Below are 57,671 nucleotides of genomic sequence, written 5' to 3'. Positions count from 1 at the left end.
ATTTTTGAAGGAATAGCAGGACCTAAAATGCAAGCGCAGGGCTGTAAAACACTTTACGACATGGATGAGCTTTCGGTTATGGGGCTTGTTGAGGTGCTAGGGCGTTTACCACGTTTGCTTAAAATACGTAAGCAACTCGTGCAGCATTTTGTAGATAACCCACCTGATGTATTTATAGGTATTGATGCACCGGATTTTAACTTACGTGTAGAAAAGCCACTTAAAGATGCGGGTATTAAAACCGTACAGTATGTAAGTCCGTCTGTTTGGGCGTGGCGCGAAAAGCGCATTCATACAATAAGTGCAGCCACTAACTTAGTGTTAGCATTATTACCATTTGAAAAAGAGTTCTACGATAAGCACCAAGTGCCATGTACATTTGTGGGGCATACCTTGGCTGACGACATAGCACTTGAGCACGACGATACTAAAGCACGAGAAGAACTCGGCTTAAGCCTTGATGACAAAGTACTGGCGCTGCTACCTGGTAGTCGAGGCTCTGAAGTTGGTTTGCTAAGCGAGACTTACATTAAAACAGCCGCGCAGTTGCAAGCTAAAAACCCCAATCTTAAAATTGTGGTGCCGTTGGTTAACGAAAAACGCAAAGCGCAGTTTAGTGATATATTAAACGCTACCGCACCAATCCTTAATGTTAACCTGCTTGATGGGCAATCAAAATTAGCGATGCAAGCTGCTGATGCTATTTTATTAGCCTCGGGCACAGCAACACTTGAAGGTATGCTTTATAAAAAACCAATGGTTGTGGGCTATAAAATAAAGCCTTTGAGCTATTGGATTTTTAAAACGTTATTTACGTTTAATATTAAGTACTTTTCGCTGCCTAATTTATTAGCCGACGAAGAGCTAGTGCCTGAGTTTTTACAAACCGAGTGTAATGTGACTAACTTAACAAACGCACTTACCCCTATGCTCAACACAGATAACAAAGAGCTAAAAGCACGCTTTTTAGCTATTCACGAAAAAATCAGATTAAATGCCAGTGAACAAGCAGCCAATGCTGTGGCGGAGTTAATAAATGCAGATTGATAGACCCAATGTATCCTTAATTGCTGGTGTAGATGAAGTAGGGCGCGGCCCACTTGTTGGTGATGTAGTCACTGCCGCCGTTATTTTAGATCCCACTAAACCAATTGCAGGCTTAGCAGATTCTAAAAAGTTAACGGATAAAAAACGCCAAGCACTTGCAGTTGAAATAAAAGAAAAAGCATTGTGCTACGCGTATGGACGCTGCAGTCCAACAGAAATTGACGAGTTAAATATTCTACACGCAACGATGCTTGCCATGAGTCGCGCAGTGGAGGCATTAAGCACACAACCTGAATTTGTATTTATAGATGGTAATCGATTGCCAAAACTCACTATGCCAGCACAAGCTGTTGTTAAAGGTGATAGCTTAGTGGCCGAAATTTCAGCGGCGTCTATTTTAGCTAAAGTAGCACGCGATGACGAAATGCTTGAACTTGATAAACGCCACCCAGAATATGGTTTTGCAGGGCACAAAGGGTATCCCACTAAAGCGCACTTTGCAGCACTTGAACAATACGGTGCAATTGACGAGCATCGTAAAAGCTTTAAACCTGTGCAGCGGGTTTTGGCGCAAGTCAATGGTGAGGGCTAAGCATGGCTGCTCCTGATTTTGTTCATTTAAGAGTTCATTCAGACTTTTCGATGGTTGATGGCCTTGCTAAAACAAAGCCAATAGTCGCAAAAGCGCAAGAGCTGCAAATGCCAGCCATTGCAATTACTGATCAAATGAACTTTTGTGGTTTAGTGCGTTTTTATGGCGCCACGCATAATGCGGGTATTAAACCTATAGTGGGTGCTGACTTTTGGGTTCGTAGCCCAGAGTTTCCTGATGAGCCAAGCCGCTTAACTATATTAGCCAAAGACAACGACGGCTATAAAAATATTACCTTGCTGATATCTAAAGCTTATCAGCGTGGGCATGTATTTCATCGCCCTGTGATTGACCGCGAGTGGTTAGTTGAGCTAAAAGCAGGCTTAATTATTCTCTCAGGCGCTAAAGACGGTGACTTAGGTAAAGCATTATTAAAAAATAATCCGACTGTAATTGAATCGGTTGTTAGTTTTTATAAGCAGCATTTTAGCGATAACTACTACCTAGAGCTTGTTCGCACCAATCGACCGCTTGAAGAAGATTACTTGCACATGGCGGTAGAGCTTGCTGCTAAAGAGCAACTACCGGTTGTAGCCACCAACGAAGTGGTGTTTTTAAAGCCAGAAAACTTTGAAGCGCACGAAATTCGTGTTGCTATTTTTGACGGTTACACGCTCGATGATAAGCGCCGCCCTAAACGGTTCTCTGAAGAGCAATATCTAAAAACAGCAGAGCAAATGGCTGAGTTGTTTAGCGATATTCCAGAGGCACTACAAAATACCGTAGAAATTGCTAAGCGCTGTAATGTAACTGTGCAATTAGGTACTTACTTTTTACCTGATTACCCAACCGGCTCGCTTAAAATTGAAGACTTTTTAGTTAAAGTGTCACAAGACGGCCTTGAAGAACGACTACAGTTTTTATTCCCAGACGAAGAAGATAGAAAAGTAAAACGTGTTGAATACGATGAGCGTCTTGCAATTGAGCTTGGTGTAATCAACCAAATGGGATTCCCTGGTTACTTCTTAATCGTAATGGAGTTTATTCAGTGGAGTAAAGATAATAATATTCCAGTTGGACCTGGTCGTGGTTCAGGTGCGGGTTCGTTAGTTGCGTACGCGCTTAAAATTACCGACCTTGATCCACTTGAGTTTGACTTACTCTTTGAGCGATTCTTGAACCCTGAACGTGTATCAATGCCCGATTTCGACGTCGATTTTTGTATGGATAGACGAGACGAAGTAATTGATCACGTGTCGGCTTTGTATGGTCGGGATGCGGTTTCGCAAATTATTACCTTTGGGACCATGGCTGCAAAGGCGGTAATACGTGATGTAGGGCGAGTGCTTGGCCATCCTTACGGGTTTGTTGATCGAATTTCAAAATTGATTCCGGGTGACCCCGGTATGACACTTGCCAAAGCGTTTGATGTAGAACCGCGCTTGCAAGAAGCCTACGATGGCGACAATGAGGTAAAAGACTTAATCGACATGTGTCGCATCCTTGAAGGGTGTACACGTAACGCCGGTAAACATGCGGGTGGCGTAGTAATATCGCCAACCACTATTACCGACTTCGCTGCGCTTTATTGCGACGACGAAGGTAAGTTTCCAGTAACACAGTTTGATAAAAACGATGTAGAAACAGCCGGCCTAGTTAAGTTCGATTTCTTGGGTTTACGTACACTGACTATATTGCAGTGGGCGGTCGATATGACCAATGTGCGCATGAAGCGCCAAGGTAAAGACCCCGTTGATATAAACACCATTCCACTGGATGATAAAAAAAGTATTGAGTTGCTACTTAGAGCCGAAACGACCGCTGTATTCCAGCTAGAGTCGCGTGGTATGAAAGACTTAGTACGCCGCCTTAAGCCCGACTGCTTTGAAGATATGATTGCACTTGTGGCTTTGTTCCGACCAGGTCCACTGCAATCAGGCATGGTAGATAACTTTATCGACCGAAAACTGGGCCGCGAAGAAATCTCATACCCAGATGCGCAGTATCAGCACGAAAGCTTAAAACCAATACTTGATCCAACGTACGGCATTATTTTGTATCAAGAACAAGTAATGCAAATTGCGCAAGTACTGGCAGGTTACACGCTAGGTGGCGCCGACATGCTGCGTCGTGCAATGGGTAAGAAAAAACCCGAAGAAATGGCAAAGCAGCGTTCAACATTTGAAGATGGCGCAAGAAATAACGGCATTGACGGCGAGCTTGCGATAAAAATCTTCGACTTGGTAGAAAAGTTCGCAGGTTACGGTTTTAACAAATCTCACTCAGCAGCTTACGCACTCGTATCGTATCAAACATTGTGGATGAAAACGCATCATCCTGCAGAGTTTATGGCTGCGGTAATGTCGGCCGATATGGATAACACCGACAAAATAGTTATTTTGGTGGATGAATGTGAAAACATGAAGCTCACCTTATTACCACCAGACGTAAATGCAGGTGAGTTTAAGTTTACAGTAAACCTTGAAGGTGAAATTGTTTACGGCATTGGCGCGATAAAAGGCGTGGGTGAAGCACCGGTTGATGCAATCCTAGAAGCGCGTGCAAAAGGCGGCCCATTTAAAGATTTATTTGATTTTTGTGCCCGTGTTGATTTAAAACGCTTAAATAAACGTGTTACCGAAAAATTAATTTACGCGGGTGCTTTGGATCAATTAGGACCAGAGAAAACCCAATCTGGGCGTGCTACATTACTAGCCAGTTTAAAAGATGCTATGCGTGCGGCCGATCAACACAACAAAGCTGAGCAATTAGGACAAAGTGACTTATTTGGTTTATTAGCCACTGAGCCTGATGAAGTTGAACAAGCTTTTATTAAAGCCACAGGGCTTACTGATAACGAGTGGTTAGATGGCGAAAAAGAGACGCTAGGCCTTTATTTAACTGGGCATCCAATAAATCAGTACCGCCGTGAGCTTAGGCATTACACTAGCGGAAAAATAGTTGATTTACAGCCAACTAATCGTGATGTGTTTGCAACGGCCGCTGGTTTGGTGATTGCTTCTAGAGTATTAATTAATAAAAAAGGAAATCGTTGGGCCTTAGTAACTTTAGATGACAAGAGTGCACGGATTGATGTACGCTTGTATTCAGACGAGTTTGAAAAGTACCAAGATATGCTCCAAGTTAACAATATCTTGGTAATATCTGGACAGGTCAGCTTTGATAACTTCTCCGGTGGTATTACAATGACCGCCAGAGAAATAAACACCATTGCTCAAGCGCGTGAAAAGCGTATTAAAGCGATTAAAATGACGCTGAACATGGTGCAAATCGAGGCAGGTTTCTTCGATAAATTACAAAAAGTACTCGAACCCTATAAAATGGGAACGTGTCCGATCAAGGTTTATTACCAACGTCCAGATGCGTTGGCGCAATTAACTCTTGGGATCGAATGGTGTGTTACGCCAAGTGACGACTTAATCCATAAGTTATCACTAATGGCTGCGCAAGATGTAGAACTAGAATTTAACTAATTAGGTAGTTTAGAGCATGAGCCTCAATTATCTTGATTTTGAGCTTCCAATTGCAGAATTAGAAGCAAAAATTGAAGAATTACAAAGTATCAGCCGCGCTGGCGAATTAGACCTTGAGTTAGAAGAGGAAGTCAGCAAATTAAAAGAAAAAAGTGCCAAACAAAAACAGGAGATTTTTTCTAATTTAGGCGCTTGGCAAGTATCACAGTTAGCACGTCATCCGTTGCGTCCTTACACTCGAGATTATATCGAGCGCATTTTCACGGAATTTGACGAGTTTGCTGGCGATCGTACTTTTGCTAACGATCCAGCTATTTTAGGTGGCATTGCGCGTTTAGATGGCGAACCGGTAATGGTTATTGGCCAACAAAAAGGTCGTGATACTGCTGAAAAAATTAAACGCAACTTTGGTATGCCAAAGCCAGAAGGTTACCGTAAAGCATTACGCTTAATGGAAATGGCTGAGCGTTTTAAAATGCCAATCATGACCTTTATTGACACACCAGGTGCATACCCAGGTGTTGGCGCTGAAGAACGTGGTCAATCTGAAGCAATCGCACGTAACTTAAAAGTAATGGCGTCACTTAAAGTGCCGACAATATGTACAGTTATTGGTGAAGGCGGTTCAGGTGGTGCATTAGCGATTGGTGTTGGCGACAGAGTTAACATGTTGCAGTACAGCACTTATTCTGTAATTTCGCCTGAAGGTTGTGCGTCTATTCTTTGGAAAAGCGCTGACAAAGCACCGCTTGCAGCAGAAGCAATGGGTGTAACTGCAGAGCGCGTTAAAGAGCTAGACTTAATCAACAACTTAGTTGATGAGCCACTAGGTGGTGCACATCGTAATTACGATGCTATGGCACGTAACTTAAAAGTACGCCTTAAGCGTGACCTAGCAGACTTACAAGCGCTTACGCTTGAAGAAATGCTTGATCAACGTTACAAACGTTTAATGTCGTTTGGTTATTGCTAAACACATTAATTGTTAAAAAAAGCCGCTTATGCGGCTTTTTTGCTTTAAAATGTTCAGAGTTTTTATATAAAAGTGCGGCCATATGCATACAACAGCAATTTATCAGCAATTAAAAAAATCACTAAATAGCTATATTGAGCAAGGTAACACTGTTTTTACTGTGGCGCTTTCTGGTGGTGTTGATTCTGTGGTGTTGCTGCATTTAATGAGTGCTTTAAGAGCCGATAACCCTGCAATTGATGTATCGGCTATTTATGTTCACCATGGCTTGAGCCAGTATGCCGATGACTGGCAACGCTTTTGCAAAAATGTATGTATTGAGCTTGATGTGCCTTTTAAAGTCGCAAAAGTTGTAATTGAGCAGCAGTCGCGTACGAGCCTTGAAGCCCAAGCTCGCGATGCACGTTACAAAGCACTTGATGAGCTAAGCCCACAAGGCAGCATTGTTTTATTGGGCCAACATTTAAACGACCAAGTAGAAACGTTTTTACTGCGCTTAAAGCGTGGCTCGGGTTTAAAAGGGCTTGGCGCCATGCACCAAGTGCGTTTGCTGCAAAGTGGCCGTGTATGTTTTAGGCCATTGTTAAACGTAAAGCGAAGCGATATAGAAGCGTTTGCGGCGCGCTTTAATATTAACCACATAACTGATGACTCAAATACAGATGAAAGTTTTGACCGTAACTTTTTACGCTCAAAAATAGTACCTGTGTTAGCCGAGCGTTTTACTGGGTTTGAACAATGTACAGCACGAAGTATTGAGCTACTACAACAACAGCAAACATTACTTGATGAATACACTCAGCTTGATTTAAATAAGTGTATTAACGAGCACCAAGCACTGTGCATTAGCCAAATAAGCGAATACAGCTCAGCGCGTATTGCAAATATAGTGCGTGCGTGGCTTACATTATTTACACAAGTCATGCCATCGCAAAAGCAGCTTGAGCAAATTATTAATCAAGCAATGTGCGCAAAAAACGACGCACAAATGCGTATTGATTTGCTCGATGGGCAAATACGTCGTCATCAAGGTTATTTGTATTTTGTAACACCAAATGAAGTATTAACAGATAGTGAGCTGAATCATTCACAGCTAAAACTTGCAGACGGGCGCTTATTAATTAAAAGCATTGGTTTTGGAGTAAGACCTCCACACTCAAATGAGCAAGTAATAGTGCGCTTTAATTGCAATAGCGCACGTATTAAACCACTTAAAAAGCCTGGTAGTAATACAGTTAAGCATTGGTTTAAAGATGCAAAAATAGCGCCGTGGCTACGCGCCAGTGTGCCACTTATTTTTTATAATGATGAATTAGTTCAAGTGGTTGGTTGTTTTATAAGCGCTAAGCATGTTGATGAAAATGGTATTTTTTGGGAGTGTAAATAAATGAGTAAACAGCCGCATGTTGGCTTATCGTTAGTAACAAAAGCGCCAATGGGTATGCTAATAACAGCGCTTATTGCTGTTATCGCTAATGTTTTACTTGAGTTAAATATAGTTACGTTAGGTTATGCAGTCGCTGGTGGGATTGCATCTGCAGTACTTTTATTAGCTTATTGGTTAGGTAAAGGTGGATTGTTTTTTATTTTAGGCGTGAGCCTGCCACTGCTTTTAGTATTATTTACACCGCTTGCTACTATTACCGCATTACTTAATTTAATTAGCGGGTTCTTTTTTGGTTTTTGTGCTGCGTTGTTTATTTATAAATTGGTAAGTGCAAAGCCTAGCGGGGGAAGCTAGGCTTTTTTATTTAATGCAGTTAAGTAAAGGCTAATATGCTTTTGCGCAGTTTCTACCTGATGCCTTTGCTTTGTATAAACCTTTATCGGCTCGAGCAAATATCTCAGTTTCGCAATCTTGGCTGTTAGCTAAAGTAAAACCAATACTGGTTGTTACTTTATACTTAGACATTAATGGCGATTTTCTTACTAAGCACATTATACGCTCAGCAATCACTTTATTAGTTGTAAACTCAGGGTCTTCAATAAGTAAAGCAAACTCATCACCACCAAATCTAAATACCGAATCAGTGCCGCGTATACTGCTACACAGTACTTTTGAAAATTCTTTAAGTGTATCGTCACCAATTTTATGGCCGAAGTTGTCGTTAACTTGTTTAAAGTTATCTAAATCAAGCAACATTAAACTAAATGGGCGTTGATAACGGCGACAGTTTTCAAGCTTTTGAAGTAAAAAGTCATTAAATTGACTACGATTATTTAAACCGGTTAACGCATCCTTTGTGGCAAGCTTTAGTACGCGACTATACATCATCGCATTACGAAGTGGATAAACCAGCGCAGTATGTAATGTATGTAATTTTTTCTCAATTGCGTGACCAAGTGGGAATTTACTAAAATAAATTAGCTGCCCTAAGTGGTCTTTATTAATGGCTAAATCAAAAATATAGGGTGTACTATTTGTATCACTTTGTGATGTTTGAGCAGTACCTAAAGTTGATTGAAACTGCAATCCAGAAAAATTGAGCAATTGTTTTGCAAATTTAGCGTAAATAGCCAGAACATCCTCGATCACTAAGCTTGTTTGTAGCTCTGCGACGAGTTCATGCGTTTCAGTTATTTCATTTGTAGGTGATTGTTCAGCCGAAAACGGCAAAAAATCACCGCGACCAGACACACGCTGCGTCAAAATATGGACGTTTTCCATTAAATTCTCCCCCGAGGGTGTTACTTTGCAATAACTAAGCTATTTTTGTGCCATATTTTAAAATTGCATGAAAAACATATGGTTGTTATATTTACTTACAAGCTACTAGTTTAATTTAAACGCGAGGCTGCATTTGCAAAGTATTAATGCTCAAATTTTTGGCTTATTAGTCGCGGCAGTTCTTTTTGTGTGGTTTTTTAAGCGCATTGGCTTGCCGCCTATTTTAGCGTACCTAGCAACGGGGGTTTTAGCCGGTAGTCATGGTATTGGCTGGCTTGCACAATCTCACGAAATAGAGTTTGTAGCTGAATTGGGTATTGTGTTTTTGTTATTTAGTTTAGGGCTAGAATTTTCTATTTCTCGACTAATGGCAATGCGAAACCTAGTATTTGGTTTGGGCTCATTACAAGTAGGTATAACCAGTTTACTCTTCATTATTATTCTATATTGCTTAAACTTTTCATTACTCACCAGTTTTACCATCGGCACAATTATGGCGCTTTCTTCAACCGCTGTAGTAGTTAAGCTATTAAAAGAAACTGGTGAGCTTAATCAGCGCCGTGGGCAATTAGCCGTTGGTGTTCTACTTTTTCAAGATATTGCTGTTGTTCCTCTATTAATAATACTTCCTTTATTTGCATCAAGTGACTCTCAAAGTATTGGCTGGGCTTTAGCGTTTGCCCTAAGTAAAGGCGCATTTGTATGTGTGCTTCTTTGGGCAATTGGTAAATGGGTATTGCCCATTGTGTTTAAAGAAATAGCGCAAGTACGAACCGATGAGTTATTTGTACTTACCACCATATTAGTCGCGTTGTTTGCAGGTTTTTTAACGTATATGTTTGGCTTGTCTATGGCGCTAGGTGCTTTTTTAGCCGGAATGATGTTAGGTGAGAGCCATTACAGGCATCAGTTAGAGGCCGATATACGCCCATTTCGCGATATTTTAATGGGGCTATTTTTTGTTACTGTGGGTATGCAGCTAGATATTTTATTTGTACTGGGGCATATCGTAATAATTATTGGTGCCTTGCTGGGTTTACTGGTATTAAAAATTGCAGTGGTAGCCTTTATCGCGCGGCTAATGCATGAGCGAAACCAAGATTCACTCGCCTGTGGCATTATGCTGTGGCAAATGGGGGAGTTTGGCTTTGTACTTATTGCACTTGCTGGCCAGCATCAATTATTAAACTCAGAGCAAGCTTCATTTTTAATTGCCCTTGGTGTGCTTTCAATGGCATTTACCCCATTTTTGATTGATAAAACGCCATTTATTTTAAAGCGTTTAGGCATACTCGATCGGCCAAGTTTGGCGCTCGAGAGTGAGCCACAAAGTAGTACGCTTTATAGCGACCATGTTGTTATTTGTGGTTTTTCACGAGTAGGGCAAACTATAGCGCGTTTTTTAAAGCCCGAAGCAATTGACTATGTTGCGATTGAAAGTAACCCAATTTTAGTACAAGAAGGCAAAGCGGCGGGTGAGCCTGTCATATTTGGCTATGTTAAACAAAAAGATATTTTAAAGTGCGCAGGAGTAGAGCGAGCTCGCTTGGTTATTATTACTTTTACAGAGTTTGATCATGCACAAGTTGTTATTGATGCCATAAAGCAAATAGCACCCAATGTTAAAATACTCATTCGTACCCGTGACGATAGCCAGCTAGATTATTTAAAAGAGCTAGGTGTAACCGAAGTAGTACCTGAGTCGTTAGAGGCAAGCTTAATGCTCGTGTCGCATGTGTTGTCTATGTCGGGCGTACCGATGACGCGTATTGTGCGAAGAGTAAGTAAAGAGCGTCGTAATCGTTATCCGTTAATGCAAAGCTTTTATGCAGGCTATTTTAAAGATAACGAAGATACATCAAGTGACCGGTTAGAGTACTTACATGTGGTTGCTCTGCCTGATAAAGCTTATGCAGTTAATAAAACAATCGAAAATCTAAATTTAGAAAAGCGTCGGGTACTGGTAAAAGCGCTGCGCAGAGAAGGAGCCGAAATAGACACGCCATCAGCACAAACAACCTTATTGGCTAATGACGTTTTAGTGTTACAAGGTAAACCAAGGCGTGTTGAGCGGGTAGAGCACTACCTGCTCGACGGAATAGAATAACGTTTCTGTTTGAGCTTAATCTAGTTCTAAAAACTTGCGTATCTCCGGTAATTTTTTCATACCGTCTTCATAGCCAATTTGCATTAAATGCTGGGTGTAGCGTTTTTCAAACAATAGATAACTGGTTAAGCTCGATTGCGAATGTTTTTTAACACCTATGGTACGTAGCAATACTTTAATAGCCCATGGCATATCGTCGTAATACTGCGCTGCAATTGCGTTAAAGTTTTGCGATGGGTTAATTACAAAGGTATCTATTTGTTTAAGTTCTTGATGTTTGTCACGCGCGGGTAATAGCCCTAATGTTCGGTTAACACGAGCCAAACGCTCTAAATCCGATTGCATAGTGTCGGTAAATACACTGTCTAGTAAATGCCCCGCAACAGCAGAGAGTCCAGGATAATGTGGCGAATAACCCGGCGGGTGTAATTCTTTAGGTTGATCGACCCCAATAATAAATATTTTTTCAGCGCCTAAATGAATCGACGGACTCAGCGGAGAAAGTTGATGTATAGAGCCATCACCAAAGTAATGGTTATAAATATTTACACTTGGAAACACCATAGGAATGGCACTTGATGCCATTAAGTGCTCAACATTAATACGAGTTGCGCGGCCTTCGCGTTTAGCACGTTGCCACGATGTTTGCGTATTAGATTGAAAAAATGCAACCGAGTCACCCGTTGTATAACTTGAGGCTGTAATAGACAGCGCATCTAAATAATTACGGTGTAAATTGCGCTCAATGCGGTGTAAATCTAAAATCTCGTTTAATAAACTACGCAGAGGGCGATTATTTAGTAAGCTCGCTGGTGGGTGGTTAATATGCTCTGACTGAAAGCTCGTTAAGATATTGCGAGCAATATGACCAAACACGCTTAAAAAGTCACTTTTATAGACCATAGAGGTTGAAAAGTTTTTCCAAACTGATTCGAGCTTTCGTACAGCCAAATGCGCACAAGAAGCGTAACATGCCAATGCAGCTGAGTTAATAGCGCCAGCGGAGGTGCCATTTATTACTCTAAATGGCAATGGAGCAGTACGAGGCATACTATGAGCTAGCGCTTTTAGCACACCGACTTGATAAGCAGCTCGTGCGCCACCACCTGTAAGTAATAAGGCAGTTTTAGGTTTTTGTGGATCAACTTGCTTGATTTTCATATTGGTGGTTAAACTGTTCTACGTCTTTACTTTATTTATTAACTGTAAGTCTTTAAGCTAGAAGAATCAAAGGATAACTGCCCTAATGCTTATTACATTATTTAATCACCCAATTTAGTAGGTAACTTACTTTGCTATAATTGCCGTATTATAAAATGTCATAGTATTTGTGTAAGAATGAATTTAATCCACTTAGCGTACTCTAAGTGATATCGCATTTTAATTTTTATGGAGTTCGTATGTCAGATAAACCAGAAGCATCAGATGTTCAAAAACGTCCACCTAATAACAATATTCTTTTCGCCGTTATTATTTTAATAGTCGTAGCATGTGCGGCCGCCTTCGTATTGCTCACACCAAGTGACGAGCAAGAAACACGCACTGAGGTAGAGCCCGCAGTTAAAGAGCAACCTATGATGGAGCTTAAACCCGAGAACGACCCAGTGGTAGACGCGCCATCTGTAATGCCAGAAAAACCAGCCGAGCTTGAAGTACCAGTACAAAGCCCGAGCGAGCCGGAGCCTGAAGTAGAGCCACTACCAACACTTAACGAAAGTGATGCAGTTGTGGTTGCTAAAATGGATGAGTACCTAAGCGACTCAGTAATGAGCCTAATGGTGACCGACGATGTAATTCGCCGTGGTGTTGTATTTGTAGATAACCTAGCTAAAGGTAAGGTAGCTAAAAAGCACACGCCTGTTGTACAGCCAGAAGAGAAATTTAGCGTTAATGAAGGGGATATCCTCACAATTAACCCTAACAGCTACGAGCGTTATACCCCGTATGTGAAAATATTTACCAGTATGAGTGCAGCGCAAGCCGTTCGTATGTACGAAGAGTACAAGCCACTTATTAATAATGCATACAGTGAAATTGGTTATGGCGATGATGAGTTTAATCAAACGCTAACCGATGCAATCGATTTATTACTTGATACGCCAGAGCCTGAAGGTGACTTGCCGTTACTTCGCGATTCAGTGACGTATCAGTATGCGTTTTCGGAGTGGGAGCAATTACCTGCTGCGCAAAAACAGCTTTTACGTATGGGTCCAGAAAACATGAAAAAAGTAAAAGCAGCACTTCGTAATATAAAAGCGCAGTTAGAGAACAATTAATACGCACTAAAACAGCTAAATACGTCGCGATTGTATATGAAGTATGCAATCGCACTTTCTTTTTAGATTATCCCTTGAATAACAGAGCAAAAGTAGAGATAATCCTTCCCGCGCCAACCAAGGCCCTCAATGGTAGTCTTATTGGTCCTCTCGCAACACTAGCAGGCGAACCTGGTCAGGCCCGGAAGGGAGCAGCCACAGTTTGTGACGTGTGTGCCGAGATGTGGCTGGTAAGACTGCCACCCAAACTATTTTAATTTATTTATTAACAATAGCTTGGGTCAGTAAATCTTCAGAGTTTTTTATTTACGTGTATCCCTTATACGTATCACTTTGGAGTATATATGCATCTTTTACTATCTCGCCATGGTATCTGGTACTACAGAAAAACCTACCTATTATCATCTGGTAAACGTAAAGAAATCCGAAAAAGCCTTAGAACTAGAGATAAAAGAGAAGCTAAACAGTTAGCTATTAAAATACTAGTATTAAGCGAATGTCCTGATTCAGCCAGAAAAGTAACATCTCAATTAATAATTCAAGAACAACTCCCTTCATTAAGCCTATGTATTGGTAACTACATTGATGCTAACAAGCATTTGTGGCAAGAGCGCCACCAGCATCGTATAGAGGGGGTTCTAAGTGAAATTCCCAGTTTAATATTAACCAAAGCTAATGTGTCTACATTGAAGAAAAAATGGTTAGAGGATAAATCCATTGCAACTGTAAATAAGTGTATTGGCTATTGTTCTATGTTTTATAAATGGGTTGAAAGTGAATACGATGGCATAGAGAACCCTTTTAACGGGTTAAAGATAAAAGGGCATATTGAAAACTCACGAACAGCATATACAAAAGACGAATTAAATACTTTTTATACACAAGCTTCAAAATTAAGAGACAAGGGTCAAGAGTCGCACTTTTGGTTTCTTATGATTGGACGGTATACAGGTATGCGTGCAAATGAAGTGTGTCAGTTGAAAGTTATAGATGTTGATCAAAGTTCAAATATCTTCTTTGTTAGGGGAGATGTGTTAAAAACAAAAAACTCTAAGCGTGTTATTCCTGTGCATCCCAGACTTTTAGAATTAGGTCTTTATAGGTTTATCAATAGCCGTGAAAATCGTTTAATGGAACATTGGAAAGCATCTAAGCGATCATATGCAGCTATGCCAACAAAGTGGTATTCTTCCTTTAGGAAACGTCATAATTTACCAGATTACCATTCATTAAGGCATACCGTGGGTAATGAACTTAAAAGCTCTGGTGTACCTGTACAGTACTGTGCCGCGATATTAGGTCATGCTAATGGCAGTATTACATTTGATCGGTATGGGCATGAGGTTGCCATACAGAGGCTGCAGGATGTAGTTAAATTCATAGGTGTTACTGAAAATTAAAGCAGAGTGAATTATAGCTACAGTGCTCCATGCCTAAAGAATAAAATCATATAGATATTTAAAGGAATTTACTGAGTGTTGATAGATAATGCTGACGAGGAATACACTGAACTTGATGAACTTGATGAACTTGATGAACTTGATGAACTTGATATAGATGAGGACATTGCTCATTTAAGTAAAATATACATGGGAAAGAATCTATTCAGTGCTGCCGAATTCAAGAAGGAAATTTTAAAAGGACGTATTAAGGTTGAAAATGCAAAATTAGATACCGCAAATTTATCAAAGGATGATTATGACAAGGAGGTAAAGAAAAATGTTGAAAGATTAACTAGGCAGATAGACATAGAGTTACCTAAACGTGAAATGGAACATAAATTGTGCTATTTCTCTGACACAGGTCAAAAGTTCTTATTCCAAAGTGTTATTTCAGGAAAAACAACAACGGAAGCATATAATCTTTTACGTGTAGATGAATCAGAAAGAAGTTCTATAGAAAGGGTCATAAAAAAAGAAGGGTACGACATTGATGTGGATATGTTTATTAATATAGCTAAAGGGAGGGCTCATTGGCAGAGTATGGATATCTTAAAAAGCATAGTGGCACAAGTTAATACAGAAAAAAGTACTTCTCAAGATTCTGCTTTATCAAGGGAAATGGCTGTACTAAAAGCCTCTGGTTTTTTTGGTAAGAGTTATATTGAATTTTACTGCCAAGGCAGCATCAGAGAGCAATTATCTAAGCTTGCTAGAAGTGTTAAATATGTTCTTGCAGAAGATAAGCTATCAGAGTTAGAAAGTTCATTAACAGTTATAGAATCTAAGAAACGAGATAAGAGGTTAAGCATACTTGAAAACACTAAAACATTAATTACAGATGAAAACCAAGATATACTTTGCTATAAAAAAATTGCTACTGAGTTATTAAGTCATAATCCAGATCTTAAACCAAAAGATCTTAAAGAGGCTCTACTTGGCATTAAACAATGTAATGGTAACGAAATTAAAGATACTACTATTAGGCAGTTCATTTCAAATTTTAAAAATAAAAGCAATAGATGATTCGTTATATTTGTAACGTTTTTTTTGTTCGTGCGTATACATAGATATTAAGACTCTTTCTTGTTCTCCTTGTTGTTGAAGTGTCTCACTATTTGAAGAAACAACGTTCAACAAGATTCCCTGTAAGACTTTCTAAGAGCCTTATTAATTTTTCCTCATAAGAGTGTAAGGTGGCAGTTTAAGGTGTCTGTAGAGCCTTACAGGATAGTATTTGACGTGTTATAGAGGTGTTCAGTACTTTGTATAATTAAATACAAACTCATAGTTAGTTTAATACATTATTGCAAAGGGTTAATTGCTAAGGACGCCTATTTGCCAATACTAATACATTAGACTAAATTAAATTATTTTCTTTCTACTTATAGCCTCTACACACCCTCATTATACCATTAACGATAGCTTGTTAATTGATAAAACTTTCTAATAACAGTTAGTTACCTTTATCATCATAGTATATTAATTAAAACTACACTAAGTGGCGAAGTATGCTGGTGGTGTCTTATCATACTCTCATGTTATTTATTTATGAATAAGCTAGCCTACCCAGTATCAAAGACGGTCAATTTAGATGCCAATTTTATCATGCTTAAACTGGTATCTAAATGTATGGTGTTGACATTTGATACTGGTATCTGTAGGTTTGTTGGTTTTAGATACTAGTAACCAGAGGGAATGGATTTTGAGTAGATTGTTTTCATACACAAGGGTCAGTACTACAGACCAAACTACTAATAACCAAGATTTATCTATAAAGAACGCTGGATTTAAGATTGAACCTAATCGTGCAATATCTGAAACTATCAGTGGAAGTGTTCAAGCTATGAAGCGACCTAAGTTCGCCAAATTGATTGATCGGCTAGAACTAAATGATACTTTAGTTGTTTCTAAACTTGACCGATTAGGTCGAGATAATATAGATGTCCAACAAACAATAACTATGCTGCAAAAGATGGGTGTTAAGGTTATATCACTTGATCTACCATCAAACGATCTAACGACCTCGGAGGGTAAACTCATTTTACAAATGTTTGCTGTCTTTGCTGAATTTGAGCGAAATAGAATTAGAGAGCGCACAAAGGAGGGGTTAGCTAGAGCAAAAGCCAAAGGAGTTACATTAGGGCGCAAAAAGGTATCTCAAGAACTTATAGCCAAGATTCAAGAATTGAAAGCACAATCCTTCTCGCAATCTAAAGTAGTTGAGGCTTTAAAAGGGACTGAATTTCAAACATCAATAGCAACAGTTAAGCGTAATTGGCGGTAGTGTTTTGTTGTCTGAAAGCTTGGTTGACTATGCAACCAAGCAGTTTGTTAATGACAACAAGCTTAGAGGGTTTATTATTTTACTTCTTCGATTTTCGACTTTGCTTTTAATATAAGGTTTTTGATATTAACTAAATCCTCGATATTAAAATAAGCGGCTACAGAGCCAATTCTACCACTACTAACAGCAGCCATAACTTTCTTACCTGAGCTGAAAGTTGAAATTTCCAAATCGCCTTTAGTTTTGTAATCAGCTTGAAAGTCTTCTAGCTGAGTAACATCAGCTTTTACTTTAGATATGTACTCTATACCTTCAATTAATGAATCAATTTCATCATAATCAATGAAAGAAGTATGCTGCTTATCATAACGACCATCTTCTTTAAATGTTTCAATTGTTATACCGTATTCTTTTGTTCCATCAGTAACGTTAGTAAACTCTTTAGTCTGAACATTTACTGAGGTGTTATATAAGCCACTTTCTGTTCCAATCTTTTGGAAACCACGGATCATCACAACACCCGTTTTTGCACTGAATTGTTCCAACTTTGTTTTTGCTTCGGGAACGGAATCTTTAAGGTTTGCAGCATTTGATGCAGGGATAAAAAAAGCAGATAGGGCTAACGCTAGAATGGTTTTTTTCATGTATCTTCCTTGACTAGTAATGTATTTAAAACGGTCTGTATTATTAACTATTTTTTACGTATTTAAAAGCTGAAAATGTTTCTCTCGGTTTAAGCTAGTTGGCTTTGGTATTCATGCAGTCACAAACTATCTTTAATAACAGTGTACAAAGGAAGGAGATGTTTATGAATAAAACCGATGGGGTAGGGGGTTATTAAAAGGGGGGGTAACCTTCTACACTCCCAAACTTAATTTTTAGGATTCTGAAGAAGTACTTGGTAGTTTTTTTTTTTGAAAAATTTTAAGAAAGCTTTATGGCTTCATTTGCAATAATAAAACTGGAATAACTTTAGCTGTTAAAATTGATTGGTTAATCTTTTGTTCATGATCTTGTAAGCATTTCATTTTGAAGTTAATCTGATGGCGTGAATGAAGGAGAATTCCAATGTCTGTAAGTTACTCTATTCGTATTGATTTTGACAAGAAACAAGAAAAACCAGAACGGGTATTTCATGCAATGGCCCTATATGTTGAAGGCTTTAATGAATTACAAAAATCTTTTGTGAAAGGATATGGAGATGATATTGAATTTTCATCATGCCTAGGGGCTACCAGAGAAGGTTCATGCATAGCAGACGTTTTTCATAGGATAAAGGATAAAGTCAGAGGGGTGGGTCTTGAGAGTATTTTTAATGGCATTTACTCAGGGGTTCGCTCTGAAATCGCTGCTGCTCAAAAAATTGATTCTGAAGCAGATGTAAGAGCTTTTGCAAATAGTGTTTGTAAATCTGTAGCTGCAAACGATCCTGAATATACCAATTATACCTGTTTGAATGACCCTCATCTATATGATGTTGCTAATGCTCTTCATAAAATCCACAAAGCAAGACAAAGCCTTTCTGAAAAAGACCTAGTTCAATATGGCAGAGGATTAGATTTTGATTTTATTAGTGAGTCATTTTCATGCCCTCGTGATGCAGATCAAATATTTGAAGATAAAGTCGAAAACTTTCCATCTAATGAAATCTTTATTGTCAGGCGACCGTCGTATGTAGAGGATTTGAAGTGGGAGTTTGAGTGTAATAGAAGAAAGAACAAAAAGCTTAGTGCAAAAATGCTCGATTCTAAATGGTTATTAAAGTGGTTAAATCATGAGGAAGAGATGTGGCCCGGAGATGCATTATACGTAAAAGTTAGAACCAAGCGAAAAACAAATGCGATGAAAAAGGCAAAGGACAGATATGAAAGCGAAATCATAGAAGTAATACGTGTTATTCCTCAAAATGAAGTTGAGCAGTTTACTCTGGATTTTGAAAATGATTAGAAGCTATGATGGTGCGAAGAAAGAGGCTATATTTATAGTACTACCTCTTTTGGTGTTGTTTATTATAAAGTTGCTCAATGATGATCTTTCATCGTATATAAGATTGTCTGATTTTTCTTTAGCAACTTCAATAATGTATGGGCAGCTTTTAGCAAAAACATTAGAAGTACCTGATAAAAATAAAAAAATATCACGGTTCAGTACTTATCAAGTATATATATTTGCCTTTTCTATTATCTCGATTGTTATGTATATATGCTTTCAACTTAACACGGCAATTGATACATTTTACTATTGGATTCAAATAGCTGTATTTTTCATCGGAATTATTTTTTATATTCCTTTATCCACTTTGATGGATGATTTAAAAAAAGATTAGAAACTCTTTAGAGTTCGTTACTAACAAATTAACGTAGATTTACTAAATGAGGTTACATGACTAATAATTATGATAGGGGCGCTCATGTCGTCTGGAAAAATAGCGAAGAGGGCGAGCAGTTTGCTGAAGACGCTCAGATAGCTAAAGAGTTAGAGTGGGCTGATGAGACTGAAACCGCCTCTACAGCATACCAAGGTGTGCCTAAGGGTTATAAACAAAGTCAGGAACATATAGATAAGGCTGCTGAAGCAAGAGTAAAAAGCCTTTTAATTAAAGGAGGCCCTAGCTCAAGTGAGTTAATTGATAGCCAGCTTTTAGAAGTGGAAAGTTTAATTTTACGGGGAACGGGTAAAGTAGCCGCCTGCGATCAAGTCGGGTTAAATTACAGTACTTATAAAAGTAGAAAAAGGAAAGAAAGAAATAGTTAGAACGTGTCATATGTAATATAGCCATACACTTCCTCTTGGCAGTCCTACTAATCTTTTCTCTCATCCCCTGACACTGGTGGAGGTTCTATTTCAATGCTTCTTAGCGGGCTGCTGAGGGCTTTTGAGTAGAGCTTTTTCTGAGGTTCTTTGTGCCAATAAACTTACGATTATAAACTTAATTTTTCCGAGTACATTTATCGTAAGCAATGCTTTATCGGTGGTACACATTGGTGGTACAATGTACACTTAAATTGAAGATTTACTTAAACGATTATAATGAGAGATTAGAGGGATATCTAAAGTAGAGATAATCCTTCCCGCGCCAACCAAGGCCCTCAATGGTAGTCTTATTGGTCCTCTCGCAACACTAGCAGGCGAACCTGGTCAGGCCCGGAAGGGAGCAGCCACAGTTTGTGACGTGTGTGCCGAGATGTGGCTGGTAAGACTGCCACCCAAATTCCTCATTTGGGTGTTGTTTGAAGTATAAGTTGACATATTTGTACTAAAAGATGGCATAAACCAGAAGCATAAGATGACATAATTTAGTATTAACCAAATTGTTAAATGGCTCACTCACATTTTCACTTCGGCTTTTTGCCTTTTCCAATAACTTGATAAAGGCTACCACTGACTGTTTTGATTAGCTGGTTCTGAGGTGATATTTCCACTATTCTTGATGTGCTAATATAATCGTTTGTTGCGAATCGGTACGTCATGTCATCGACATAGATATCCCATAAAATTTATCCAATCATTTTCTTCACCATCAAAAATTGAAACTTAAGGGTGTTTAAGTCTTAATGAGAAATATCTATTTCTACTAAATTAATCGGAATTTTTTAGCATTAAAAAACTGGCTTTGGTATCAGGAGCTTTTAATTTAAGAAAACCAGTCACTTTATGCCATTTTATGATTCAACTCTATGCCAACTTATACTTCAAGCAACATTGGGTGTATATCGCTAACTCCTTAATATTTATATTTTTTCACTAAATTAATCCATAATACCTAATAGTTTCCAGCTCCTTTTCTCGCTAGACAACTTTTAACTTGTACGCAATAATGTAGCAATTATATTAATTTAACACTGCGTGTTAACAAAGTACTCTAGGGTTGAAGTAATGCCTCAAAGAAGTAAGTGGACACTCGCTGTTTTATTAGGGTTGCTAGGGGGTTTAGTTAACCTCTCGCCGTTATATTTTTTCGACAGTTCTGAGTTTTTATTTGGGCAAGTATTTGTATTATGTAGCTTAGTGTTTATTGGGCTGCGTTATGCGTGCTTAAGCCTTGCGATCGTATCTGGCTTTTTACTTTATAGGTGGGGGCATTGCTGGCCGAGTATTGTTTATTTACTCGAGCTTTTTTGGCTTTACACTTTTTGTTTACGCCGCTCTAAACCCATACTCCCTCTTGGTACTGTTTTTTGGCTGTTAGTTGGTTTACCTATAATTTGGGGAATAGGGCAGTTTCTTATTGGTCTGCCGTGGTTAACGCTAATTGTTGCAATATCAAAGTACCTCATAAATGCGTTAATTAGCTTAGCTTTAGTTGATTTATTTAGTGTATTTGTACCCCATGCCAGCCGTGCCTATCAGGGCAGGCCTCTTGCTCGCATTCTTAGCTATGTTGTAAGTGTTATTATTATATTAGTTATACTGCTTACCAGTGTAATTTTAGTGAACGATCACCACTCTCGGTTAGAGTATGAGGTAGACGCACAGCTTGAAGAAAAAGCCAAATATATAAGTACTCAATTAAGTGATTATTTAACGTTTCATAAAAATGCCATTGTAATGAGTAGCGATGCCATAAGTGCGGGCACAGATAGTGAGCAGCAGTTAAAAAGGCTAATGAATCTATTTCCTGGGTTTACTACAAGCTTGTATGCGAACCCTAGCGGCTTTGTTGAAATAACGTCGCCTAATAACCTTATTGCTGGGTTAACTAAGGCGCAGCGTAATGTTACTGATCGCGAGTACTTTAATCAGGCTAAGCAATATCCTCTTGGTTATAGCAGTGGTGTGTTTCAAGGGCGAGGGCTTGGCAATGAAGCCATTGTTGCGCTGTCTGCACCTATTTATCGTGATGGTGAGTTTTACGGCGTAGTAGAGGGGTCGTTAAAGCTTGGACGATTAGAACAGTTTATTCCTAATTTATTTGAAAATACTGGCGAATTAGTTGTACTGGATGATAAACAAAAAGTGGTTTTTAGCTCGCTTGAGCAGTTTAAAATATTAACCGACTTTAACGAAGATGGTTTTAATACGCCTAATATGGGCGATAAAAATTTATTTCGCTCTAATAATAATGAGGTTTACCATAGTTCTAGATATGTTAATCCGCAGAGCAAATGGCAAGTAATCACTTTTTATAATCGTAAACATTTGAGTATGGCTGTAGCCAAAGCCTGGCTGCCAAGTATTTTGCTAGGCGCTATGCTAATTATTATGGTGGTGCTGTTTGTACGCCAACTTGCAAATTTATTAGTGCAGCCAATTAGTGGTTTAACTAATTTAATGCAAAGCTTTAATAAATCAAAAAAACAGACTTTTAATACAGATTCAAGTTGGCAAGAAGTACTGCAACTTCAGCAGCAGTTTGAAATGCTCGCCACTGCGCTACAGCATTCAATAGAAAACCTGCAAGCGTCAAATATAAAAAACCAAGACCTAAACAAACAACTCAGTGAGTTTAACCAGCAGCTAGAAAAACAAGTTGCTGAGCAAACCAATAAGCTTAAGCAAGCAGTAGAGCGTGCTAATTTAGCTAATGTGGCTAAATCGCAGTTTTTAGCAAATATGAGTCATGAACTACGCACCCCAATGAACGGTATTTTGGGCATGGGTGAGGTATTGCTGCGTGATAGTTCGTTAACCGACGAGCAAAGAGATCTTTTAGATACGCAACAAAAAAGTGCTCAAAATTTATTGAAAATCTTAAACGATATTTTAGATTTTTCTAAAATTGAGGCTAATGCAATGCAAATTAGCCCGCGACCTACAAATTTAGCGCCGTTTATCGAAAATATTAAATCGTTGTTTTCACCCATTGTAAGCTCTGACGACGTGCAGTTTATAGTTCAGTGCAGCAACACCTTGCCAGATTGTATTAACGTAGATGATTTACGCTTAAACCAAGTTATTATTAATTTATTATCTAACGCGTATAAGTTTACTGAGCGCGGGTTTGTACGTTTATCGTTTGATTACAGTGGCCAGCAGTTATTTGTAAGTGTGTCTGATAGCGGTATAGGCATAGCAAAAGATCAGCAATCGTTATTGTTTAGCGAGTTTACACAAGCTGATGTAGGTGTTGCACGTAAATACGGTGGTACCGGGCTTGGTTTGGCCATTAGCCAAGGGTTAATTAAAAAAATGCAGGGTGAAATATCTTTAAATAGTGAACCCGGTAAAGGCAGCATGCTTAAGTTTTACATTAATGCGCCTAAAGCTGAGTTTATAAAGCTCACAGCCGCAGTACAGTCGCAATCAGTACCTGATCTTGGTAGCAAAAAATTACTCTTAGTGGAAGATAACCCCATAAACCTCCAAGTAATTGCAAAAATGTTAGAGCCAACTCATGTACAACTTACAATGGCTAACGATGGAATTGAAGCGTTAAAAGTGCTTAAGGGTAACACCTTTGACTTAATTTTAATGGATTGCCAAATGCCAAATATGGATGGTTACGAATGTACACAAACAATACGTGCTAACGAAGCAAACACTAAGGCACATGTGCCTATTATTGCAATTACCGCTAATGCCTACGAAGACGATAAACAGCGCTGTTTAAGTGTGGGCATGGACGATTTTGTATCTAAACCTGTAAATACACAAGGTTTGTACGAAGTAATCGCTAGGGTGATAAACGCGCACTAGCTTAGCGTTTATCACCACAACAAATTTTAGATAAAATCGAGCGTAAGTAATAAGCGTTGCTTGTTTGCAGCCACCGCTGGTGAGCGATGTACAAGCCCTGCACCTTCGTTTTCATCCCAGTACTCGCCTTTAAGCAGGGCAACATCACCTTGCTTGAGTTGATTAATATTATTTAGGCTTTTAAATAAGCCAGACTCTTCATCGGGTTTACCTAAATTACCAGTACCTAGCTTTGAGCGGTTTACATCGCTGTGATTTAACCACTGCGTAGCAACACCTTGATAGGTAGTAACTAGCCGGCACGGAATTTTGTCTACATGAAAACGCGGGCACATGGGTTTATCTAATATTTTTAGCCTTAAACCGGCGCGTTTTAAATCAAACAGGCAGCAAAACATTTCAACCAACAGTGCGATATCTTCACACAGCGCTTTAACTTCATCGCGGTTATTATCTTCTGGCTTAAGCGTTTTTATTAATTGATCAAACGCATCATCGGGCGATACCGCAAGCTCTAGTGGCTTTAAAGCATTTGCGCTAATGAGAGTATTAACTGCATTTGTTAATGTTTGCTCAAGGTCTCTTTGCCAAATAACAATGTTAGTGTCTTGGTTATAAATTTGTGGCAATACATCGGCGTCACACTCTTTAGCTGCTTTTCGGTACAGCGGTTCCGCAGGCTTTATTTGCGCAGTTATTGGGGCTAGGGCATTCATTACTCTTCCTCCCAAATAGGAAACGGGTCGTTATAGGTTCTCCAAAAGTCCTTACCCTTAAGTACCGCATCTTCTGGTAGTAGGCAGTCATCAAGCGCTTTAATCATCGCTTGTTTATTTAATGATTGACCAATAAACACAAGCTCTTGGCGCATGTCACCAAAGGGTTCTACCCATTTATTATTTATGTCAGCAAGCAGTTCAGGCTCTGTAGGCCAGTCTTTTTGGGGGATGGCTTTAAAAAACATACCAGCAAATCCGTAATGAGCTATACCGCCTGCTTGGCTCCACTGCGCGCAAAATAAAGGGCGTGTTGCTAACCAAAAATAACCTTTTGAGCGAATAAGTTTGCCAAATTGTTCGGTGCTATGAAGAAAGTTATAAAACTTTTCTGGGTCAAATGGGCGGCGCGCAGTGTAATTAAAGCTGCTAATTCCATACTCTTCAGTCTCGGGAATATGTTCACCACGCATTTCCTTAAGCCACCCCGGTGCTTGTTGGGCACGTTCAAAATTAAATAAACCCGTGTTTAGCACTTCGTTAATATTAATATGGCCGTTTGAAATAGGAATAATGTTAGCTTGAGTATTAAGCGTATTTAAAATGGCAGTGAGTTTATTTAATTCATCGTTTGTAATTAAATCAGTTTTACTAATTAAGATTACATCGGCAAATTCAACTTGGTCAACAAGTAGGTCGGCTACGCTTCGCTCGTCGTCTTCTCCTAACGATTCGCCAGTATCTTGTAAATCATTTGCTTGTTCGTAGTCGTTTAAAAAGTTAACGGCATCAACCACCGTTACCATAGTATCAAGGGTGGCAATATCACCCAGTGATACGCCATTTTCATCGGCAAATGTGAAGGTTTCGGCTACAGGTAATGGCTCAGAAATACCGGTTGATTCAATAACGAGGTAATCAAAACGCCCATCTTTGGCAAGTTTGCCCACTTCAACAAGTAAGTCTTCTCGTAGGGTGCAGCAAATACAACCGTTGCTCATTTCAACGAGCTTTTCGTTACTGTGATTGAGCGATACATCGTTTTTAATAGTGGCTGCATCGATATTTATATCGCTCATATCGTTAACTATAACAGCCACTTTTTTACCTTGCCTGTTATTAAGAATATGGCTAAGTACAGTGGTTTTACCAGCCCCCAAAAAACCTGATAACACTGTGACGGGCAGTTTATTTATCATTTAATAATCTTACTAAATTACAATTAAAGGTATGTTATATTATATCAATTCAGTATTCCAGTAATGCTAATCAATTTTTTTAATGCTGAGCTGCAAATTTAGTGTGTTACTCAAAAACTCTTCATTCGAAAAATAAGGATGAATATGAAATTATTTACATTGCACATGTTAATGATAGTCGTTATCATTCGCAGTGTTTTATAAACCTCTTCTCTGGATCAATATGTTTAACCAAAAATATTTGGCGCTCAGTATTGCTGCGTCTTTTTCTGCTTTTTCTAATGTGGCATTTGCCGAGCAAAATAACGATATTGAAAAAATAGAAGTAACTGGCCGTGCCCAGCAATTTTACCTAGAAACCGAAAGTAAAATTGGTACCAAAACTAATTTAGATCTTATTAAATTACCGCAATCTGCGCAGGTATTAACCGAGCAACTTATTATTGACCAAGCCGCGCGCGACATTACCGATTTATACCGCTCAATTGCGGGTGTGAGTGAATACAGCTACTCAGGTGTAACTTTTCGTGGTTTTAGAGATGACGCCAATGTATTTTATGATGGTGTGCGTGGCGACCCATATTCGGGCTTTGGTGTACCGCAGTTATTTAATGTTGAACGTGTTGAAGTATTAAAAGGGCCTGCCTCTGCTTTGTATGGCGGTGGCGAACCTGGTGGGATGATTAATTACGTAACCAAAAAGCCAAGCTACACACAAAAACGCGAACTAAAGCTTACTTTGGGTAACTACAACACCCGTGGTGCATCAATTGATATGACCGGCGGTTTAAGCGATACAATGGCTTATAGATTGGGTGGTTACTATGAAGAGCAAGACAGCTTTCGTAACAATGCAGACTCAAAAAACACCGAACTGACAGGTGGATTGTTATTTGATTTAAGTGATTCAACAACCCTAACCACAAGTGTTGACTACATTAAACAAGACCTAGGCGGAAACCGCTTACGTGGCGTACCGGTAGATGACAACGGTAACTTTTTAGTTGACCCAAGTTATAACGCCAATGAGTCGTTTGATTATCAAAATATGGAAGCTTTGGTGCTTCAAGCAGAACTTAGCCATTATTTTAATGATGATTTTTCGTTAAGTACTACGTTTCGTTACATGGATAACGAGCGAGACCAAGCCTACCATGAGTCGCAAAGCTGGGTAGATGTAAATGGTGATGGCGTTGCCAATATTGACGATGAAACGATTAAGCGTGAATACCGTAAGCAATTTCGTGCCAATAAAGAGGCAAGTGTAACCACCGACTTTGTTTATAACTTTGGACAAGGACAATTAACCCATCAGTTTTTATTTGGTGGTGATTACCACACCGTTGATACCGAATATGACTACTTTCGTGCTCGATATGAGGCCGATGGCGTCGCTAATTTAAATATTTTTAATTTAAACTACGGTGAAACCGATCCAAGTACTTATAACCTTACCGACATGAACCGCGATGGCGTAGATACCGACCGATTTGGTGTATACGCGCAAGACGTAATTAGCATAGGCGAGCAGTGGACAATAATTGCAGGTTTGCGCTATGACCATTTTAAAGAGTTTAATCAAGAAACTGGTTTTAGTTACTCAGATAACGATATAACGCCGCGCGTTGCTGTTACTTATCAGCCAGTAGAAAACACATCGGTATATATTAACTACTCAGAGAGCTTTAACCCTACATCATCAGCCGACCAAGAAGATGTAGAAGGCGAAGGTAATTTAGAACCAGAAACCGGTAAGCAAACCGAGCTAGGTATGAAAAACCAATGGCTCGATGGCAAAATAATGAGCACCTTTGCAATTTACCAAATTAATAAAGAAAACGTGGTAATGAGCAACCCTGACGATACGGGAGCGGGGGATGGCATTGCTGCACTTTTAAATATAGGTGAAGTAGAAAGCCGAGGATTTGAAACAACTTTAGTCGGTGATTTATCAGCGCACTGGACCGTAACGGCTAACTACGCTTACAACGATACGCAAGTGGTAGACGGCGTAACGGGTGATACGCTTTCAAATACATTTGGAGATGGTTCGCGCTTTGCTAATGCACCACGCCACCAGGCAGGTTTATGGACTCGCTACGCTATTGATTCAATTGACTCATCAATTGCATTTGGTGCAAATTACGTAAGTGAGCAACTGAGTACCAGTGGTCAAAAAGTAAAACCATTTACTGTATTTGATATGAGCTGGACGAGCCGCTTTGACGACGTATTGCTGAGTGTAAATATTAATAACCTGCTTGATAAAGAATACGCGGTTAGTGGATTTAGTGAACGAAACGGCCACTTTCCTGGCAGCCCTCGTGAAATTATTGGGCAAATAACCTACAAGTTTTAATACTTATTAGCGCGAGAGTTACTCGCGCTTTTTTTTAAGTGTCGCCTTGCACCTTTTTATCACTATTAAATTTAGCAGCTTCTTGAGTCGTGTTAATAGCCGTAATAGGGAAGGGGATTACAATACCTTCTTTTTTATAGCGTTTATGCAGGGCCTTTATAAAAGCAGATTTAACCCAAAAGCGATTAAAGTATTCTTTAGCTCTAAGCATTACCGTAAAGTTAATGCTTGATCTATCAAAGGTATGAAAAACCACAAAGGTATTGTAATCATCAACGCCCCATTCGTGTGAAATAAGTATTTCACGAGCCACCTCGAGTGTTACTTGCTCAACAAATTCTAAATCTGAATCGTAATGCACGCTTATATCAACAGGTACGCTTAGCTCTTTTTCAGGGTAAAAGTAATTAATAATACGCGACTTAGATAATTGGCTATTAGGTATAATAATCATATTGTTAGGTAGCATTTTAACCCATGTAGATCGCCAGCCTATATGATCAACAAAGCCTTGCTCCTTAGATTCAAGCTCAATAAAATCACCCACCCTTATAGGTTTATCTATTACTAGCTGCACGCCAGAAAAAAAATTTTCGAGGGTAGGTTGCAAAGCAAGGGCAACAGCCAGTGATGTAATACCTAACGAGGCAATAATGGGCGTAATAGAAATACCTAACGTGCCCATTAATACCAGTAATCCCACTGACGATAATGTAACGCGTATCACGCCTTTAATTATGCTTTTTGAATTAAAAACCACGGCAGATTGTTTACCATAGTAATTAATAGTGCCAATAACAAAGCGGTCTAAAAACATAATAAGTGCAAGCAGCGCTAATACAATATTAATGCTATTAAAAGGGATCTGTTGAGAAATAGAAGTACTAATAATGAAAGTGTCGTGCTCTAAAATGGTGAGTAGCACAATAATTGTGCACAGTGTTAGCGGCTTAGATATTGACTCTATTAGTAAAGTATCGAATATAAATTTGGTTTTTGAAGTCCATTTTTTTAGCCAGTACATTACAAAAAAACGAATTAAAAACAGTAGTATAGCTATAAGTAAAAGGGAGGACGCTGCGCCTAACCAAGGTGTGTTGTTAGAAAATTCCAGCGCTTTATTTAGCATAACTTAAACCTGTTCAATATAGTTTTATATATATTGCAGCAAGTTATGTACCTTTGTTTGGGTAAAAGTAGCTGCCGAGTTTAGTCGGCAGCAAATATTATACTTTTTTGGCTAACCACATACCGCCTAGCACGGCTGCAAAAAATAATAAAAACTCCATTTTAAGAGACACCAATTGAACCAAACCCGGGCCTGGGCATATACCACTTAAACCCCAGCCTAAACCAAAAAGTACCGAGCCGATAATTAAGCGTGCATCAATTTTTTTTAAATCACTTAAATTAAACGTTCCTGAAAGAAGTGGCTTTTCTTTTTTTGCAACCCATAACCATATAAGCATCATTATTAGCATGGCAACAGCCATCACTATAATTAAGCTTGCGTCCCATTGGTTTCCATAGGTAAGAAAGTTAATCACTTTAGCAGGGTTTGTCATCCCGCTAATAATAAGTCCTAAGCCAAATATAAAGCCTATAACAACCATCATAATTGCTTTCATTATTTATCCTACAAGGTTTGCTGTAATGAAGGCGACAAGCATAAATGTGCATGTTGCAACCCAAGAGCGAGTAGAAAAGCGCGACATGCCGCACACACCATGGCCACTTGTGCACCCATTAGCTAACGTTGTACCAGCGCCAACTAAAAGCCCTGCAACAACAATAAGCCAAGGCGGTAATTGCAATTCGCCTTCTAATAAAGAAGGCGCAAATACCCTTACAGCCACTCCTGCCAACAACAACCCTAAAATAAAGTATAACTGCCAACGAGAGTCTGAATTTGCTTTAGCGAATACAGACTTAACAATGCCTGATATGCCCGCAATTTTTCCGTATAAAACCAGTAATAACGTACACGCTATACCTATTAATGCCCCGCCTACTGCAGCCGATACTGGGGTGAATTCTGTTATCATTTTTAAATTTCCCAAACAATAGAAACGCCTAAACCGGTTTGTTTCATTTCGATTGATAATTGTTGATTAGGCGCTAAGTAGTTAGCACCCGTTACTTTTTTTGCTGGCGAATAAAAAGCCATAGCGTTTAATTGTACCTTGTTGGTAAAAGAATGGCTAAAGCCAGTAGTAAAATGCCACTCTTGAACGCCCGGGGCTAAAATATTAAGCAAAACGTTTGATGAAGGAATAGGTTGCTCGGTATAAGATACCCCAAAACGAATTTTTTGTTGCGATGTACGCTGCCACTGATAGCCAAGCTTATAAATAGTCATATCGTTCCAGCCAAACCCAGCTCCTGCATCAGCCCCTAAAGGCGCTGACATCAAGTTATTGATTGGATTTGCAATACTTTTTATTTCGCTGTAATTTATTTTTTGCCAATCAAATACAACCTGATTACTTGGGGTAAGCTTATAAGCTGCACCAAGTTGAAACGAACTTGGCAGATCAAATCCGCCTTGCTCTGCAAACAAACCTTTATAGCTATCAAACTCTTGCATAGACACTGATGAGCGGTAACTTGCCCCCCAGCTTAATGACGAATTTATATCTTGGCTAATACCTAGTTGAATGCCTAAGCCTGTGCTTGTATCGGTGCCATTATTTGTAAGCGCTTCTGGTGATTGCGAAAAAGGAGCAAAGTTTCCAAGCCCTTGCGCTTCAAACTGTTGCACCACGTAAATAGGGGATACACCAAGGCGTGTTTGTTCATTCAACTCATAGCTTACTGTTGGGCTAATAAAGAGTTGTTTTAAATCAACGCCCGTTGTACCAGCGTAAAAAGTCCCCTCAGGAGAGGATTCTGCGCCGTACTCGGTATTCATACCGCCGTTACCATACACTAATAAGCCAATATTTACTTTTTCATTTAATTGATGGCCAATAGCAAACTCTGGAATTGCAAATACAGTGTTGTCGCTTTTTTGTGTTTTTGCTTCAAGATAAAATGCGCCAGGGTAAAAAGTATCTACTTTTGATGCAGTATATTTTCGTTCAGGTGAAAAAAGCTCTAAGCCCAGAGATAGCTCTGTTCCGTTAGGTAAAAAGGTTGCTGGATTATTAGCGCCAGACATTAACTCTTCTGACAGCGCTACACCTGCGCCAGCCATGCCTTTGTGGGTCATGCCATAGCCGTGAGTAAAATAACCATTAGTAGCAAATGCACTGAACGAACCTAACGCACACGTTAAAGCTAAGCCTGAAATTAACTGTTTTTTCATTTTAGTAAATACATAAAGTTGGAATGGGCGGACAATAGCTAATTTTTGATATTCTAAAAAGGAATTTAAATAGATTAGTTATAATAAAAGGTAATACGGCAATGGTTATAAAGTTAAAATAAATGAGCGTAGATTGCTATTCAGCCTTAACTTAAGTTAAAAGGTTCGCTAACGTATTGAGCTATAGTGATATTTAAGTATGCAATCGGTAGCTATAAACTTTGGTAGTAAAAGCTTGCTGGTAAAAGGAGCGTTTACGTATTAACAGCAGCTTAAAATATATTTATTAATTAACGTTTAGCTCATCCAAACAATCACTCTTAAATAACGCCATTGTATGTAAAAGCAAAGCGGTGATTAATATCACCGCTTTTAAAAATTACATAGATTCGAGCGTTTTACCGCGTGTTTCTTTTATGTATTTAACAACAAAAAATATGCTTATAAGTGCCGATAACGCATAAAAGCCATAAGCACCGGCAAGGCCAATGTTAGCCAGCATAATAGGGAAGGTCATGGTAATGGCAAAGTTAGCAATCCATTGTGCGCTAGCTGCAACAGCAAGCGCTGCACCACGAATACGATTATTAAACATTTCGCCTAATAATACCCATACAACAGGGCCCCAACTTAAGCCAAAAAATACCACAAATAAGTTAGCCATAATCAGTGCAAACGTACCCATGTTATCGCTAAGGGCAAGTTTGCCTGCTTCATCAAGGCCTGCACTACCAAATATATAAGTAAGCGCGCTTAAGCTAATAAACATACCAATACTGCCTACTAAGAGCAGTGGTTTACGGCCAATTTTGTCAACTAGGGCAATGGCAATAAAGGTTGATACAATATTAGTAGTACCTGCGAGTACATTTATAAATAGCGATTGCGACTCGTCAAACCCAGCGGCTTGCCAAAGCTCAGAGCCGTAATAAAACACCACGTTAATACCCACAAATTGCTGAAATACACTAAGCGCAACACCCACCCAAACAATTGGGTGTACTTTTTTACTGCCATCAATAAATAAGTCGCGAATACTTGGCTTTGTATCGCTATGCAATGAGCGTTTAACATCGCTTATTTGCGCATCAACGTTGTCGTTCGATATTTTACTAAATACCGATTTTGCATCATCCACTTTACCTTGCGCCACTAAATAACGAGGCGACTCAGGAATAAACAAAACACCGACTAAAAACAACACAGCAGGCACAAGCTCAGCCCAAAACATCCAGCGCCAAGCGGCTATATCAAGCATTAAAATATTTTGCGCGCTGCCTGCTGCATCAGCAATTAAGTAGTTACTTAAAAAAGCAGCAAATAAACCCAATACAATAGCGAGTTGTTGCAATGTAGCTAAACGACCACGTAGTGCTGGTGGTGCCACCTCTGCAATATAAGCTGGCGCTAATACTGACGCAGCACCAATACCTAAACCACCAAATAAACGGTAAAAAATAAACTCCGCAGAGCTTTCGCTAATGCCCGAACCAAATGCACTAATGGCAAAAATAATCGCGGTGATGATCATAATTGCACGGCGACCAAACTTATCAGCCAGCGGCCCCGCAGCAAGCGCACCTAGGGCGCACCCTAATAACACAGACGCTACATTAAAGCCCGTAGCTACACTGCTAGAATTAAATGCATTACCGAGTGCCGACACTGTGCCGTTAATAACGCCCGAGTCAAAACCAAATAAAAAGCCACCAATAGCAGCCACAGCCGATATAAATATTACGTAAAAAAGAGAGGTGTGTTCAACTGTGTTGGCTGAGTGGGAAGGCGGTGTGTGCGTTGTCATTATATGCCCTGAAAGTTAATTTAAATTTAAAAGAGCATGATATCGTAAAGCGCTATGGCTGAATACGCTTGTGCGGGTGTAAATTGAGCCATTTTTAAAGGCTTTAAAATTAAGTAACCGCCTTTTTTGAATAACACCGATTGATTTTCAAAAAAATAATATGTTTTGTATGGGGAGTATTTGTTGGACCAATATTACTGTTCTCACCCATTTGGGTGTGTTTTTGCAATTGCGTACCCTGTTCTGAAGTTAGGTAATTGTTTACAAGTGATTATTTGGTGGTTAAGGTAAATGCATTGAATATAGGAACATTGTCGGTTTGCAAAACGACAAATGTCGTCGATTAAATTGTCATATTTATAGAGATACCATGTCTGTAATTCGTAGCTCAGTTTTTCAAATCATTTTTAAATCAATTTTTTTACTATCATTTAACTGTATCGGATTCTTTGCAATATATGCTGGCGCTATTTTATTCCTTAGCGAGAGCAATACTTCGTTATCGCCAAATGAACAACTTTTGGCGTTAATTCTCGCTTTGGTTACAACATCTATTTTTGCTTGGTGGATGGTACTCAGCTTTCGGCAATACGAAATCAAAATAGACAGTGAAGTAATCCTACTTAAAGGATTATCTGGCTGGAAAAAAATTGACAAAACTTTTCCACTCTCCGATCTTGATGGTGCAGAATTAGGAACGGATTTAGCTCTATTTAAGGGGGAAAAATTGGTAGCGAAACTTTCAATGGTTTCTATAGCATTTGACAATCATTCGCTAAATAAAAGTATTACAAAAACTTTACCCGCTCCTGAATTGGTTAAATAAATATAACAAGCCAATCCAGCAGCGGCTGATTGAGGCATTATACAACCGAGTGTTATGTACTTATGAAATTTTCATTAGTTGACGGATTTAAGCAAGCTCCTCTGCCTAAGATGAAAGGAGTTTGTATATATTGTGGTAGCCCAACCGTAGCAAAGTGTGGTTCAAAAATTAGATGGCATTGGGCGCACAAGGTAAAATGTAGTTGTGATCCTTGGTGGGATAATGAATCCCAATGGCATCGAGATTGGAAAAATCATTGGGAAGATCATAATCAAGAAATAGTATACTTTGATAAAAGTGGTGAAAAGCATATTGCAGATGTTGTTAATGAGCAGAATATTGTAATTGAATTTCAAAACTCCCCAATGTCTGAAGCTGAGTTGAAATCAAGAGAGGATTTCTACGGAGATATGATTTGGGTAATAAATGGTCGTAATCTAGCGAAAAACATAAAATTAAGTGCGATGCTTCCTGATCCTCTGCATGAATCAATGGAAGATATATCTATTCATTCAAGTAATCATAAAACTCATTTCGTTTATTCTTTTATTTCTGAGTATCGAGGTCCGAATGAGTTAGTAGAAATACATAGCTCAGATAAAATAGATGGAATAATTAAATCCACGCATGTAGGACACTTCCTCTTTGAGTGGAAAAGGCCTAGATATGTTTGGTTTAAAGCAACAAAACCAGTTTATTTGGACTTTGGACAAGGTGTCATCTGGCAATTAATGCGTTTTAACAATTATAGTAGTTTCTGTATTAAGGCATGTATTAAAAATGATTTCTTGGCAAAGTTTAAATGAGTTGCATAACAAGTGATCAATCTTATCAGTGCTAATTCATTACAGGCTATAAATAGAATTATTGGCACTATTTATAGTGCTAAATCCTCCCCAATTTCTGTCTTACACCTCAAAATTCTCAAAGTACTCTTTTTGCAATTCTATAGTGAGTGCTTTAGGGCGAATGCCTTGTACTAGGCTGTATACTTCTTCTTTTGTGTAACCTGCCGAATTTAAAATAAGCGCAGCGACCAACCCTGTGCGGCCAGTGCCGCCTTTACAATGTATGGCAATGGTTTGTTTGTGCTGTATGGCCTGTAATATGTCGGTTTTGTGGGTGTTCCAGCTTGATGTAAAAGGCTGTTTTGGTGCTTCGTCGTCATTTATAGGTAAATGAAACCAGGTTATATCGTGCTTATTGCACTCACTATTAATTGTTTGTACGTTGTTTTTTTCAATTTCTTTTTGCGGCATAAGCGAAAGCAGCATGTGAGTGCCAGCGGCTTTTAATGTGGCGATTGAATCCGCTAAGTTTTGTGTTTTTGTGCCAGGGCAAGGCGTAAAAATAATATTTGCGCCGTTGTTGAGTGATAAAATATCGTATGGGTGCGCGCTCATGGTAAGTCCTTTATTTTTAATGAATTTGCTTTAATAAGCTCACTATAGCGTGTTTTAGTTACAAGTTTAAGATTGAATAATAAGCACAAATGCTAGATACTGTTTTTATATACAGTTATGGCGATATTATGAAAAAAGAATTACCAGCAAAATACTATTTAGCGCATTTTAGAGAGCTTATTGAGTTTGTAACTAGTAAATGTATGCATTTACTTGAGCCCAAACACAGCGAATTTATTAGTAAAATTAACCAGCTAGATGAGCAAAGCCAATGCATGTTGGCGCGTGTGTACTCGCGAAAGCCTTATTTAGTGCAGGCGCAATCGCTTAATTATGAAGAAATAACCTCGCCGCATCAGGCTATTTATACGCTAAAAAAAGCCGGTATTTTATTTGAGCCAAACGAGCAGCATTATTCGCAGCTTTTAGCGCACTTAACTAAGCCTTCTTTGGTTGAGTTGCTAAGTAATTACAGTGAGCAAATAAGTTTTAAAAAGAGTGCCGCTAAAGGCGCGCTGGTGGATATTGCGCGTGAGTTTTTTAAAGCACGCCCACAAGAGCTTGCGCCACTTTATAGCCAGTATGTAATTAATAACCGCAGTGATTACTACGAGTATTTTGAGTTTTTATTTGCAGGTAAACTAAGCAGTGGAGATGTGAATCATCAAAACCGTTTTGTAATGCGAGACTTAGGCTTAACCGCTACGCGCGAAGGACACAGCGAGAGCTTGTCGCGTTTTGAAACACTTGACGAAGCGCAATCAAACTATTTATTAAACCGTTACCGGTTAGCATTTAAAAATATTACAGATGAGAGCGACTATGTTGCTTTAGCGTCGCAGGTTTTAGTGCAAGCTGCACATGGTGCAATTGCCGTTGTATTAAAAAACAAACTATTAGTTAGGCTTTATAGGCAGCTAAAAACAGTTGATAGCGAACTTGCTTTTAGTTTACTTGAAGGGTGCGTGGATGATAGCGAAGCACAAGAAATTCAAATAAGAGAGCAATACAGGCTTGGCAATAAAGAGTGGGTAAAAGCTCGATTAGAAGCCATTATCGAAAACCCACTTACTGATGATTTACTTTATTTTGCTGACGATTTTTTAATGCGTAAGTTTAATAAAAAAACACGTTCGCGTTTAAGTGCCATGCTTGCCGACACTCAGTGCGTGCTAGAAATAGATGAACTGTACCGAGGTGAAGTAGAGCAGGGCGTAAACGATCATTATACTCGCGAAGGTATGGCTGTATTTAATACCGAAAACACGCTTTGGCAAAGTTTGTTTGGTTTAGTATTTTGGCACGAGTTATTTGTGGAGTCGCCTTATCCGCCATGCAATGAGTTTGATATTTATCCGCAAGTATTAAGGCTTGGTAATTTTTATGAAGCGCAGCAAACACAGATAAACGAGCGCTTAGCTCAGTGCCAAACGTCGCAAGCATTACTTAATTTAGTATGCAAAAATGCAGCGCAATATTTTGATCAGCCCAATGGATTATTTAGATGGCGCAGCAATTTATTAGAGCCACTAGAAGCGCTTATTTTAAACAGCCCACTTGAGGCATTAATTACTCATTTAACGGCTATGAGTAAACATTATTTACAGCTAAAAGACGGCTACCCCGACTTAATGGTTATTAATAATGGCCAAGTACATTTTGAAGAAGTAAAAGCCCCTGGCGATAAGCTTAGGCGCAACCAACTTACAACTATTGATAATTTAAAAAATGTGGGCTTTACAGTACACATTGCTGCAGTTAAGTGGTTTGTAGACCCAAACCGTGTTTACAGCGTAGTTGATATAGAAACCACGGGTGGCTTAAAAGGCGGCAACCGAATTACCGAAATTGGCATTGTTAAAGTGCAGCACGGTAAAGTAATTGATACTTGGACAAGCTTAGTTAACCCCGAGCGCCATATACCTGGCTTTATTACGTCATTAACCGGTATTAGCGACAGTATGGTTTACAACGCGCCTGTATTTGCCAATATAGTTAAGCCGCTATTAGATATACTCGCAGGCAGTATTTTTGTAGCCCATAACGTTAATTTTGACTACGGCTTTATTAAAAAAGAGTGCGAGATGGCAGGGCACTTTTTTAAAATGCCAAAAATGTGCACCGTGGTTGAATCGCGCAAAGCGTTTAAAGGCTTAAAGTCGTATTCGCTTGGTAACCTTAGTGCGCATTTTGATTTAAATTTAACCAGCCATCACCGCGCATTGGCCGACGCAACCGCCACTGCCGAGCTGTTATTGCTGATACAAAATAGTGAAACGCAAACGCCGTAGGGTATTGGCTTACCTTTAAGTATTTGAAATTTAGTTAATAAGTGATTTTATTGTAATTTTTTAATTTATTTTGGAATAAAGTGTTTTTGTAAATCGTCTTCTTTATGTCAATCCGACAAACTAGAGGACAAAACAATGACTAAATTAAATAAAATTGTAAGCGTAATGATGTTAAGCGGTGTGTGTACTTTTACAGGTGCAGTGCACGCCGCTGATATTGAAATATCTCAGTCAACGTCGGCGCAGCAACAAACATCTACATCTATTGCGCTTTCACAAAATGGTTTAACAGCCAGTGGTAGCAATGACACAAACGCATCTAGCAATACACAAGTAACGGCAGATGACTCGCAAAACACAGATTCAACGGCGAATAACACGCAAACTTCAGCGCAAGAAAGCAGTGAGGCCGCAGAGCCTGTAAATTCATTAGTTGCATCTGCCAGCTCATCTTTAAATAACTCATTGAATGCATCGGCATCGTCTTTAAATGCCACAGGCAATACCTCAGCCAATACAGCGCTCGATGCAACAACGCAGTTAACCTCATCGGCGGGTAATTTAACGACTGCAGTGAGCCAATCGTCATTACTTTCTGTTACCTCTGAACAAGGCACTCAGCCTGATACTACTGATACACCAACAGATGCCTCTTTACTTTCAAATGTGAGTAGCGCAACCGATTCAGTAACACAAGCTGATGCAGCGAGTGCGCTTAATGCGGGTGAGCTTACAAACCAATTAGCAATTACTAATACGGCTGCAAACTCAGTGAGTTCTGCACTGCAGTTAGGTGATGCAATTAATACCAGTAATGAAATTGTAAGTAGTGTTCAGCAATCTTTAATTGCCAGTGTGCAAGATAGTACGGTTAGCAGTTTACAAAGCACGGTACAACAAAGTGTTAGCGGGCAGGTGAGTGCAGCGGTTACTGATCAAATTAGTAACGATGTAGCACTTAGCACCGCAAGTGAAGTAGTAACCAACATTACTAACGACTTAGACCTAGGCCTTTAATACGCCGCGTGTTTGCACAAATGCCGAATAGGGGAACCTATTCGGCCTGTTGGAGAATAAATATGAAAGCAGTTATAACCGCCACATTGTGTGTTTTTAGTGCCCAAGCGGTGCTTGCACAAACCAACCACGTTAAAACACCTGAGCAAAATAAACCCTTTAAAAGTAGCTTTGAGCTAAATGCAGATGCAGAAGTTGGGGTATTGAGCAATTCAGCGCTCTCTGTTCAGGAGCTTGACGATATTTCGTCACAAAGCGACAGTGGCATAAAAACCGCAGCCGGTGTTAATGCAAAATGGCAATTAACCAAAGGCGCCAAATTAACCTCAAGCTATCGGTTTGAACAACAAGACTACGATGAATTTGATCAATACGATTTAGACCTTCATCAATATGGTTTAGATGGCAGCTACAGCTTTAATACCCATGAGCTAGGGGTTCGTTACGATGGCGCAAAAGCAAATGTAGATGGCGAAACATTTTTACATTTTAATCAAGCTAGTGCTTACTATGGCCACTTTTTAAACCCACATACGTATTTGCGTATGAGCATAAAAACCAAAGCTAAACGTTTTGCTACTGCAAAAGCACGTAATGCCGATGGTGTAGGTGCCGATGTAGCGCTTTATCATTTTATAAATAATGGCCAAACCATGCTAATGGCAACGCTAAGTGCTGATAAAGAAAACGCCGACGACAACCAATACGACTTTAACGGCTACGGCTTTACTACTAAAGTTACGCACAAATTTACGGCCTTTAATGTGGCTAACAAAGTAGGGGCTGGCTGGCGTTATCAAAATAAAGATTACGATGAGCAAACAACGGATGATTTTTTTGAGCAAATACCGTCGCGAGATGAGCACCGAAATGTAGTTAATGCGTTTTATAACCTAGCTGTGTTTGAGCACGTAACACTCATAGCCGAGGCTGAATATGGCGATTATCAATCAAAGCTTAGTAGTAATACCTATACGCAATCGATTTTATCGGCGTCAGTTAAAGTGCACTTTTAGGTGGGTAAATGGCGCCATAACCAAAGGTGGTGTCTTTGCCTTGCTCGCCTAAATCGACGACCAGCGATGTAAGCTCGTTAAGTGCTTTGGTTTTATTATTCCCATGCTTTAACAATAAACAACTTAATGCCGCGCTTACATGCGGCGCCGCCATTGACGTACCCGACTCCCTCCCAAATTTTCCATTGCCTTGGCTTGTAACAACATTTACACCAAGGGCTGCAAAGTCTATGTAATCGCCTTTATTTGACCATCTATAAATGTGGTTTTTTGAATCAATAGCACTTACCGCTATCACGCTTTTATACGCGCCTGGGTATAACGGCTGCGACGCCGGCCCTTGGTTACCCGCAGCAGCTACAATTAATACGTTTTGTTTTATTGCTGCAGTAATACTTGCTTCTAAAATTGCGTTATTTGGCCCTGTTAGGCTCATATTTATTACGGGGATTTTATTACTAACTAGCCAGTTAAGTGCCTCTACTATGGCAAATAATGTAGCCCCTTGTGCATATTCAGATTGCCTATAAAACACCTCGGCACTGTAAAGCTTGGCACTGCTTAAAAGCGGGCTGAGCATTGCTCCTTTACCTGTAATTAACCCCGCTATGGCGGTGCCGTGTAAATTTGGCGAGCTTAACCCTTTAGGTAAAAAGCTTTGCGTGGTGATATTTGCGCCTTTAAAAGCGTTGTGTTTGGTATTAATTGCGCTGTCGATCATGCCAATTTTTACGCTTTGTGTGCAGTAAGGAGCAACAGGCTTATTTGGTGTTACTTTCACGCTAGGCTCGCCTGTTTGCGCTTGATAAATGTGGTTTCGGTCAAGTATTGCAGACTCATCTAAGTTAAGTGCTTTTAATAACTCACTTTTAGAGTTAACACCTTGGGGCACGTTAAAGCGCACTAAGCTCATGTTAAGTGCGTTGTAATTTTTTACCGATACAATGGTTACATTTTGCTGCTTTAGGGTATTAAGTTGTTGGCTATTTGCCATTAATAACCATTGGCGCTCTATTGCTCTAAAGCCGTTTTCTAGCTCTACTTCAACAAATGCGGTGTTTTGGCTATTTATATTAATGTTAAGCACATTGGGTAAGCTGCTAATTGGCTCACTAATTTGCGCTTTTAGTTCATCAATCGATATTTGTGGAACAGGCACCGGAAGCGGCAGGCGCTGTGCTCGCTCTATAGTTTGCTCAATACGCTGCTCTATTGGGTTTAGCTGCCCAAGCACCTGATCGACTCTTACTATATTGGCAGAGCTCGTTGCGCTAAATATACAAAGCGAAGCGGTTATTATGTGTTTAACGCGTGTGTTTTTAATATTCATAGTAGGTTACTCTATTAAATTTATCATACTGGTTAGTTAACGTTTAACACATAGAAATATTTCATTATTTAAATTATTTTGATTATTTGGGAATAAATGTTTTTTTGAATCGTCTTCTTTATAAAAGGGGTAAAAATTAATGAACGAAACTATAAAAACCTTATTGCCCATACTTAGGCGTTTTGCCTATTCGCTAACGGGTAGTAAAGCAGATGCAGACGATGTAGTGCAAATAACAATTGAAAAACTATTAGTAAAAGGCATTCCGGATGACGTTGAGCCTGCTAAATGGGCATTTAAAATTTGCCGTAATGTGTGGATAGACGAATACCGCTCACGCAAGGTAAGGCAAAATACGGCTCAGGCCGATATTTTACCAGAGCCAATTACAAGCAATGAACACCAAACACTCGAAAATAAACAAATGCTTAAAAATGTAAATACAGCACTTGGGCAATTACCCGAAGAGCAACGCGCCATAGTATCGCTGGTGGCAGTGCAGGGCATGGCTTATAAAGAGGTAGCACATACACTCGATATACCTATAGGCAGTGTAATGAGTAAATTATCGCGCGCACGCAGTACACTTTATAATTTAATAAAACCCGACTTTAAAAAGGAGCAAGTATGAACATTAACGACGAAACACTTAGCGCCTTTTTAGACTCAGAACTAAGCGAGCACGAAATGGAGCAAGTGCGTAAAGCCCTTGAAACCGATGATGAGCTAGTAATGCGACTTGCAGAGCTAAGCGAAGTAGACATGCGAGTAAAAGAGCACGCAGCAAGTATTGACGACGCACCACTTAGTGACTCATTAGCTAAAACGGTTGTAAAGCTTGATACAGCAACGACAAAAAACACGTTAAACAGTAATGTAGTAACCTTAACGCCTTGGCAAAAGGTTAAGCAATCGGCTAATAAAAGTTTAGCAATAGCTGCAAGCGTTGCCGTGGTATTTGGTGTTGCAATGACGAGCTATTTACAACCCAATGAGTCGCAAAATTTAGTAGCCAGTAACATAGCCACAGCACTTAATACACAGCTAAGTAGTGGTGTGTTTGAGCAAAGTGATGGCTCAGTATTTAGCGCACAGCTAAGTTTTAAAAATCAGCAAGGTGAGCTTTGTAGGCAGTATGCACTAAGCTCAAATAATACAACGCAAACAAGCATTGCTTGTAAAACGCAAAGCGGTTGGCAAATTAAAGCGCAAACAGCCGTGCAGCAAAGTAACAATGGCGCGCAATATCAAACGGCGTCTAATAACAGTGACTTAGATGCTGTTATAGATAGCATGATCAGCGGCGCACCACTCGATAGAGCGCAAGAGCAGCAAGCAATTAGCGCAAAGTGGCAGTTAAACAAATAATAATGTGTATAAAACGAGGTGAACTATGAAAACATCTATTTTAATTATCAGTATTTTACTTATGGCGGGCTGTGCATCTAAACCTGATTATCGCGCCGCAAATAATGGCTCACAAGGTTACAGCGAGCAAAAAATTAGCGACGATCAATACCGAGTAGAGTTTAAAAGCGTATCAAATAATGTAGCCGATGCCGGTGACTATGCATTATTACGCGCGGCTGAGCTTACCCAAGCACAAGGCTACGATTGGTTTGTTGTAACCAACAAAGAAACCTTTGTTGAGTCTAAATCGCAAGCTCCCGCGTCATCTATTAGTGCATCACAAAGCCAGCAATATGAGCGAAGCTGTGGTTTATTAACCTGCGAAACACGCGCTCGCCCAACAAGCAGCGTAGCCGTACAGGTAAGTAACAATGATAAACGCAAAGAAGTGCACACCTTAATTGATATTAAAATGGGCAAAGGTATAAAGCCAAGCGACAACAGTTTTAGCGCCCAAGACTTAATTGAAAACTTAAGCAAAAAAGCACAAAAGTAAGCGTTTGGTAAAAGCGCTTGATATAAGCACTTAGCTTGTTTTAGCTAAGTGCTTTTTTCGTGGTAAAAAACCAGTAACCAGCATCGTACCTATAATTACAAATAATGCGCCGAGTAACGTATTTGGCCCAATTTGTTCATCTAAAATTAAATGCCCCCAAAAAATGCCAAATAGCGGAATTAAAAACGTGACTGTTAACGCTGAGGTAGGGCCTATATCGTCGATTAATTTAAAAAATAAAATATAAGCAAGTGCGGTACACATTACTCCTAATACGAGTACACCAAGCATAACGTTGGTGCTTGGAACTTCACGCATTGGCATAAATAAAATAAGGGGCAATACCATAAAGGTTGAAGCCCACATTGAGCCATGGGCGTTATCGAATGGGGGCAGTTTAGGCGCGTTTTTAGTGTAATACGATGCAATGGCATAGCAAAGTGATGCGCTTAATGCTGCTACTATGGCCAGAATTGATTGGTTATTTAACACAAAATGATTTTGCCCAACCAAAATAGCTACGCCAATTAAACCCAGCAGTAAACCAATCACCATACTTTTATTAGGCTTTGTTTTTGTCCATAAAATTCCAACAACAACACCCCATATTGGTGTTGTAGAATTTAAAATTGAGAGTGTGGATGCGCTGATAGTTTGGGCTGCGTAAGCAAAAAATAAAAACGGCAAAGCAGAATTAAACGCGCCAATTATAAAAAAGTGCTTTGTGTGCACAGTAAACGCTAAGCGGCGCTTTAAGTACAGCGCCACAATAAAGAGGGTTAGTGCGGCAAAGCCAACTCTAAATTCTATTAACACCGCTGGGCCTAAGCTGTTAGCTGCCATTCGCATAAATAAAAATGACGCGCCCCAAATTGCAGCCAGAAAAAATAACCGAAGTAAACTAGCTAAGCTCATGATAGTATTTTAATTATACAAATTGGGTTACACAATAGCAGGCTTTGCAAAGAGTGTAAGCCAGATTCGGTACTCGCATATAAAAAATAATAAAGGACTAGTTATGGCTAAATGTATATCGGTTGCAGCAATTTTGGCTGTAGGTTTATTAGGTGGGTGTGGGTCGACCCCTGTTAGCCTATACAGCGACAATACAATGAAGAAAAAAGAATACAATGGTATTAATACCAATCCGCAATAATACTTAATCATTTTGCGGGGCTAAACGTGTCGCTACCTGCGTTAAAAAATTTTCATTTAGAACAAGTAAATAGCGAATTTTTTGCCTAGCTATCAACAAGTTTCTCCATCCTCAAAATAGATTACTTAATTAAGCGAATTGGTATAAAGCTTATAAAAAGGGGCTGTACGAGCAAGCTATTTATGATTTAAAAGAGCCGGCAGTACTTGGCTATAAAAATGCACAATACACGTTGGCATTCATGTTTTTAAAAGGCCAATACTTGGAGCAATCTACTAAACTCGGAATGGGCTGGCTAGGCGTTGCAAAAGAAGCGGGGGTTGAAAATTGGTCTGCGCAATACGATGCATTTTACAGTGCAGCGACTACGCAGCAAAAACAACAAATAGACCAAACAGTGGCGTTTTATATAACGCAATTTGGCGTTAAAGCACAAAATATGACCTGTCGGCGTTCAGCTTCGCCTAGGCGTACATTTGGTGAAGTTAAAATTGATTGCACTAAGCACGAAGGTAGCGTTACCGAGCACGACATACAAATAATAGAATAGAGTTATGACTTTTCTAGCTTCTTTTCAAAGTCGCTTTTAACTATTTCAAGTGCTTTAAGTACTTCTTCTGGAGCAACATCGTGTTGCTCTAGTATCATAATTAAATCTACTGCAAGTTTCATATGTGTAGGGGCTTGATCAAGTGGACTTGTCATTTAACTCTTTCTTTTTTGATATTTGGCTAATGGCAACATTTATTGCTGTTTGTACACGTTGTTCCATATGTATGCGTTCTGATTGCGGTAAATAAAACGCCATATCTACATCGTAGCGAATATATCGTGGCGGGAGCTGATTTAGTACCGTACAACAAAAGTCAGCCATTACATCTTCATCATATTTTTCATCAAGTTTAAGTTTGATAACTTCCTCGACTACAATCTTTTCGTAATAGTTGTGTATGTCTTCGTGTAATCGCATATTCCCACCGCTTTAAAATAATCCGTTTAACTGAGTCTATACTAAGGCTTACTATAAATCGATAGCGGCTTTAAATAGTTGTTTATGAACATTAATTAGTGAACTCAAATTACGCTGATAACCGCCACCTAAAGCGCACATTAGTGGGATTTGATGTTGCTTACAGAAGTTGAGAACAAACAAGTCGCGCTCATATACGCCATTGAGAGATACATCAAACAAGCCTAACTCGTCTTTTGTGTAAATATCAGCACCTGCATTATACAAAATAATATCGGGGTTATGAATACGCACGCAAAAATCGAGTGCTTGCTCTAATGTAGCAAGGTACTCAACGTCGGTTGTTTTAGCGGGCAATGCAAAATCGTAGGTGGACTCTTGCTTATTACGAGGAAAATTTTGTTCACAATGAATTGAGCAGGTAATAATTTGGTCATGGTTTTGAGTGATTTGTGCTGTGCCATCGCCTTGGTGTACGTCGCAATCAAAAATTAAAACAGTGTCGGCTTTCTCTGTATTTATTAAATGTGCTGCTGCAATAGCTAGATCGTTAAAAATACAAAAACCGCTGCCGTTATCACTGTATGCATGATGATAGCCACCACTTAAATTAGCCGAAAAACCATGTTTTAGCGCGTGTTCACTACTTTGGATGCTTGCCCCAACTGATAGTAATGTGCGCTCTACCAATTCATTTGAATAAGGAAAGCCCATTTTTTTTATGGCTTTATTGCTAAGAGTCCCATTTAAAAAGTCATCTATATAACGTTGGCTATGACATAGCGAAAGTTGAGATTTGGTTGCTTTTTTAGGCTCTTGAAAGTGAATAGCCGAAACACCTAGGTTTTCTATTTCTGTTTTAAGTAACTTATACTTTTGAATAGGGAATCGATGACGTTCTGGGAGTATAAGGTCTGAATACAATGGATGATAATAAAGCTGCATAGTAAAGTGCGCCTTAACGCAGCTGCTGTTTTTCTACTTGTTGAATTTTATCTTCGGTGGCAGAAATTGCTTTTCTGCAGCGGCCTAATCGAGCGTGTGTGCTTAATATTTCAAGGTTAAGCTTTTGTGCTTTAGCAGGCGAGGCTTTATCCATTTGCATTTTTCGCTCTTCAATCATGAGCACTAAACGGCGTTCAAACTCATGGTTTTGTTTTAATTCGTCGTAAAGCTCATGGGATGATTGCATTATTTTTTGCACAGCTTGCTTATAAACGGTTTGCTTAGGGCGTGGTTTATAATGGCTTTTGTTTTCTTTAACCCAAATAGGCGTTGATTTAATAACATTGAATACAGCTTGTATTTGAGCTGCAATACGTTCAAGCGCGTAGGTATAAGCATGGCGATGCTCGCTTGGCGGTAACCTTGAAACTTCGTCTTCTATTTCTATTACGTAATCGGCTAGGTTCATGCTTTTGGTACTAAAAACTGCGCGGTCAAACAAGCTAGGTTGTGCTTGCATGTAACGATTTTTAGAAAAAAGTTTAGCTTTATCAAATTGCTCAGCTTGTTGTTTTAGCGTTGCAACTTGTTGGCGTAGTTTATCTAAAGCCATTGAATGCATATTAAAAGTAAGCCTCGTAAATTAGTTTTAATGCTAAAAGTATAACCATAGTATTAAATACTGGGCGAATAAATTTGCTACCAAAACGTATTGCTGAATGCGCCCCAAACCATGCGCCTAGCATAATAAAAAAGCCCATTGTTATGCCAAGTAAAAAGTTTACATGGCCGAGTGCAACAAAGGTAATTAAAGATATAAAGTTAGACACAAAATTCATTGAACGCGCTAAACCACAGTTGAGTAGCAGGTTCATTTTGTAAAGCATGCCATTAGAAGCAGTCCAAAATGTACCCGTACCTGGGCCTGCTAAACCATCAAAAAAGCCTAATGCTAAACCTTGTAGCCATTGTTTTATTTTCATCGCTTTGTTTAGTTTAGGAAGTTCATCGCCTTCGGTGGTGCTTAAATTACCAAATAAGCTATAGCCAGCAACTAAAATAATAATAATGGGGAGTAGTTTGTTTAAAAAATCGATACTTAAATGATCAACAATAACAGTACCTATCAATGCACCTATTGCGGTAGCAATAATGGAGGCTGCCCAAAACTTAGGACTAAATAAGTTCTTTTTATAGTATGTATAGCTTGCCGTTAACGAGCCAAAGCTAGCCGCTAATTTATTGGTGCCTAATGTTAAATGTGGAGGTAAGCCAGCAGTTAATAAAGCGGGTACAGTTAACATGCCACCGCCACCGGCGATAGCGTCTATAAAACCTGCGGCAAGTGCAACAGCACATAAAACAGCCCAGGTTGTTGGATCGAGTGCGAGTTCAAACATTAATAATCTATTTGTCTTTTAAAAGGTGGTAGGGTGTCGAGCATGGCTTTACCGTATCGCTTAGTAACTAAGCGTCTATCGAGAATAGTAATACAGCCTTCATCACTCTCTTTTCGCAGCAGTCTACCACAGCTTTGTACCAATTTCTTTGCGGCATCTGGCACGGTAATCGTTAAAAACGGGTTACCACCTTTGCTTTGTACAAATTCTGCTTGCGCTTCTTCTATTGGCGAAGTAGGTACAGCAAACGGAATTTTAGTAATTATTAGGTTCTCTAAATATTTACCTGGTAAATCAAGACCTTCCGAAAGGCTCTGGGTTCCAAATAAAATACTGCCTTTGCCTTCGTCTACATTTTTAGTGTGTAATTTAAGCAATGCTTCTCGCGACATCTCACCTTGTACTAATAAGTTAAAACCTTTTGTTCTAAGAAACTTTGTTACGTGGTCCATTTGCCAGTAAGAAGCGAATAGTACAAGGTTCGCTTTTTTATCATTTAGGTACTCTGGTAAAGTTTTAGCTAGGTGATCACTAAAGTCTTTATCGGTAGGTTCTACTTTAGATACCGGAATACGTAAAGTGGCTTGTTTTGGGTAATCAAAAGGAGAAGGTACTTTAATAAATTTAACGCCTTCTTCTTTAGCAAGTCCTGTTTCGTAAGCAAAGTGATCAAACGAGCCCAGTGCACTTAATGTCGCAGAGCACAAAACAGCGCCCGCGCATTCTCGCCACAATTTATCTTTTAGGTAATAACCGACCTCGATAGGGCAGTCGCTTAATAAGTGGTCGTGATGGCTTTTATATTCAAGACGTTTTATCCACCGTGCATGGGGAGCACCTTCGCCTTTTTTTGCGTAACTAAACCATAGTTTGTTTAGTTGCTCTAAGCGGTTTATGTATTGGCCGCTTTCGCCTAGTATTGGGTCGGCAACGTAAGGTTTTATGTCGCCGTCGCTTACATCTTGGGTAAGGGTGTCGTGCATTTTGTTTAAACAGCGCAGCGCATCTTGCGTGGCTTCGCTTATGTCTTTTGCTTTACTGTGCAGCGATTGTGGAATTTCACCGTGCTCAAAGCGATAAGTATCGTCTTTCGAATATTCAAAGTCAGCATTATCAAGAATATCGCGAACTACTTTTAAGTCTTTATTTGCGTCATTAATACTGTCGCAAAGTTTAAAGTTTTGCCCAATAGCTCTTTGCCCCACTAAAACCTTCGCCATTTTCCCGCTAAACTTGGTGAGCTTATCAAGCCATTCTATCGTGCCTTTAATTGTGGCAGCAGCTGATGAAAAATCGCGTGTTATATGTGCTAAATGGTGCGCTTCATCAATTACATAAATGGTGTTGTCGGGCTCTGGTAAAATTTTACCACCGCCTAGGTCTAAATCGGCAAGTAATAAAGAGTGGTTAATTACCAGCACATCCATTTGCATTAATTGATTACGAGCAAGCTGAAACGGACACGTTTGATGGGCCTTCATTTGGCGTTGGCATGAATGTTTATCGCAGGCTATTAAGTTCCACACTCTATCGGGTACAGTATCGGCCCAGCTGTCTCTATCGCCTTGCCATTTTTTATTTACATAGGCGTTATATAGCTCATTCAAACACTTGGTTTCCATTGTGCTCAGTGGTGAAGTAAGCGTTGGCATAAAGTCCATTTGTGTTTGGCTATCGCCGTTTACAGCATTATGTAATTTGTGGGCACAAATATAACGATGGCGACCTTTTACCAAATCAAATTTAAAGTCGAGGCCTGAATGCTTTTTAAAAAATGGGAGTTCTTTCGCTATTAATTGTTCTTGCAGTGCAACGGTTGCGGTAGAAATAACGAGCTTCTTTTTTTGCGCTAAGGCAAGAGGCAATGCGCCTAAACAATAAGCAAGAGACTTACCGGTACCGGTGCCTGCTTCAATAACGCATATACGTTGTTTTTTGTGATAGTCGCCTGCGAGTGTTTTTGCTATTTCGGCAACGAGGTAGTTTTGGCTACTTCGCGGGCGGTAATCAGTTAGGTTATTAGCCACATGCTGGTGTACTTGCCTAATTGTTTTTTTTAGTGAGTCAGAAAGCATGGGATGATTTACCTAAAGTATGTATATAATTACAGTGTATATATTAAGTGGGATCGTACATTGACACAAGCAATCTATCAGGGCTTTATTTTATCAAGGCAACAATACTCGTCTAAGAGTAAGCGTGGGATCACGCTTTGCTACTGGCTCGTATCTGACAATGGCCCAATTAAAGTACTAATTGAAAACCAGCAAGCTGTTTTTTTTATCCCACAAGATGAACACTATTTTGCACAAAGCATACTAAATAAAGAAAATATAAGTGTTAATTTTAAAACGGTAGAAATGCGCCATTTTAGTGGTGTTGTGTGCATAGGCTGTTATTTTAATGATGTAAGTAACCTTTACAAAGCACGCACATTACTTGAAAAGCACATAAGTATATACGAAGCGGATATACGCCACAGCGATCGTTTTTTAATGGAACGTTTTATTAAAGGTGGTGTATGGGTTACGGGTGAAGTATCTCAAAAAAACGGCTTTATTTTAATTAGCAATGCTAAATTAAAAGCGAGCCCTGAATATACACCCACGCTGAAATCGCTTTCATTAGATATTGAGTGTAATGGTGAGGGCGTATTGTTTTCGGTTGGGCTGGTAGGAAATGGCCTTGATACTGTATTAATGATTGGTGAGCCTCAACAGCATAATCAGCCATTTAATATTGATTGGTGCTTTGACGAGATTAATCTACTACAAAAGCTACAGCAGTATATCAATAATAATGATCCTGACATTATTGTGGGTTGGAATGTCATTGAATTTGATTTTACAGTGTTAAACTCTCGGGCAGAGGCACTAGGGGTAACGCTTAATTTTGGCCGAGATCAGCAGCCTTTAAATATAAAAACAGGGCATTACACTCGCCTCACCTTACCTGGGCGAAGCGTTATAGATGGCATTGATACCTTAAAAAATGCCACTTATCACTTTGATAACTATTCGCTTGCGAATATTTCTTATAAAGTCCTTGGTGAATCTAAACTAATTCAGGCAGATAATCGTTTAAGTGAAATTGTTCGTCAATTTAATGAAGATAAGCTCAACTTAGCAGCTTATAACCGACAAGATTGTATACTCGTTAAGAGGATTTTTGCAGAGTTACAACTCTTTGAATTTGCAATAGTGAGGACTCAGTTAACCGGTCTTGAGCTTGAGCGAATGGGCGGCTCGGTTGCTGCATTTACTAATTTGTATTTACCCTTATTGCATCGCAGCGGCTATGTAGCACCAAATTTAGGTGATCACGGTTTATCTTTTGAAAGCCCTGGTGGGTATGTAATGGAGTCAGTGCCTGGGCTTTATAAAAATATACTTGTTTTAGATTTTAAAAGCCTATATCCCTCAATCATGCGAACTTTTTGTATTGACCCTCTTGGGCTCATTAAAGGATTAGATTCACCTGAGAATGCAATTGAAGGGTTTAACGAAGCCGTTTTCTCACGAAATGAACACCACTTACCGTCGTTAATTAAGCATTTAACACATACACGGCAAAGGGCAAAAGACACAAATCAGCCAATGTTATCGCAAGCTATAAAAATAATAATGAACAGCTTATACGGCGTACTTGGCTCTAAAGGGTGTCGATTTTATGATCCAAGATTATCGAGTTCAATAACATTACGTGGGCATGAAATTATGCAAACAACCCGTAAGTGGATTGAAAAGTTAGGTTACGAAGTAATTTATGGCGATACAGATTCTATTTTTGTAAAAGCTGACGATCAGCTAAGTGCTCTGAGTTGCAATCAAATAGGCAAAGATTTAACGACCTATATTAATAATAAATGGAGCTGCGATATTAAAGACTGCTTTGGGCTTACTAGTTATTTAGAAATAGAGTTTGAAACCCACTATAGCCCATTCTTTATGCCAACAATAAGAGGTAAAAAAACGGGTTCAAAAAAACGTTACGTAGGACAAATTATAAAAAATGGGATACCTGAACTTATATTTAAAGGAATGGAAACCGTACGCAGCGATTGGACCGAATTTGCACAAGAGTTTCAAAAAGAGTTATTCAAAACTTTATTTAATGAAAAGTTTGAAATAAAACAACTTCACGAGATTATAAGTGACTACACCAAAAGATTGTTCGCAGGTGAATTCGATGAAAAGTTAATATATCGTAAAAAGTTAGGACAAAATCTAAATGATTACGTAAAAAATGTTCCTCCCCAAGTGCAAGCGATTAAAAAGTATAAAGCTAGTAATCCTGATTTTGAAATTAAACGGGGTCAAATTATTGAATATGTTTATTCTGATGATGGGGCGCAATTATACAATGGTTCAAATAACTTAAATTATTCGGTTTACATACAAAAACAGCTAACACCTATCGCTCAAATGGTACTTGATGCCTTGAATTTAAAAGAAATTGAATGTCAAGGGGCTCAACTTTCATTTTTATAATTACTTTACAGTTTTCGTATTTAAATAGTCATATTTTTGTATGAAATTTAACCTACTTTGATGTGGGATGAAGTGTTTTTCTCTTTTTTTGTTAAAATTTATGATTCACTCATGTTATTTTGTTAATAATTACTTGTTTTATGTAATTTAAATTGAACCTTTTTACTTGTTTTTTTTCTGCTTTTAAAACAGTTGGTTATGTCTTTGTGTTTTTCTAACTGATTGATATTTAATTGTGTGTCTAAGTTTTTTTTGTAATTTAAAAGGGTTTAAGGTTAATTGATTGTTGACGTTGTTGTTTCACTGGTATTATCATTCATCACACAATTGTAGCGTTTGGTAACACTTTGCCATCACGTTAGATTGAAAATTATAATTAATAAAATGTATTCTTGGGAGAATCAAATGTTAAATAATCAAGTAACAAAAGCTGTTCGCTTAGCGATTGCTTTTGGTGCAGCATCAACAGCTGCATTTTCAGCAAGTACAATCGCTGCTGAAGAAGGCGTAGAAAAAGTAGAACGTATTCAAGTTACAGGCTCACGTATTAAACGTACTGATTTAGAAAGTGCTAGCCCGGTTTTAGTTCTTAGCCGTGATGATTTAAATGTTAGTGGTCAATTAAGCATCGGTGACATTCTTCAACAAATTCCAGCTGCGGGTGCTGCACTTAATACTGCCTTTAATAACGGTGGTACTGGCGCAACAAACATGGATTTACGTAACTTAGGCGCACAACGTCTTCTTGTATTAGTAAATGGTAAGCGCTGGGTTTCATCTTTAGGTTCTACAGTTGATTTAAACACAATCCCATCGTCAGCGATTGAACGTGTTGAAGTTGTTAAAGACGGTGCTTCTGCTATCTACGGTTCTGATGCTATTGCTGGTGTTGTAAATATCATCACTCGTAAAGATTTTGAAGGTGTTGAGGTTTCTGTATACGGCGGTGAAAACTTAAAGTACAACGATGGTCGCCAGTATTCTGCAGACATCACTGTTGGTACTACTTCAGACCGCGGTGGCTTAATGTTTAATGCTAGCCATGTAACTCAACAAGAAATTTGGGCAGGTGATCGCGATATTTCTTCTATGGGTAACAGCTCTACAACTGAAAAAGGCCGTTTACGTCTTACTTCAAGTGCAATCAGCCCTGATCTTCGTGATAGCTTACTTGCTCAAGGTTACACTGAAAACAACGCTGGTAAGTCAAACGCTGGTTTTGATTTAGTTCCTAATGGTGCAGGTTCAGCTGTAGGTTTAGATTCATTCCGTGACCGAGCTGGTGATGTTTACAACTACGCGCCTGAAAACTACCTTGCAACGCCACAAGAGCGTAACAGTTTTTATGTTCAAGCTTTTTATGACTTAAGTGATGACGTTCGTTTCGTATCAGATTTCATGATGACTAACCGTAAATCTTCACAGCTACTTGCAGCGATGCCATTAACAATTGGTGCATCTTTTGGTGCAGCAGCTAGCCGAGTAGACATCCACGAAAATAATATCTACAACCCATTTGGTGAAACACTGTATGGTGATGCTTCTCGCTCAGGTGTAGAAGGTTATATCCCATTTGCTGGTCAACGTCGTTTTGTAGAAGCGGGTAACCGTATTTACAGACAAAATGATACAACTTACCGTGCAATGGTTGGTTTAGAGGGCGGTATTGGTGATACATCTTGGGTTTGGGATGCTTCTTACATTTATGGTAAGAATAGCCAAGACGTTTTAACAACAGGTCTACTTAACCTTACTCGTATAAACCAAGCATTAGGTGACAACTGTAATGCATCTACTTCTTGTGTACCACTTAACCTATTTGGTGGTGCTGGATCAATTACACAAGATATGGTTGATTTTGTAACATTTGACAGTGTTTCTCGTGAAGGTTTAGAACTTAAAGATTACACAGTAAACTTTGCTGGTGATGCATTTGAGTTACCTGCAGGTGTTGTAGGTATGGCCGTTGGCTTTGAACGTCGTGAAGAGTCAGGTTACGATACGCCTGATCCACTAACTCAAAGCGGTGAAACTTCAGGTAACCAACGTGATGCAACTTCAGGTGGTTTCCGCTTAGATGAAGCTTATGTAGAACTTTCAATTCCAGTATTTGATGGTTTAACTATTGCACCAGCAATTAGATTCTCTGACCACAGCGCATATGGTAGTAACTCTACAGCTAAAGTTGGTGTTGAATACCGTCCAATGGATGATTTACTTCTTCGTGGTACTTGGGCTGAAGGTTACCGAGCTCCTTCAATCTCTGACTTATATGCAGGTAATGCAGATGCATACCCTACATTAACAGACCCGTGTAACTCTGTGGAAGGTGTTGTTCCAAGCCTACCTGGTTGTGCTGGCGTACCAAATGGTTACACGCAAGCTAATACGCAGATCCGTGAAACTCGTGTTTCTTCTCCAGATTTACAACCAGAAGAATCAGAATCTAAAACGTTTGGTATTGTTTATAACCCAAGCTATGTTGATGGTTTAGAATTCACAATCGATTACTACGATATCGAAGTTGAAAACTCAATTGGTCGTTACGGATCTAACCGTATATTAAACGAGTGTACTTCAGGAAGTAATGCTGCTTCATGTGATTACATTGACCGTGATGCTAACGGTAATATCGTTGATTTACGTAACTTCCTACAAAATTCAGGTACCTACAATGTTGAAGGTATAGATTTTTATACTGCATACAAGTTTGATACTGAGTACGGTAGCTTCAGAACATCTCTTGATTTGTCTTATGTAATGACTAACGAGTTCGATGGCGAAGATCAAGTAGGCGTACAGTATGGTGATGCTGGTTATCCTGAATATAAAGGCACATTTGCTCTAGACTGGTCTCAAGGTGACTTTGATGCGCATTGGCAAACGCGTTATGTTGACCGCATGCAAAACTACTATGACGTAGCTTTCGGCGCAGAAAATTACCCAGGTATGGCTGATTACATTGGTTCTTACTTTGTACATGACGTATCTGTAGGCTATGCTTTAGCCGCTTACAACACTAAAATTAGTGTAGGCATTGAGAACTTATTCGCGAAAGAACCTTCTCCTGAATACATTAACAATGACTTTGCAATCTCGACTAATAACTTCTCTGTTACAGAGTACGACGTTAATATGGATCGCTTTGTATATGTACGAGCTACAATTAAGTTCTAATAACTTAGAAACTTAAATTTTATTCAAAAGCCACTTTTTAGTGGCTTTTTTATTTTTGGAATATTTATGATTCAACTAAATAAAAATATTGATGTAGTTAATTTACATAGGGAATACTCTAAAAATAAGAGAATTATGGTTGATAGTGTTTTAGAGTTTGATGGTTTTTCTAAAATTACAGAAAAATTAAAACACAATATTCCTTATTTGAATGCATATTCTTTAAATGGCCAATACATTCAATCATCAGATGATGAATTAAAAAATATGTCTCCCAATAAAATGAGAGCGCTTCAGCAGACTATTTATGAAAATGCGAGTAAAGGGGTTGGCTTTTTTTATGGGCGATATGAAATAACTCAGAATGAAAAAGATGAGTTACTAAAGGAGCTATTTAATTATCTTAATGGCCAAGAAGTTTTAAAATTGATTAGTGATGTTACAGGTGTAAAGGGTTTAAAAAGTGCAAGTGTGCAATTAACACGCTATGTACCAGGAAATTTTTTGACACGACATAATGATGTACTCCCTACAAAGCAAAGAGCAATCGCTTTTGTTTTTGGTTTTACACCACAGTGGCACCCAGACTGGGGTGGTTTGTTACATTTTTATGAAATGGATGGAAAGCTGACAGAGACGTTTATGCCCAAAAGGAATGTTTTATCCCTTTTTGATGTGCAATTACCACATTCTGTTTCTTATGTAACTCCATTTGCTCGTGCTGCAAGATACTCAATTACTGGCTGGTTTAACTTAAAATAATATTATTTAAGCGATGCTCATAGGTTGGATCTTAAGAAAACTTGAAGTTGAACTCTGTTAATGATCAAATAGTTACGCCAATAAAAACATGGCTAAAAACAGAGTTCACATGCAGATTAACCAAGTTTCAAACCAATTAAAAGCCCTTATCTCAGAAAAACACCTCATTGAGCTTGCAAAAACCTCTGGATTTCAAGTTCGACACTGTTGCCTGTCGATCGTTTCTCTGCTCAAAGCCGTATTTAAAAGCTTATCTTGCCTGCAAGACGCTAACTTGTCAGATATCCATCAAAACTTGCGAACGTAGGCTGATTGCACGATAAGTTATAAACCCTTTCATAATCAAATTCGAAAACCAGCCTTGACTGAGCTTGTCCGTGAGCTCGTTATTCAAGCGATGTCTAAATTGACTGTAAACACGCTGGATAAAACCTTTTTTACCCAGCGAGGAATACAGCGAGTGTTATTGCAAAATGGTTCTTCATTTGCTCTACATGATGAATTAGCGCAGGTTTTTGCTGGTCGTTTTACTGCTGTAAGTCCTGCCGCAATTGAGTTGCACGTTACCTATGACCTATTTAATGAACAACCCTGCGAAATAGATATTCGTCCTGATGTTGAAACTGAGCGCGCCTTTTTACCAGGTAGCCACACACTTGAAGGTACGTTATTACTTGCTGATGCTGGGTATTTTGACTTAGATTACTTTGAGCAAGTAGCTCAAGATGGCGGATATTTTTTGATCAGAGCAAATAAAAACATTAACCCAATCGTTACATCAGCTTATTGCGCGGGTATAGAACTTAAATAAAAGAACATTAAAATCAAAACGTAAATCGATAAATTCGCAAGCCAACCACTTGAATTAACAGTACGTTGGAAGAAAAATGGGCCCGAGTACAGGCTTATCTATTTACCGAATGAAAAGCACCCCGTTTTCCTTGTTACTAATTTAAAAGAGGCACAGTTTAGCTTTGACGAGCTACTCGATATATATGCAACTCGTTGGCAAATTGAGTTGTTTTTCAAAGAACTAAAGTCATGGAATAACCTTAAAGGGTTCATCACACGAGATCCTCATATTGCCGAATCATTGGTTTGGCTGAGCATACTGCAAACACTTATCAAGCGTTTTATCTGCCATAGTGCAGCGGGTATGTTTAAGTGTGCGATCTCGACATTTAGAGCGAGTAAGTGCAGTTATCTTTGGTTGGATGATATTCTGGATTGCATAGAACAAACACGGTGCAGCCATAAGATACATCGTGTATTTGAGCTACTAGCGGTAAATTGTAAGAGGCAAAGCATTGAGAAAAACAATGATATTTGCCGTTTTAAGATAGGAAGTCACACGGTCTGTGTTCCTTAAGAACTAAGCTATGAGTGGAAGCTGGGAATGCTTTGAACTGAAGGTTGATTTTCAAGGATGCATATATAATGCTTAGATTATTGTTTTTATTAAATAATGGTTCTAATTAGGTAATGGTAAAAATAAATACTTGGGTTTATACTAGGTAGGAATATTTAAGTAAATCTAACCAAATAAATTTAGCGAGATATAAATGAAAGAAGTCCGATCTTTTATTAAAACAGCATCATTAACAGAGCTTGAAAAAGCCCAACAGCTTATCAATGATGCAATTTCAAAATATACCCAGCAGCAAAAAGCGAAACAGGAAGTTTTGGATCTTTTAAAAGAAAAAGGACTTACGCTAGAAGATTTACAAGATGGAGCATCTGACAAGCGTACTAAAGTTAAGCCTAAGTACCGTATGGAACTCAATGGTGAGACTATTGAATGGACAGGCCGTGGCCGTCGTCCTAAAGCGTTTGAAGGTGTTGAGCTTGAGAAATTTTTAGCCTAAAGTGTGTGATTCATAGACATCATTTCACTTTTCGTAGTTGAAGATCACGCTGATAATTCGATAACTGAATGCGTTCATTTTCAGTTTGGTAGTTAGCGTGAACGTCTTCCCAAAGCGGTGTTTTTTCAAGCCGTTCACATACAACATCCATTGGAGTTTTACCTTTGAATGAGCCGTGAGCGCGTTGCCAATTGTAGTAATGCTGCCACTCAG

Annotated in this window: 48 protein-coding genes, 2 other RNA genes and 3 pseudogenes (1 of these 53 running past the window's edge); 33 read left to right on the top strand and 20 right to left on the bottom strand. The window is 39.0% G+C overall.

The genetic code is table 11. The features are described from left to right. The 6 genes from lpxB to H5088_RS08245 form a co-directional block, all read left to right on the top strand. Window positions 1–1,047 carry the 3' portion of a lipid-A-disaccharide synthase gene (gene lpxB / locus H5088_RS08270; RefSeq protein WP_182752663.1) on the top strand. Its footprint begins 111 nt before the window's first position, so 1,047 of the gene's 1,158 nt are visible here — the last part of the coding sequence; its start codon lies beyond the left edge, outside the window; it ends in the stop codon at window positions 1,045–1,047. After that, a complete protein-coding gene (gene rnhB / locus H5088_RS08265) occupies window positions 1,037–1,639 on the top strand; it encodes a ribonuclease HII (protein ID WP_182752662.1) in 603 nt (200 codons plus the stop codon). The genes lpxB and rnhB overlap by 11 nt, the downstream gene beginning before the upstream one ends. Window positions 1,640–1,641: 2 nt before the next feature. Beyond that, on the top strand, window positions 1,642–5,133 hold the full coding sequence (dnaE, locus tag H5088_RS08260) for a DNA polymerase III subunit alpha (RefSeq protein ID WP_182752661.1): 3,492 nt from the start codon (window positions 1,642–1,644) through the stop codon (window positions 5,131–5,133). 16 nt (window positions 5,134–5,149) lie between these two features. Then, window positions 5,150–6,106, top strand: coding sequence for an acetyl-CoA carboxylase carboxyl transferase subunit alpha (accA, locus tag H5088_RS08255; protein WP_002958297.1), 957 nt, complete (start codon window positions 5,150–5,152; stop codon window positions 6,104–6,106). A gap of 82 nt (window positions 6,107–6,188) precedes the next feature. After that, window positions 6,189–7,493, top strand: a complete 1,305-nt coding sequence (tilS, locus tag H5088_RS08250) for a tRNA lysidine(34) synthetase TilS (protein WP_182752660.1) — start codon at window positions 6,189–6,191, stop codon at window positions 7,491–7,493. After that, window positions 7,494–7,847: a hypothetical protein gene (locus tag H5088_RS08245; protein ID WP_024606283.1), complete on the top strand. Its 354-nt coding sequence runs from the start codon at window positions 7,494–7,496 to the stop codon at window positions 7,845–7,847. Between the two features lie 30 nt (window positions 7,848–7,877). On the opposite strand, the gene H5088_RS08240 is transcribed toward H5088_RS08245, so the two are convergent. After that, window positions 7,878–8,774, bottom strand: coding sequence for a GGDEF domain-containing protein (locus H5088_RS08240; protein ID WP_182672024.1), 897 nt, complete (start codon window positions 8,772–8,774; stop codon window positions 7,878–7,880). A 133-nt stretch (window positions 8,775–8,907) separates the two neighbouring features. On the opposite strand from H5088_RS08240, the gene H5088_RS08235 reads away from it, so the two are divergent. Next, a complete protein-coding gene (locus tag H5088_RS08235) occupies window positions 8,908–10,881 on the top strand; it encodes a monovalent cation:proton antiporter-2 (CPA2) family protein (RefSeq protein WP_182752659.1) in 1,974 nt (657 codons plus the stop codon). A gap of 15 nt (window positions 10,882–10,896) precedes the next feature. On the opposite strand, the gene H5088_RS08230 is transcribed toward H5088_RS08235, so the two are convergent. Beyond that, window positions 10,897–12,042: a patatin-like phospholipase family protein gene (locus H5088_RS08230; protein ID WP_002958292.1), complete on the bottom strand. Its 1,146-nt coding sequence runs from the start codon at window positions 12,040–12,042 to the stop codon at window positions 10,897–10,899. Window positions 12,043–12,281: 239 nt separating this feature from the next. Here H5088_RS08230 and H5088_RS08225 point away from each other — a divergent pair, with 239 nt between their 5' ends. The 5 genes from H5088_RS08225 to H5088_RS08205 all read left to right on the top strand — a co-directional run bounded on the left by H5088_RS08225 (window position 12,282) and on the right by H5088_RS08205 (window position 16,883). Beyond that, a complete protein-coding gene (locus H5088_RS08225) occupies window positions 12,282–13,157 on the top strand; it encodes a DUF3014 domain-containing protein (RefSeq protein WP_182724546.1) in 876 nt (291 codons plus the stop codon). Between the two features lie 139 nt (window positions 13,158–13,296). Continuing rightward, an RNA gene (gene ffs, locus H5088_RS08220) (signal recognition particle sRNA small type) lies at window positions 13,297–13,393 on the top strand. 108 nt (window positions 13,394–13,501) lie between these two features. Beyond that, window positions 13,502–14,557, top strand: coding sequence for a site-specific integrase (locus tag H5088_RS08215; RefSeq protein WP_182752658.1), 1,056 nt, complete (start codon window positions 13,502–13,504; stop codon window positions 14,555–14,557). A gap of 75 nt (window positions 14,558–14,632) precedes the next feature. Beyond that, the gene (locus H5088_RS08210; RefSeq protein ID WP_182752657.1) at window positions 14,633–15,622 is read left to right on the top strand and encodes a hypothetical protein; all 990 of its coding nucleotides are present in this window, start codon (window positions 14,633–14,635) and stop codon (window positions 15,620–15,622) included. Between the two features lie 679 nt (window positions 15,623–16,301). Next, on the top strand, window positions 16,302–16,883 hold the full coding sequence (locus H5088_RS08205) for a recombinase family protein (protein WP_138685904.1): 582 nt from the start codon (window positions 16,302–16,304) through the stop codon (window positions 16,881–16,883). Between the two features lie 74 nt (window positions 16,884–16,957). On the opposite strand, the gene H5088_RS08200 is transcribed toward H5088_RS08205, so the two are convergent. Continuing rightward, window positions 16,958–17,527, bottom strand: a complete 570-nt coding sequence (locus H5088_RS08200) for a hypothetical protein (protein ID WP_138685903.1) — start codon at window positions 17,525–17,527, stop codon at window positions 16,958–16,960. A 424-nt stretch (window positions 17,528–17,951) separates the two neighbouring features. Between H5088_RS08200 and H5088_RS08195 the strand changes: the two genes are divergently transcribed. The 5 genes from H5088_RS08195 to H5088_RS08175 all read left to right on the top strand — a co-directional run bounded on the left by H5088_RS08195 (window position 17,952) and on the right by H5088_RS08175 (window position 23,519). Next, window positions 17,952–18,830, top strand: coding sequence for a hypothetical protein (locus H5088_RS08195; protein ID WP_138685902.1), 879 nt, complete (start codon window positions 17,952–17,954; stop codon window positions 18,828–18,830). Continuing rightward, on the top strand, window positions 18,823–19,209 hold the full coding sequence (locus H5088_RS08190; RefSeq protein ID WP_138685901.1) for a hypothetical protein: 387 nt from the start codon (window positions 18,823–18,825) through the stop codon (window positions 19,207–19,209). Before H5088_RS08195 ends, H5088_RS08190 begins: the two co-directional genes overlap by 8 nt. Window positions 19,210–19,265: 56 nt before the next feature. Further along, entirely contained in the window at window positions 19,266–19,637 is a 372-nt protein-coding gene (locus tag H5088_RS08185) for a hypothetical protein (RefSeq protein WP_138685900.1), read from the top strand. A gap of 348 nt (window positions 19,638–19,985) precedes the next feature. Further along, an RNA gene (ffs, locus tag H5088_RS08180) (signal recognition particle sRNA small type) lies at window positions 19,986–20,082 on the top strand. Between the two features lie 677 nt (window positions 20,083–20,759). Beyond that, the gene (locus tag H5088_RS08175) at window positions 20,760–23,519 is read left to right on the top strand and encodes a response regulator (RefSeq protein ID WP_182752656.1); all 2,760 of its coding nucleotides are present in this window, start codon (window positions 20,760–20,762) and stop codon (window positions 23,517–23,519) included. Window positions 23,520–23,545: 26 nt separating this feature from the next. Here the strand turns inward: H5088_RS08175 and H5088_RS08170 are convergent, their stop codons facing one another. Together H5088_RS08170 and zigA are read right to left on the bottom strand one after the other, a co-directional pair. Beyond that, window positions 23,546–24,235, bottom strand: coding sequence for a DUF1826 domain-containing protein (locus tag H5088_RS08170; RefSeq protein ID WP_182752655.1), 690 nt, complete (start codon window positions 24,233–24,235; stop codon window positions 23,546–23,548). Further along, window positions 24,235–25,434: a zinc metallochaperone GTPase ZigA gene (gene zigA / locus H5088_RS08165; protein ID WP_182682318.1), complete on the bottom strand. Its 1,200-nt coding sequence runs from the start codon at window positions 25,432–25,434 to the stop codon at window positions 24,235–24,237. The genes H5088_RS08170 and zigA overlap by 1 nt, the downstream gene beginning before the upstream one ends. A 223-nt stretch (window positions 25,435–25,657) precedes the next feature. Here zigA and H5088_RS08160 point away from each other — a divergent pair, with 223 nt between their 5' ends. Further along, entirely contained in the window at window positions 25,658–27,793 is a 2,136-nt protein-coding gene (locus H5088_RS08160; protein ID WP_182752654.1) for a TonB-dependent siderophore receptor, read from the top strand. A 34-nt stretch (window positions 27,794–27,827) separates the two neighbouring features. Here the strand turns inward: H5088_RS08160 and H5088_RS08155 are convergent, their stop codons facing one another. From H5088_RS08155 to H5088_RS08135, 5 genes are all read right to left on the bottom strand, one after another. After that, complete coding sequence (locus H5088_RS08155; RefSeq protein ID WP_182752653.1) at window positions 27,828–28,922, bottom strand: mechanosensitive ion channel family protein; 1,095 nt, start codon at window positions 28,920–28,922, stop codon at window positions 27,828–27,830. Window positions 28,923–29,019: 97 nt separating this feature from the next. Beyond that, window positions 29,020–29,421 carry a DUF6691 family protein gene (locus H5088_RS08150; protein ID WP_182752652.1) on the bottom strand — a complete coding sequence of 134 codons (402 nt, stop codon included), beginning with the start codon at window positions 29,419–29,421 and terminating at the stop codon, window positions 29,020–29,022. A 3-nt stretch (window positions 29,422–29,424) separates the two neighbouring features. Continuing rightward, complete coding sequence (locus tag H5088_RS08145; protein ID WP_182752651.1) at window positions 29,425–29,838, bottom strand: YeeE/YedE family protein; 414 nt, start codon at window positions 29,836–29,838, stop codon at window positions 29,425–29,427. 2 nt (window positions 29,839–29,840) lie between these two features. Beyond that, entirely contained in the window at window positions 29,841–31,100 is a 1,260-nt protein-coding gene (locus H5088_RS08140; protein WP_182752650.1) for an OmpP1/FadL family transporter, read from the bottom strand. Window positions 31,101–31,479: 379 nt separating this feature from the next. After that, window positions 31,480–32,904, bottom strand: a complete 1,425-nt coding sequence (locus H5088_RS08135; RefSeq protein WP_182752649.1) for a sugar porter family MFS transporter — start codon at window positions 32,902–32,904, stop codon at window positions 31,480–31,482. A 370-nt stretch (window positions 32,905–33,274) separates the two neighbouring features. Here H5088_RS08135 and H5088_RS08130 point away from each other — a divergent pair, with 370 nt between their 5' ends. Next, window positions 33,275–33,730, top strand: a complete 456-nt coding sequence (locus H5088_RS08130; protein ID WP_182696031.1) for a hypothetical protein — start codon at window positions 33,275–33,277, stop codon at window positions 33,728–33,730. A 62-nt stretch (window positions 33,731–33,792) separates the two neighbouring features. Next, complete coding sequence (locus H5088_RS08125) at window positions 33,793–34,536, top strand: competence protein CoiA (RefSeq protein WP_076924434.1); 744 nt, start codon at window positions 33,793–33,795, stop codon at window positions 34,534–34,536. Window positions 34,537–34,638: 102 nt separating this feature from the next. On the opposite strand, the gene H5088_RS08120 is transcribed toward H5088_RS08125, so the two are convergent. Beyond that, the gene (locus tag H5088_RS08120; RefSeq protein ID WP_182752648.1) at window positions 34,639–35,133 is read right to left on the bottom strand and encodes a dual specificity protein phosphatase family protein; all 495 of its coding nucleotides are present in this window, start codon (window positions 35,131–35,133) and stop codon (window positions 34,639–34,641) included. An 89-nt stretch (window positions 35,134–35,222) separates the two neighbouring features. Here H5088_RS08120 and H5088_RS08115 point away from each other — a divergent pair, with 89 nt between their 5' ends. The 3 genes from H5088_RS08115 (at window position 35,223) to H5088_RS08105 (ending at window position 39,457) form a co-directional block, all read left to right on the top strand. Continuing rightward, the gene (locus tag H5088_RS08115) at window positions 35,223–37,424 is read left to right on the top strand and encodes an exonuclease domain-containing protein (RefSeq protein WP_182752647.1); all 2,202 of its coding nucleotides are present in this window, start codon (window positions 35,223–35,225) and stop codon (window positions 37,422–37,424) included. Between the two features lie 135 nt (window positions 37,425–37,559). After that, entirely contained in the window at window positions 37,560–38,441 is an 882-nt protein-coding gene (locus H5088_RS08110) for a hypothetical protein (protein ID WP_182752646.1), read from the top strand. Between the two features lie 62 nt (window positions 38,442–38,503). Further along, complete coding sequence (locus H5088_RS08105) at window positions 38,504–39,457, top strand: surface lipoprotein assembly modifier (protein ID WP_182752645.1); 954 nt, start codon at window positions 38,504–38,506, stop codon at window positions 39,455–39,457. On the opposite strand, the gene H5088_RS08100 is transcribed toward H5088_RS08105, so the two are convergent. Then, the gene (locus H5088_RS08100; protein ID WP_182752644.1) at window positions 39,441–40,787 is read right to left on the bottom strand and encodes a S8 family serine peptidase; all 1,347 of its coding nucleotides are present in this window, start codon (window positions 40,785–40,787) and stop codon (window positions 39,441–39,443) included. The genes H5088_RS08105 and H5088_RS08100 overlap by 17 nt on opposite strands. A gap of 139 nt (window positions 40,788–40,926) precedes the next feature. Between H5088_RS08100 and H5088_RS08095 the strand changes: the two genes are divergently transcribed. Genes H5088_RS08095 through H5088_RS08085 form a run of 3 tightly spaced genes read left to right on the top strand, consistent with a single transcriptional unit; the run spans window position 40,927 to window position 42,693 of the window. After that, on the top strand, window positions 40,927–41,418 hold the full coding sequence (locus H5088_RS08095; RefSeq protein ID WP_182737156.1) for an RNA polymerase sigma factor: 492 nt from the start codon (window positions 40,927–40,929) through the stop codon (window positions 41,416–41,418). Further along, window positions 41,415–42,155 (top strand): anti-sigma factor, encoded by a 741-nt coding sequence (locus H5088_RS08090; protein WP_182752643.1) that lies wholly within the window; start codon window positions 41,415–41,417, stop codon window positions 42,153–42,155. Before H5088_RS08095 ends, H5088_RS08090 begins: the two co-directional genes overlap by 4 nt. A gap of 25 nt (window positions 42,156–42,180) precedes the next feature. Then, window positions 42,181–42,693: a CC0125/CC1285 family lipoprotein gene (locus H5088_RS08085; RefSeq protein WP_182752642.1), complete on the top strand. Its 513-nt coding sequence runs from the start codon at window positions 42,181–42,183 to the stop codon at window positions 42,691–42,693. A gap of 30 nt (window positions 42,694–42,723) precedes the next feature. On the opposite strand, the gene H5088_RS08080 is transcribed toward H5088_RS08085, so the two are convergent. Further along, on the bottom strand, window positions 42,724–43,608 hold the full coding sequence (locus tag H5088_RS08080; protein WP_182752641.1) for a DMT family transporter: 885 nt from the start codon (window positions 43,606–43,608) through the stop codon (window positions 42,724–42,726). Between the two features lie 103 nt (window positions 43,609–43,711). Between H5088_RS08080 and H5088_RS08075 the strand changes: the two genes are divergently transcribed. Then, window positions 43,712–43,849: a hypothetical protein gene (locus H5088_RS08075; protein ID WP_002958262.1), complete on the top strand. Its 138-nt coding sequence runs from the start codon at window positions 43,712–43,714 to the stop codon at window positions 43,847–43,849. Window positions 43,850–43,985: 136 nt separating this feature from the next. Then, a pseudogene (locus tag H5088_RS08070) lies at window positions 43,986–44,399 on the top strand (sel1 repeat family protein); the annotation flags it as partial. A 2-nt stretch (window positions 44,400–44,401) separates the two neighbouring features. On the opposite strand, the gene H5088_RS08065 reads toward H5088_RS08070, so the two are convergent. Genes H5088_RS08065 through dinG form a run of 6 tightly spaced genes read right to left on the bottom strand, consistent with a single transcriptional unit; the run spans window position 44,402 to window position 49,239 of the window. Further along, window positions 44,402–44,554 carry a DUF2496 domain-containing protein gene (locus H5088_RS08065; RefSeq protein ID WP_076914928.1) on the bottom strand — a complete coding sequence of 51 codons (153 nt, stop codon included), beginning with the start codon at window positions 44,552–44,554 and terminating at the stop codon, window positions 44,402–44,404. Continuing rightward, the gene (locus H5088_RS08060; protein ID WP_002958257.1) at window positions 44,538–44,819 is read right to left on the bottom strand and encodes a late competence development ComFB family protein; all 282 of its coding nucleotides are present in this window, start codon (window positions 44,817–44,819) and stop codon (window positions 44,538–44,540) included. Before H5088_RS08060 ends, H5088_RS08065 begins: the two co-directional genes overlap by 17 nt. Before the next feature lie 51 nt (window positions 44,820–44,870). Next, on the bottom strand, window positions 44,871–45,764 hold the full coding sequence (locus H5088_RS08055) for a histone deacetylase (RefSeq protein ID WP_182752640.1): 894 nt from the start codon (window positions 45,762–45,764) through the stop codon (window positions 44,871–44,873). A 13-nt stretch (window positions 45,765–45,777) separates the two neighbouring features. Further along, window positions 45,778–46,386 (bottom strand): primosomal replication protein, encoded by a 609-nt coding sequence (locus tag H5088_RS08050; protein ID WP_182696020.1) that lies wholly within the window; start codon window positions 46,384–46,386, stop codon window positions 45,778–45,780. Between the two features lies 1 nt (window position 46,387). Further along, the gene (locus tag H5088_RS08045) at window positions 46,388–47,164 is read right to left on the bottom strand and encodes a TSUP family transporter (RefSeq protein ID WP_002958254.1); all 777 of its coding nucleotides are present in this window, start codon (window positions 47,162–47,164) and stop codon (window positions 46,388–46,390) included. Next, window positions 47,164–49,239, bottom strand: a complete 2,076-nt coding sequence (dinG, locus tag H5088_RS08040; RefSeq protein WP_182752639.1) for an ATP-dependent DNA helicase DinG — start codon at window positions 49,237–49,239, stop codon at window positions 47,164–47,166. The genes H5088_RS08045 and dinG overlap by 1 nt, the downstream gene beginning before the upstream one ends. A gap of 60 nt (window positions 49,240–49,299) precedes the next feature. On the opposite strand from dinG, the gene H5088_RS08035 reads away from it, so the two are divergent. The 5 genes and pseudogenes from H5088_RS08035 (at window position 49,300) to H5088_RS08010 (ending at window position 57,458) form a co-directional block, all read left to right on the top strand. Continuing rightward, window positions 49,300–51,654: a DNA polymerase II gene (locus H5088_RS08035; protein ID WP_182752638.1), complete on the top strand. Its 2,355-nt coding sequence runs from the start codon at window positions 49,300–49,302 to the stop codon at window positions 51,652–51,654. A gap of 405 nt (window positions 51,655–52,059) precedes the next feature. Beyond that, window positions 52,060–54,831 carry a TonB-dependent siderophore receptor gene (locus tag H5088_RS08030; RefSeq protein WP_182752637.1) on the top strand — a complete coding sequence of 924 codons (2,772 nt, stop codon included), beginning with the start codon at window positions 52,060–52,062 and terminating at the stop codon, window positions 54,829–54,831. Between the two features lie 66 nt (window positions 54,832–54,897). After that, window positions 54,898–55,593 (top strand): 2OG-Fe(II) oxygenase family protein, encoded by a 696-nt coding sequence (locus H5088_RS08025; protein ID WP_182752636.1) that lies wholly within the window; start codon window positions 54,898–54,900, stop codon window positions 55,591–55,593. A 397-nt stretch (window positions 55,594–55,990) separates the two neighbouring features. Next, window positions 55,991–56,962: pseudogene (locus tag H5088_RS20490) on the top strand (IS4 family transposase). A gap of 193 nt (window positions 56,963–57,155) precedes the next feature. Further along, the gene (locus H5088_RS08010) at window positions 57,156–57,458 is read left to right on the top strand and encodes an H-NS family nucleoid-associated regulatory protein (RefSeq protein ID WP_002958250.1); all 303 of its coding nucleotides are present in this window, start codon (window positions 57,156–57,158) and stop codon (window positions 57,456–57,458) included. 19 nt (window positions 57,459–57,477) lie between these two features. On the opposite strand, the pseudogene H5088_RS08005 reads toward H5088_RS08010, so the two are convergent. Then, window positions 57,478–57,671, bottom strand: a pseudogene (locus tag H5088_RS08005) (IS481 family transposase); the annotation flags it as partial.

The organism is Pseudoalteromonas sp. SR43-3, assembly GCF_014163875.1.
GTDB lineage: Bacteria > Pseudomonadota > Gammaproteobacteria > Enterobacterales > Alteromonadaceae > Pseudoalteromonas > Pseudoalteromonas distincta.
This window is presented reverse-complemented; position numbering and strand designations above follow the sequence as displayed.

Excerpts from the sequence above, each read along its gene's own strand:
- rnhB (WP_182752662.1), top strand. The coding sequence starts at position 1,037 with ATGCAGATTGATAGACCCAATGTATCCTTAATTGCTGGTGTAGATGAA.
- dnaE (WP_182752661.1), top strand. The coding sequence starts at position 1,642 with ATGGCTGCTCCTGATTTTGTTCATTTAAGAGTTCATTCAGACTTTTCG.
- accA (WP_002958297.1), top strand. The coding sequence starts at position 5,150 with ATGAGCCTCAATTATCTTGATTTTGAGCTTCCAATTGCAGAATTAGAA.
- tilS (WP_182752660.1), top strand. The coding sequence starts at position 6,189 with ATGCATACAACAGCAATTTATCAGCAATTAAAAAAATCACTAAATAGC.
- H5088_RS08245 (WP_024606283.1), top strand. The coding sequence starts at position 7,494 with ATGAGTAAACAGCCGCATGTTGGCTTATCGTTAGTAACAAAAGCGCCA.
- H5088_RS08240 (WP_182672024.1), bottom strand. The coding sequence starts at position 8,774 with ATGGAAAACGTCCATATTTTGACGCAGCGTGTGTCTGGTCGCGGTGAT.
- H5088_RS08230 (WP_002958292.1), bottom strand. The coding sequence starts at position 12,042 with ATGAAAATCAAGCAAGTTGATCCACAAAAACCTAAAACTGCCTTATTA.
- H5088_RS08225 (WP_182724546.1), top strand. The coding sequence starts at position 12,282 with ATGTCAGATAAACCAGAAGCATCAGATGTTCAAAAACGTCCACCTAAT.
- H5088_RS08215 (WP_182752658.1), top strand. The coding sequence starts at position 13,502 with ATGCATCTTTTACTATCTCGCCATGGTATCTGGTACTACAGAAAAACC.
- H5088_RS08200 (WP_138685903.1), bottom strand. The coding sequence starts at position 17,527 with ATGAAAAAAACCATTCTAGCGTTAGCCCTATCTGCTTTTTTTATCCCT.
- H5088_RS08195 (WP_138685902.1), top strand. The coding sequence starts at position 17,952 with ATGTCTGTAAGTTACTCTATTCGTATTGATTTTGACAAGAAACAAGAA.
- H5088_RS08190 (WP_138685901.1), top strand. The coding sequence starts at position 18,823 with ATGATTAGAAGCTATGATGGTGCGAAGAAAGAGGCTATATTTATAGTA.
- H5088_RS08185 (WP_138685900.1), top strand. The coding sequence starts at position 19,266 with ATGACTAATAATTATGATAGGGGCGCTCATGTCGTCTGGAAAAATAGC.
- H5088_RS08175 (WP_182752656.1), top strand. The coding sequence starts at position 20,760 with ATGCCTCAAAGAAGTAAGTGGACACTCGCTGTTTTATTAGGGTTGCTA.
- H5088_RS08170 (WP_182752655.1), bottom strand. The coding sequence starts at position 24,235 with ATGAATGCCCTAGCCCCAATAACTGCGCAAATAAAGCCTGCGGAACCG.
- zigA (WP_182682318.1), bottom strand. The coding sequence starts at position 25,434 with ATGATAAATAAACTGCCCGTCACAGTGTTATCAGGTTTTTTGGGGGCT.
- H5088_RS08160 (WP_182752654.1), top strand. The coding sequence starts at position 25,658 with ATGTTTAACCAAAAATATTTGGCGCTCAGTATTGCTGCGTCTTTTTCT.
- H5088_RS08155 (WP_182752653.1), bottom strand. The coding sequence starts at position 28,922 with ATGCTAAATAAAGCGCTGGAATTTTCTAACAACACACCTTGGTTAGGC.
- H5088_RS08150 (WP_182752652.1), bottom strand. The coding sequence starts at position 29,421 with ATGAAAGCAATTATGATGGTTGTTATAGGCTTTATATTTGGCTTAGGA.
- H5088_RS08145 (WP_182752651.1), bottom strand. The coding sequence starts at position 29,838 with ATGATAACAGAATTCACCCCAGTATCGGCTGCAGTAGGCGGGGCATTA.
- H5088_RS08140 (WP_182752650.1), bottom strand. The coding sequence starts at position 31,100 with ATGAAAAAACAGTTAATTTCAGGCTTAGCTTTAACGTGTGCGTTAGGT.
- H5088_RS08135 (WP_182752649.1), bottom strand. The coding sequence starts at position 32,904 with ATGACAACGCACACACCGCCTTCCCACTCAGCCAACACAGTTGAACAC.
- H5088_RS08130 (WP_182696031.1), top strand. The coding sequence starts at position 33,275 with ATGTCTGTAATTCGTAGCTCAGTTTTTCAAATCATTTTTAAATCAATT.
- H5088_RS08125 (WP_076924434.1), top strand. The coding sequence starts at position 33,793 with ATGAAATTTTCATTAGTTGACGGATTTAAGCAAGCTCCTCTGCCTAAG.
- H5088_RS08120 (WP_182752648.1), bottom strand. The coding sequence starts at position 35,133 with ATGAGCGCGCACCCATACGATATTTTATCACTCAACAACGGCGCAAAT.
- H5088_RS08115 (WP_182752647.1), top strand. The coding sequence starts at position 35,223 with ATGCTAGATACTGTTTTTATATACAGTTATGGCGATATTATGAAAAAA.
- H5088_RS08110 (WP_182752646.1), top strand. The coding sequence starts at position 37,560 with ATGACTAAATTAAATAAAATTGTAAGCGTAATGATGTTAAGCGGTGTG.
- H5088_RS08105 (WP_182752645.1), top strand. The coding sequence starts at position 38,504 with ATGAAAGCAGTTATAACCGCCACATTGTGTGTTTTTAGTGCCCAAGCG.
- H5088_RS08100 (WP_182752644.1), bottom strand. The coding sequence starts at position 40,787 with ATGAATATTAAAAACACACGCGTTAAACACATAATAACCGCTTCGCTT.
- H5088_RS08095 (WP_182737156.1), top strand. The coding sequence starts at position 40,927 with ATGAACGAAACTATAAAAACCTTATTGCCCATACTTAGGCGTTTTGCC.
- H5088_RS08090 (WP_182752643.1), top strand. The coding sequence starts at position 41,415 with ATGAACATTAACGACGAAACACTTAGCGCCTTTTTAGACTCAGAACTA.
- H5088_RS08085 (WP_182752642.1), top strand. The coding sequence starts at position 42,181 with ATGAAAACATCTATTTTAATTATCAGTATTTTACTTATGGCGGGCTGT.
- H5088_RS08080 (WP_182752641.1), bottom strand. The coding sequence starts at position 43,608 with ATGAGCTTAGCTAGTTTACTTCGGTTATTTTTTCTGGCTGCAATTTGG.
- H5088_RS08075 (WP_002958262.1), top strand. The coding sequence starts at position 43,712 with ATGGCTAAATGTATATCGGTTGCAGCAATTTTGGCTGTAGGTTTATTA.
- H5088_RS08065 (WP_076914928.1), bottom strand. The coding sequence starts at position 44,554 with ATGACAAGTCCACTTGATCAAGCCCCTACACATATGAAACTTGCAGTA.
- H5088_RS08060 (WP_002958257.1), bottom strand. The coding sequence starts at position 44,819 with ATGCGATTACACGAAGACATACACAACTATTACGAAAAGATTGTAGTC.
- H5088_RS08055 (WP_182752640.1), bottom strand. The coding sequence starts at position 45,764 with ATGCAGCTTTATTATCATCCATTGTATTCAGACCTTATACTCCCAGAA.
- H5088_RS08050 (WP_182696020.1), bottom strand. The coding sequence starts at position 46,386 with ATGCATTCAATGGCTTTAGATAAACTACGCCAACAAGTTGCAACGCTA.
- H5088_RS08045 (WP_002958254.1), bottom strand. The coding sequence starts at position 47,164 with ATGTTTGAACTCGCACTCGATCCAACAACCTGGGCTGTTTTATGTGCT.
- dinG (WP_182752639.1), bottom strand. The coding sequence starts at position 49,239 with ATGCTTTCTGACTCACTAAAAAAAACAATTAGGCAAGTACACCAGCAT.
- H5088_RS08030 (WP_182752637.1), top strand. The coding sequence starts at position 52,060 with ATGTTAAATAATCAAGTAACAAAAGCTGTTCGCTTAGCGATTGCTTTT.
- H5088_RS08025 (WP_182752636.1), top strand. The coding sequence starts at position 54,898 with ATGATTCAACTAAATAAAAATATTGATGTAGTTAATTTACATAGGGAA.
- H5088_RS08010 (WP_002958250.1), top strand. The coding sequence starts at position 57,156 with ATGAAAGAAGTCCGATCTTTTATTAAAACAGCATCATTAACAGAGCTT.